The following is a 57,371-nucleotide window of genomic DNA, read 5'->3' as shown; positions in this document are numbered from 1 at the left end:
GACTTGGCGGTACAGACCTGCAGCGTGCAATAACGCAGAGCATCGGCCAACAACAGCGACTGGTACACCGCCTCCCGTGCCTGGGGGTTCGCAATCGCCTTATGATCCGCAGCAATGGCAGGGGATTTGCCGTATTCGTCGAAATCCGGCCAGTTCTCACCAAAGTAGAGCATTCCCGCACAAAACTCGGGGGCATTGGTGGGCAAAGTATTTTGCTGGGTCATAACGGGCTTCCTGTAGCTAAAAATATTGCGCCCACTGTAAGCAGGATCACAGGAATCCGCAATAGAGCGGGTTTTTGGTATTGAATTCAATCCTCTTCTTCGCCGTCTTCGCCAACTCTTCTTTCGCCCTTGAGGGCAATACTGAGATTTTTCAGCTTACGATACAGATGGGTCCGTTCAAGCCCGACGATTTCAGCGGTGCGGGCAATATTCCAGTCATTGCGCGCCAGATGATACTCAAGGAAAGCCCGTTCAAAGCGTTCGCGGGCGCGTTTGAGGGTACCGCCGAAGTCGTCCTCGTCGAAGTTGCTGTTGGCGAGAGCCATGCGGTTATCCAGACCCAGCGCTCCTTCGATTTCTGCCGCACTGATTTCCGGACCTTCGGCCAGAATCAGCAGGCGCTCCACCAGATTCTGCAGTTCCCGAACATTCCCCGGCCAGGGATAGTGGTTGAGAACATCCATGCTGTCCGGCGCAAAACGACGGCCGGGCAGGCCATCCCGGGCACCATAAAACCGCACAAACTCTTCAATGAGTACCGGGATATCCGCCGTCCGCGCTGACAAGGGCGGAACCCGCAAGGGCAAGGCACTCAGCCGATAGTACAGGTCACTGCGAAACTGGCCGTTTTGTACAGCCTGGGATAAATCATGGGCACTGCCGGCAATGACCCGCACATCGACCGGTACGGGGGTACTGCCCCCCACCCGAATGATGCGTTTTTCCTGCAAGGCTGAAAACAGACGGGCCTGGGTTTCCAGATCCATATCGGCTATTTCGTCGATGAACAGGGTCCCGCCATGGGCGACTTCCAGACGTCCACGAATGAGCTTGCCCTGGGTTTCATTACCAAAAAGTTCCGTAGCCACATTGGGCCGGGCAATGGCGGCAGCACGCAGGTCCACAAAAGGCCCCTGTGCCCGACGGCTCTGCCGGTGCAGATAACGGGCCGCAACTTCCTTGCCGCTTCCCGCTTCGCCGAGCAACAGGGCCCAGGAGTCAACCGCAGCGACTCGGGTGAGCTGTTCCCGAAACTGGCGGATAGCCGGACTATCCCCGCTGGGCCGTTCTACCCAGCCGGTTTGGGCACGCAGGTCGCGATTTTCGCGCTGCAGGCGGCTGGCCTCCAGAGCGTGGGCAACCGTCAGCAGGGTTTTGTCCAAAGACAGCGGCTTTTCGACAAAATCATAAGCACCCAGCTTGGTCGCCTGGACAGCGGTTTCAATGGTGGCGTGGCCGGACATCATCACCACGGGCTGCTCCAGACCCGCATCCGCCCAGCGCCGCAACAGGGTGATGCCATCTTCACCGGGCATCCAGATATCCAGCAGGACCAGATCCACCATCTGGTCGCGCAGAAATTCTTCTGCCGCCGCCGCACTCCCCGCCGTTTGTACCTGATACCCTTCATCTTCGAGAATATCCGCCAGGGTCTGGCAGATATCGGGTTCATCATCGACGATCAGAATCTTCAATCTTGCCGCTTCCATGCCACCTCCAGAAAATCCGGGTCAACCCAGGGGGAAATCCATTACAATCCGCGCGCCACCATTAAGGCCCTGATTATCGGCAACAATCACTCCGCCATGCTCTTCGACAATGCGGCGGACAATGGCAAGGCCCAAGCCCGAGCCTTTGACCTTGCTGGTCACATAGGGCTCAAATACCCGGGCCAGGAGTTCTGCCGGAAAACCAGGACCGTCATCCATTACGCTCAACTCTAGCATCTTTGCCGAGCCGCTGTCCGTCAAGCCGGTACGAATCAGAATATGTTTTCCGGCAGGGCCTTGTTCCGTACCTTGCAGCGCATCCATGGCGTTACGCAGCAAATTGTTGAGAATCTGGCGCAGGCGATGCACATCCGCGCGAATACTGGGCAAATCCGCAGCCAGCTCCGCACGGATTTCAATACCGTTTTCCTGCCCTCGATAGAGGTCCAGAACATCGAGAATCAAAGGATTGATCTCCAGCGGCCGAAGCTCGATTTGCGGTTGCCGGGCATATTCGGAGAAAGCATCTACCAGCACTTTCAGGGCATCCACCTGATGAATGATGGTTCGCGTCGCCCGATCCAGGGTTTCACCTTCATCACCCAGACGTTCCAGATATTTGCGGCGCAGCCGTTCGGCCGAAAGCTGGATGGGCGTCAGCGGATTTTTGATTTCATGGGCCAGGCGGCGGGCTACCTCGCTCCAGGCGGCGCTACGCTGGGCGGAAACCAGGGTGCTGATGTCATCAAACACCAGAACAAAGCCTTTACTGCCGGCTTCGTCGGCAAATTGCGCTCCATGCACAATCAGGGTTTGCGGCCCATCACTGCGTTCCAGCTGCAGCTCTTTTTGCATACCGGTGCGGGGATGCTCCACCCACTCGGTCACCAGCTTCCAGAGCGGTTCGAGAATGGCCCCATCCTGCAGTTCTTGCAAAGCCCGACCCTTGGGTAAATCTTCCTGCAGAATCTGGACAGCTGCCGCATTGATTTCTGCCAGACAATGCTCGCCATCAAAGGTGAGAATACCGCTGGATAACTGTCCCAACATGGTTTCCAGATAGAGCCGGCGCTGCTCTGCCTGCTCCTGAGCGGCGGCCGCCTGCTGTTTGGCACGGGCAAGCTGGCGCGTCATATTGTTGAAGGAGTGCAGCAAAACGCCTAACTCATCCTGACTGGCAATGGTTTGCAGGGGGATAAATTCGCCTCGGGCTACGGCCTGGGTGCCTGCAGCCAGCCGGGCAATTGGGGCCGTCAGACGACGGGCCAGGTGCAGCCCCATCCACACGGCAGATAAAACCGCCAGGAGCAGCGCTACGGCCAGACTGAGCTGAAAAGCCGTTTTCATGGGCTCACGCATCAGCATGAGCTGATGGTAGCGGGTATAAGCCACCTGTACGGCTTCTGCCGCCTTGGTGAGCTGTTCGGGAATGGGCTGCTCCACATAGAGCATGCGGTTACTTTCACCCAGATGTGGGCTCAGAACGGGAATCAGCGCCTTGACCAGCAGGCTGCCATCTGCTTCAGGCTCAATATTTGCGGTTGGATGCCCTTCATCAGACAGGATTTCCTGACGCGGCAGGCGCGGTGCCAGGGCCAGATTATTACTGCTGGTGGCAATAATCCGGTTATCACTAGAAAACAGGGTGACACTGCTCAAATGGTACTGATCACGCAAGGCAATGACGGTGAGGATGGCGTTACTATCTGATTCACCCACCAAAGCCTGGGCGATGCTCTCGGCAGCCAGCAGCGTCGAATTGCGATAACGGTCAATGCCGGCCTTGGCTACATTCAAAGCCTGGTCCAGAGCACTTTGCACGGCCGAACTAAACCAGGAATCGACCCCCCGATTCAGATACTGCCAGGAAAATCCGAAAACCACGGCCGCAGGCAGAAAACTCAACAGGGTGATGATGATCACCAAACGCGTGGCGAGCTGACTGCCTACTTCTCCCCGACGCAGCCGGACCAATAGCGCCACCACGGAAACCAGCACCAAAACCAGCAAAAAAAGGACGATGCCTGCTGAAATGACCAGCATAGGGACAAAATAGCGGCTCAGGGGCCCGCCCGCGCTGGTAAAAAAATTGATCGCCAGAAAGCCTAAAATGGCCAGAAGCAATAAAATGGCACCCCAGCGCGGGCCAACCTTCTGGCGTTCCGGCGCCGCGCCGGCACTGAGGGCGCGTAACCAGTTTCTCAGTTTGAAAGGAGCGCGCTGACGGTCCATGGGGACTCCAGTTTCCAGTGATCCAGCAATGCACGCAGGCGCAGAGGGACAGGCAGAGCCTGTATATCCACATAAACCCGCAGCGCTACCTGTCCCCGTGCCGCGCCCTGTTGCAAAGGCAACTCGAAATCATGAATCTGCTTCAGGACGCTGACAACATCCTGCCAATGATTGAATAAGCGCATGGTGCCTGATGCATTTTTCAGTGCGTATTGATTGGTCAGCGGATAATAGTGAATTTGCCAGCGGGCTTCTTTTTGCGCATGGGTGCCCAGACCGGTAATAAAGGAAAATGGTTCGGGTTCCCGCCATTCCGCTTTTACGACCCAGATCAGGGTCTGGCCCTGATCGAGAATTTCCTGCAGCAGGTCTTCTTTAGTGATTTGCACCTGAGCATTGATTTTCACCCGGTTCATTTCTGGCGCGACCTGTAACTGTTCCACGTGAAACGCGGTACCTGCCAAAGCCCAGCCAGAACCCACAAAACACCACAAGCCCAGGATCAGGCCCAGCAAAACCGCGCCGCGCTTGCGCATCATGCCACCCGCCCGCGCAGAAACCAGCACAGGGGTCATTCAGCTTTCACCAGGAGGGCATAGTAAAAACCATCCATGTCATTCTGACCCGGCAAATGTTGTCCGGTGAGGGGATGGGCCTGCTGGCGGGCATCCTCGTGGCGTGCCAGAAACGCCCGAATCTGCAACAGATTTTCTTCGGGCAGAATCGAACAGGTCGCATAAAGAAGCCGACCGCCGGGGCGCAAACAACCCCATAATGCCTCCAGAAGGCGTTGCTGTTGGGCCACGGCCTGCTGGACGTCCTCGGCCTGGCGGCGCAGGCGGATATCGGGATGCCGGCGAATGACGCCAACACCCGTACAGGGCGCATCCAGGAGAATGGCGTCATACGGTTCACCATTCCACCAGCTTTCCGGATCACCCGCATCGGCAGCCTGCAGATGGGCGATGGCCCCCTGCCGGAATAGCGCTTCCCGTAATTTCTGGAGGCGTTCTGCAGAGCGGTCCAAGGCATCCAGACGGCGTGCGCCCAATGCCCAAAGATGCGCGGTTTTTCCTCCCGGTGCAGCACAAGCATCCAGTATTCGTTCTTCGGATTGGGGAGCCAGAATGTGCGCGGCCATCTGGGCCGCCGCATCCTGCACGGCCACCCAGCCCGCGTCCCAACCCGGAAGCGTGGCGACCGGAATGCTTTCGGGAAGACAAAGGGCGGCGTCACTCCAGTCCACTCCATGACAGGACAAACCTTGTGCCAGCAGCAACTCGCGGTAGTTTCCCGGGCTGACCCGCTGCGTATTGACGCGCAGCCAGAGGGGTGCGGGACGATTGTTGGCGGCGGCTATGGCTGGCCATTGTTCGGGATAGGCTTCCCTGAGGCGCGCGGCCAGCCAGGCCGGATGACCCAGATCAGGATCCGCTAGTTGCGCTTCCAGGGCTTCACGTTCACGCAGAAAGCGGCGCAAAACCGCATTCATCAGACCCTTAGCCCAGGTTTTCTGGAGGGTTTCGACCATCTCCACCCAATCGTTCACCACCGCAAAAGCGGGACGCTGGCCATGCCGCAATTCAAAAAGTGCCAGATGCAGAAGAAAACCCAGATTCCGGTCTTCTTCCCGCCAGCTTTTGCGCAGCAGTAATCCGGATAATTTCTGCAGCAACAGATATTCCCGTAAGGTTCCCAGCACCAGCCATTGCAACGTGGCGCGCTCCGGGCCGCTGACTGTCGTAGCGGCCAGGGCCTGATCCACTTTTTCTCCTTCATCCACGGCTTGCAATACCTTGATGGCCGCTTGCCGCAGCAGGGTTCCGCCGGGCATGCCGGGGTCTCCATGGTGATTTGGTTTTTTACTCATCCCAACTTTTCTCCCTGTGCAGGATGATACCCACGGATGAAATCTCCCGCGCTGAGTTTTCCCTTGCCCGCCGGTTGCAAAAGCAACAATTCGAGTTGCCCGTCACCACAGGCTACCGTGAAACTCTCCTTGTGGATGGCGGTGATGCTTCCTGGCGCAATATCCACCGTTGTCGCTATCGGTCTGGATTGCCAGACGCGCAGTCCTTTCTCCCGAAACAGCGTATGCGCAATGGGGCTGGGATTAAAGGCACGCACCTGACGGTCCAGCGTTGCAGCGGGAAGCCGCCAGTCCAGCAAGGCTTCTTCTTTCTTCAGCTTACGCGCGTAGCTTACCCGGCTTTCATCCTGAACCAGGGCTGTTGCGGTCCCTGCCCACAGCGCGTCCAGGGCCTGCCGCAAGGCGGCTTTGCCGAGAAGTGCCAGACGATCATGGAGGCTGGCCGCCGTGTCTTCAGGATGTATGGGACAGGTAAGTACGTTCAGCACCGGTCCAGAATCCAGCCCGGCTTCCATTTGCATAATGGCCACCCCGCTTTCCGCGTCTCCGGCAGCAATGGCGCGGGCAATGGGGGCTGCCCCCCGCCAGGCGGGTAACAGACTCGCGTGTACATTAATGGCGCCAAGGCGGGGTATATCGAGAACTGCCTGCGGAAGTATCTGTCCATAGGCCACGACAATCAGGAGATCCGCTTGCAGACTGCGCAGCAAATCCAGAGCCTCGGGAGTTTTGCAGGACTCCGGCTGAAAAACCGGAATACCCGTCTCTCTGGCCAATTGCTTGACCGGGCTTTCCTGCAGATGGCGGCCGCGCCCGGCAGGCCGGTCGGGCTGCGTCAACACCCCTACCAGAACTTCCGGACCGGCCAGTAATTCTTCAAGAACAATGCGGGCGAATTCGGGAGTTCCCGCAAAAACAATGCGTTTACTCACCCTGACGCACCCGCTTTTCCGCCTTGCGACGGATCAGATTCTGTTTCAGGCGCGACAGATGATCCACAAACAAGGTGCCATTGAGATGATCAATTTCATGCTGTATGCACACCGCCAGCAGGCCATCAGCTTCGAGTTCGATGAGTTTCCCCTGCACCGTCGTTGCCCGCAGGGTAATTTTTTCGGCCCGCCGAACCGTTTCCAGAACACCGGGAACCGACAGACAACCTTCTTTCATTTCTTCCTCGCCACTATGGGCGATGATCTCGGGGTTCACCAGGACCATCAAATCATTGCGATTTTCAGAAACATCCACGACAATCAGGCGTTGTCCGGCGGCCACCTGAGGAGCCGCCAAACCGATCCCCGGAGCATCGTACATGGTTTCCGCCATGTCATCGGCAAGCTGCTGGACCTGCTTGTCCACCCGGACAATAGGCTGCGCCATATTCTTGAGGCGCTGATCGGGAAATTCGAGTATTTTCAGGAGCGACATTTTTACCACCAAATTAATGAAGGGCTATCCGGCAAAAAACGTATCTTGGACTAATACTATCCCCTGCGGAAGTCCAGCGGAGATCATTACATGCACAACCACATATGGCGCAACCTTGTTTTTACCCTCGGCCTGAGCGCCCTGGCTCCGGTAATGGCCCAGGCGGCGCCTGCCGGGATTCAACTGCGCACACAACAAGGTTATACCGTAAAACCTGGAGATACCCTCTGGGGCATTGCCGGCCATTTTCTGGTTCACCCCTGGCAGTGGCCACAGATATGGCACAAAAATCCCTACATTCAAAACCCCAACCTGATTTATCCCGGTGATCGCATTGTCATCCACTATGGGGCCAATGGTGAACCCGAACTGGGTCTCGCATCGTCTTTCAGTGAAAACGGAACCAATTTTGTGGAGCTGCGTCCGCAAATGTCGAAAGATGCCATACCCTCGGTTTCTACTGGTGAAGTGATGCCCTTTCTCGGTACTCCCGGAGTAATCGACAGTAAAAAAGTCTTCGCGCAACTGCCTTATCTGGCTGCAGCCGCCAAGCAAAGACCCACCTATGTAACCGGAAATACGCTCTACACGGTCGGCCTGGAAAAGGCCCCTGTTGGCAGCCGCTACCAAGTCGTCACTCTGGGGCCAGAGTTATTCCAGGCCAAAACCCATCGTTCTTTGGGCTATGCTCTGGAAGACCTGGGGCAAGTGACGGTAACGCAGAGTGGTCATCACGCTGCGGTGCAAATCACCAAACTCCGCAAAGAAATTGATCTTGGTGCACGCCTGGTACCCGTCGTCACAACGGCAATCCCTCATTATTTTCCCAGTGCACCCCTCCATACTGTCGCGGGTCATATCATTGGCCAACTGGATGGGAACCCGGCGCTGACCGTCGGCCAGGTAGTCATTATTGATCGGGGTGCCCGGGATGATCTCAAGCCCGGTAATATCCTGCAGATCCAGCACAGCGGGGTAACGACCAATGCGGTTACCGGCAAGGCCTTTGTACTGCCGGACCAAACTATCGGCAATATCATGGTGTTCCGGGTTTTCCCCTCGGTTTCCTATGCGGTCATCACCATGGCCAGTCGGAGCATTCGTGTGGGTGATGAAATCCACAGTCCTGCCTCAGCCGATGGCACAGTGCAAAAATAATGTCTGATGCCGCCTGGCTGGCACTTTGCCGAATTAACGGTTTGGGGCCACAGCGCCAACAGGCTTTACTGGCGCGATTTAGCCATGCTGCCGCCTGCTTTCAAACGGGTGCCGGCCTGTTGCAGGACCTCGGTTTGTCCGCAAAGCAGATTCAGGCCTTACAAAAAGACCCCGAAGACCTTATCCGTCCTGCTGACCGGCGCTGGCTGAATAGTCCCGATACGGATTTATGTCGCTGGACGGATCCCGATTATCCGCCTTTGCTGCGGCAAATTCCCGACCCACCGCCCCTGTTGTTTATTCGGGGACAGCGTTCCTGTCTGAGCCAGCCCATGCTGGCCATTGTCGGCAGCCGCTCGGCAACGGCTTTGGGGGCAGCTACTGCAGAAGCCTTCGCCCGCAGTCTTGGTGAAACCGGACTGATCATCACTAGCGGCCTGGCCTTGGGTATTGATGCTGCGGCCCATCGTGGTGCTCTGGTCAGTGGCACTGTTGCCGTACTGGGCACCGGCGCCGATCTGATTTATCCGCGCACGCATTTACAGTTGGCGCACCAGATTATCGAGCATGGCCTGCTCGTCAGTGAACAGGCCCCGGAAACCGGACCACATAATGGCCTGTTTCCGCGTCGCAACCGCATCATCAGCGGGCTCAGTCTGGGGGTACTGATTGTTGAGGCGGCGGAAAACAGTGGCTCCCTGATTACTGCCCGCCTGGCTATGGAACAGGGGCGAGAAGTATTTGCGGTACCCGGTTCAATCCACTCGCCGCTGTCCCGGGGTCCGCATCGTCTGATTCGTGACGGTGCCAAACTGGTGGAAAGTGCCGGGGATGTGTTGAGCGAGCTGGGGCCGCTATTTGGCGCATTATGCCAGGCCCGACCGGTAACAGCAGCGGATCATTGGCAACCTGACGATCCCCATCAGGCGAAAGTCTGGGCAGCCATGGACTTTGATCCTCTGACAACAGAAGAAATTGCTGCGCGTTGTGGATTGACGCTGGGCGAGCTTTCGGCCATCCTCTTGGAAATGGAAATATCAGGTTACCTCACGGCCAGCCCCGGCGGCCGGTTCTGTCGCCTCCCTCCTGCACCCTGAAGGCTCTGGCATGGAAGACGTCATAGACATAATTACATACCTACTGGATCACCTCGACGACGAAGACGACGCGGTCATCGAAGATCATCTTCGTGCCGTGGGTTTTCCCGACGCGGACATTCAGCGCGCCCTCGACTGGATGGAAGGTTTTGCCGTTGAAGAACAGGAAGATACCAGCCCCCGAGCGCTGCGCGCCTATCATCCCTATGAGCTGCAGAATCTTTCTGTGGCAGCACGCGGTCAACTGCATGACTGGGAGCGCCTGGGCGTCATTAACGGCGCCATGCGGGAGCGGATCATTGATCGTTTACTGGCCCTCGACCTTGAGGATATGGATATGGAAACCCTTGACTGGGTTGCCTTCATGGTAATGGCCAACGATCCCGGCCCGGAAGCACTCTGGGTAGATGCCTTACTGGACACAGACGGAACCCGGATACTGCACTGACCTATGGCCCATCAGCTCGTAATTGTCGAATCTCCTGCCAAAGCCAAAACCATCCAGAAATATCTCGGGGATGATTTTGAAGTTCTGGCCTCTTATGGTCACGTTCGTGATCTTCGCCCCAAAGAAGGGGCCGTTGATCCTGAGCAGGATTTTGCCATGCGCTATGAAGCCATCGAGCGCAATGAACGGCATGTAGAGGCCATTATCAAGGCATTGCGCAAGGCTGATAAACTCTGGCTCGCCACCGATCCGGACCGCGAAGGTGAGGCCATTTCCTGGCATTTGGTAGAACTGCTGCGCGAGCGCAAGCAGTTGGGAAACAAGCCCGCCCAGCGCGTGGTTTTTCACGAAATCACCAAAAAGGCCGTACAGGAAGCCATTGCCAATCCCCGCGAAATCGCCATGGATCTGGTCAATGCCCAACAGGCCCGGCGCGCCCTGGACTATCTGGTGGGCTTCAATTTGTCGCCGCTGCTGTGGCGCAAAGTGCGTCCCGGCCTTTCTGCCGGTCGGGTGCAAAGTGCCGCCCTGCGTCTGATCTGCGAGCGGGAAGATGAAATTGAAGCTTTTGTCAGCCAGGAATATTGGACGATTGCGGCACGCCTGCTGCACGCCGACAATGAGTTTTCCGGGCGTTTGACGCACTGGCAAAACAAAAAACTGGAACAATTTGATATCAACAATGAAACCCAGGCAGAATCCATACGCAGCGGTATGGAAGCGGATATGCAGCAGCAACCACTTCAGGTCCGCGAAGTGGAGCGTAAAAGCCGGCAACGTCAGCCTGCCGCTCCTTTTACAACGTCTACCCTGCAGCAGGAAGCCTCCCGTAAACTGGGGTTCAACGCCAGCCGCACCATGCGCGTCGCCCAGCAGCTTTATGAAGGCATAAACATTGGAAGTGAAACCGTCGGCCTGATCAGTTACATGCGTACGGATGCCGTCAATCTTTCCGAAGAAGCCATTGCCGATATTCGCGGTTTCATCGACGGGCATTATGGTCATGAATTTGTACCGGAAAGCCCGCGCCGTTACAAAACCAAAACCAAAAATGCCCAGGAAGCGCATGAAGCCGTCCGCCCGACGGACATCAGCCGGACTCCGGAAATGCTGCAGGGTATTCTCGAAAAGGATTTGTGGCGGCTCTATGATCTGATCTGGAAACGCAGCGTCGCCTGTCAGATGGCCCCGGCCCGCCTGGATATGGTCGCTGTGGACATGGATGCCGGGACCCACTGGACGCTGCGTGCCAACGGTTCGACCGTTACTTTTCCTGGCTTCATGGCGGTTTATCTGGAAGGGAAAGACGATGCGGACGAAGATGAAAACAACCGTATTCTCCCGCCTCTGGAACAAGGCGACCAGCCGCAAGTCCAGGCCGTAGATCCGGAACAGCATTTTACCGAACCGCCACCCCGCTACAGTGATGCGACGCTGGTAAAAACTCTGGAAGCCCACGGCATCGGGAGGCCCTCTACTTACGCCAGCATTATCCAGACCCTGCAAAATCGCGAATATGTAGAAACGGAACAACGTCGCTTTAGGCCCACTGATCTGGGCAGAGTCGTTGGACGCTTCCTGTCCAATCATTTTGAGCGTTATGTGGACTACAACTTTACCGCAGGTATGGAAGATGAGCTGGATGCCATCTCCCGAGGCGAAAAGCAATGGCGGCCGGTACTGAACGAATTTTGGGGACCATTTCGCTCCTTGCTGGATGAAAAAGCCAACGTCAGTCGCGCCGAAGCCACCAGCGAAGCCATGGACGAAAATTGTCCGGAATGTGGAAAGCCTCTATTTCTGCGCCTTGGACGGCATGGTCGTTTTGTCGCCTGTTCAGGATACCCCGATTGCAAGTACACCCGTCCTGTGGACGGGCCCCGGGAAGCCCCTGAACCAGTTGGACGCGACTGTCCCGACTGCGGAAAACCCCTGGTCTATAAAACCGGTCGCTACGGGCGCTTTATTTCCTGCAGTGGTTATCCGGAATGTAAGCACATTGAACCGTTGACCCAGCCCAAGTCTTCCGGCGTCACCTGTCCTCAATGTGGAGAAGGCGAACTGGTAGAAAAGCGCAGTCGTTATGGCAAAGTATTTTATTCCTGTAATACCTATCCGAAATGCACTTATGCTGTCTGGGGGCCTCCGGTGGCCAAAGCCTGTCCACGTTGTGCCTGGCCGATCATGATCGAAAAAAGTGGAAAACGACTGGGTGAGCAGCTCGCCTGTCCCCAGCCAGAATGCGGATTCCATTTTCAGGTGACTGCCAGCGAAGCGGAAATTGCAGCACTGCTGGTGGACTATACGCCGCCTCCTCCCCGGGAAAAACGCGCCGCACCCGCCAAAGCTCCAGCGCGCAAAGCCGCCAGCAAGGCAGCGAAAAGTCCCGCGAAAAAAACCACGGCCAAAAAAACCGCCAAGGTCTCGGCAACTTCCGTAGACAAACCCGCGCCCGCACCACGCAAGCGCGCCAGTAAAAAAGTAGACAACCCATGACTTACGTCGTTACCGAAAACTGTATCCAGTGCAAGTACACCGATTGCGCAGAAGTGTGTCCTGTAGAATGCTTTCATGAAGGCCCCAATTTTCTGGTTATTGATCCTGACGAATGTATTGACTGCGCCGCCTGTATTCCCGAATGCCCGGCAGATGCCATTTTTGCCGAAGATGAGGTGCCGGAAGACCAGCGCGACTTCACCGCCATCAATGCCGAACTCACCAAAAAATGGCCGGTGATTTTGCGCAAGAAAAGTGCCTTACCTGATGCAGAAACCTGGAACGGCAAAGCGGATAAGCGCCCACTCCTGAAAGAGGCATAAACGGAGATCATGAAATGTTTCACGTGAAACATGTCTGCTAAAAAAACAGAAGCGGGCTCTCCCGAATTTCCTCCTTTACGCTTGAGCGGGAGCGTCTTTACGCTTTCTGTTTTACAGCTGGAAAGTAATGACCCAGCCTTACTCAAGGCGTGCATTGACGAAGAACACCGCCGTCATCCTGCTGCTGCGGCATTCCATCAGGAATCACCGCTGGTCTTGGATCTGAGCGGTATTCCTGAAGAAGCCCCACTGGCACTCGAAAAAATCATCCAGGTATTAAGGACCGCAGGCTGGATGCCCGTAGGCATTCGCAATGCCGCAACAACCCATCAGTTGCTGGCCGCATCCTTTCACCTTCCGGTATTGCGTGGACAGGCCCAGCGCGCTCCGGTGAACCCCGAAGCAACCATAAGCCAGCCGTCTCCTGCTCCCAACCCAGCACCATCTGCCGGTCTGCTGGTTGAACACCCGGTGCGCAGTGGACAACGCAATTATGCGCGTAATGGCGATCTGGTCTGTATGGCAACCGTCAACGCCGGAGCCGAAATCATCGCTGACCGCAACATTCATGTTTACGGACCGCTGCGTGGTCGCGCTTTGGCCGGCGTCAACGGAGATGAAAATGCCCGTATATTTTGCATGGCGCTGGAGGCAGAACTCGTCTCCATCGCAGGGTTATATCGAACCCTCGAACCGGACCACCCTCTTTGGGGAAAACCTGCGCAGGTTTACAGCCGCGACGAGCAACTGCATATTACCCCCTTAAATTCATAATGATCCGGAGACAAGAAACGTGGCCAGAATAATCGTCATAACTTCAGGAAAAGGTGGCGTCGGTAAAACCACTACCAGCGCAGCTTTTTCCAGCGGTCTCGCGCTGCGCGGGTATAAAACGGTCGTCATAGATTTTGACGTGGGCTTACGCAATCTTGATCTCATCATGGGTTGCGAGCGTCGGGTGGTTTACGATCTCATCAATGTCATTCAGGGTGAGGCAAAGCTTAAACAGGCCCTGATCAAGGACAAACACTGCGAAAACCTGTATGTACTCCCCACATCACAAACCCGCGATAAGGATGCCCTGACCGTTGAAGGGGTTACCACGGTTATGGACGAACTGCGCAAAGACTTTGATTATATTGTCTGTGATTCGCCAGCTGGCATTGAATCAGGAGCGCTCATGGCCTTGTATCATGCCGATGAGGCGATTGTCGTCACCAACCCGGAAGTTTCGTCAGTGCGCGACTCCGATCGGATTCTGGGGATTCTTGCTGCACGCTCACGTCGCGCCGAACAGGGAGAAGAACCCGTCAAGGAACATTTGCTGCTGACCCGTTATTCCGCCAAGCGGGTGGAAGACGGTGAAATGCTTTCTCTGGAAGACGTCAAGGAATTATTAAGGACGCCACTGCTGGGTGTCATTCCCGAGTCAGAAGTGGTACTGCAGGCTTCCAACCAGGGTATTCCCGCAGTGCACATGGAAAACACCGATGTGGCTGAAGCCTATAAGGATGTAGTGGCCCGCTTCCTGGGCGAAGAAAAACCCCTCCGATTTATTCAGGCTCCGAAAGTGGGTTTTTTCAAAAAGCTTTTTGGAGGCTGACATGTCCATACTTGATTATATTCTAGGCTCCAGGAAGAAAACGGCCAATGTGGCCAAAGACCGTTTAAAACTTATTCTTGCCCATGAAAGGGAGGAAGGGGGACCTGATTTTTTGCCTGCCCTGCAAGAAGAATTACTGACAGTTATTGCCAAGTATATTCCCGTGGATAAAAACAACATCAAGGTCAGCATGGAACGTAAAGGCGACTTTGAGGTGCTGGAGCTGAACATCCTGTTTCCTGATCAGCATTAAGTTTTTATCAAAGGCTCAGGTCAAAGTCGCTGCAAAACACCCTCCAGGCCAACTGCCGCTTTTGGCTGTATTTAGCTTTAATCCTAAAAACGGCAGTTGCCGTTGGTGCTTTGCCGCGACTTTTGTTTCGAGCCGTTGTTGTTCTTGGTGAAATCCTGCGCCCGTCAGGAGAGCTGTTTGAGCCCGCAGGGCGAGTTCTCTCCTGACAGCAGGATGAGCCATAGAACAACAGGCGAGGAACAATGGAGCAAAAAGCACCCACGGCAACTGCCGTTTTTAGGCTAATTACTCTCAGCGCGCAAATGATCCAGCCACTGACTGGATATTCTTTCCAGCAAGCGATTCTGACTCTGGCGTGCCGTCAGATTATCCAGATCCACCCATGCCAGGGGCTGGTCCTGGCCGGCGCAGGAAAATACTGCTTTGGTCCGTTTACCGGTTTCCGGATCAATCTGCCACTGCAAACACTGGGCGCAGACACCTTTGAGCATACACTGCATCGGGCTTCCTACCGTGGCTACCGCTTCCAGATCACTGCGGAAATAAGCACTGAGAGATCCTTTCAGGGCCTGCTGAAAGCCTTTTAATAATCCGGTAGAGCCCATGACCATCAAGCGATCCACCTGATCCAAGGCTACCGCCCCCAGCACCGTACTCTGACCGGGAAGTTCAGCGACTCCGTAAGCACGTAACAACTCCACCATATCACTGGCTTCAACACTCAAGTCCTGAGGACGATGCGTTGTAATCAGGGGACCACTCCCCGTACACCAGATAATCTGATCCGCCGCTTCTTCCAGTTCCGCCTGATTATCCAGTTCACTGGCTTTACCCAAAGCGGCGACATACAGAACCCGATTACCCGCAGCACGCAGCGCGGGACCGATATCCAGCATGACCGCAGCACCCCAGCGTCCTGCCACCACCAGAATGGTTTTATTCTGGGGAATATCTGTCGGTGCTCCAGTGGGACCCATTAATATCAAGGGATCACCGGGTTCCAGGCTCCCTACCAGACGCGGTCCGGTTCCCCATTGCAGTACCATCAGACGCACCGCATCATCTTCGACGCCGGCACCACTGACGGTCAGAACCGGAATCTGCAGGCGGGTATTATTCACAACCGGACTATGGCTTTCAAAAGTCTGCAGCCGGAAAAACTGGCCAGGCCGGAAATTGCGGGCGGCCAGAGGGGCTTTAATCCACATTTCGGTTACCGCCGGATTACTGCGATCCACGCGCAGCACCCGCATGGTCAGCAAATCCCGCAAGTTTTCCTGAAAGTCCAGCAGCCTATGTTGGGTTAGCGGAGCGAGGGCATTAAGACTGTGCATGACCTGCGGATAACTGGCTTTTGCCGAGGCAATGGCTTTGACCACGCTACCATGAAACACCGGATGGGTATCACCAATGAAACTGACGCGATGCGCCTGCCCATCTGTGTAGGAAGTAAACGGGCCGGCTTCGGGTGCCTTGCAGTGTTCAGCCACCTGCACTGCCTGGAGAGCGCTCTTGCCGTGGGCGACGTGGGTCTGAAAATGATCCCCATCCAGCAGCAGGGTACCGGGATACTCCCTTTCATAAATGATATTCGGTACGGTTCCCGCCGCAATAAATACCGCACGAGCAGGTAAACGCAACTCCTGATCACTGGTCAGCCAACGGCCTTCGGCTTCGCGCATCTGCCGGAAAACCATGTGGGCAATGTGTCCATAGGTGTCCAGTTCGGCACGCAGGGGGTCCAGACCCTCTGCGTAATACAGGCCCTCTTCCATGGCCTTGATCAATTCTTCATGGTTGCGTGTATACGCCGGGGATTGCCGCATACCCTTGCGATAGGCCAGCGTGACCCCGCCCCAGGATTGAATCAGGGGGACAAAATTCGGGGATTCGCCGGTTTCCTCTGCGCGTTCCCGCTCCTGGCGGACAGCGCGCCCGTGGGCAAGAAATTCTTCGAGAATTTCTGTGTCTTCGGCAGAAAGTCCGGCACGCATTTTTTCTTCACCGACACGCTGGGACATCTGCTCATAACGCGCAAGGACTTTTTCAACCTGACGAATATAATAGGCCTGTACTTCGGTGGCAGTATCCACCGCTGTGAGACCACCACCAATGACCACGGCGGGCAAACGGACCTGCAAATTGGCGAGACTGCTCTTTTTCCCGGCACCGGTCAGCTGCAGGGCCATGAGGAAATCACTGGCCTGACGCATGCCCCGGGCCAGACTTTCGCCCATGGGAACCACCCTGGGCAAACCCGCGCCCGTGGCAATACAGACATGATCAAACCCCAGAGACCAGGCATTTTCCAGGGTGATGGTGCCACCCAGACGCACGCCCCCAAAAATCTGGAAGCCGGGACGCCGGGCTAAAGTCAGATAAATGAGTTTGAGAAAGTTCTTGTCCCAACGCACGGTGATACCATATTCCGCCACCCCGCCAAAACCCAGCAGAATCCGCTCGTCCAGGTCTTCCTGCAAGGTGCTCCAGTCACGAATCGGCGCGGTCAGCCAGGCTTCCGGCAGCGGTTCGATTTTCAGACCATCAATACCCACTACCGCACAGCCTTCCTGCAGCAGGTGTTGAGCCATGGTGAACCCCGCCGGCCCCATGCCGGCCACCAGCACCTTGCGCCCATTATACGGTTGTGCCGCAAATTGAACGGCGCGCAAGGGATTCCAGCGGGTCAGCAAATCATAAAGCTCAATCCCCCAGGGGAGGTTGAGGACATCCGTCAAAATGCGGGTTTCAACCTGGGGAATGTTGACCGGGTCCTGCTTCTGGTACACACAGGCTTTCATGCAGTCATTGCAGATGCGATGGCCGGTAGCGGGAACCATGGGATTATCGACCATGGCCATGGCCAATGCGGCCAGATTCAGTCCGTCCCGTTTGAGAATCTGCATTTCCGAAATTTTTTCTTCCAGAGGACAGCCCGTCAGGGTCACGCCCAGAGGATCAACCTTCAGGCCCAGTTCCGGCACGCCTTTTTTCTCGGGGAATCCTCTGGAGCAAAAATCGCCATCATGATCATGACAATAGAGACAATAATGGACTTCGCTCTGCACACTGCGCGGGTCCATGCGCAAATCCGTCAGATGAAAACTGTCGCGGCGACGCAGGGTGCCGTCGGGCGCCACAAATGGTGTACCGGGGACCTGATCGAGCTTTTTGAGTGGTACGAGGGCCTCATGATCTACGCGCTGGGGCAAACGGAAGCTCGACCAACCTGTAACCGCCAGAGCAGCCTGGGGATCCTGAAGGATCAGGGCACACCATTGGGTCAGGCGCTGAATCTCCTCAGCATGGGTATTTTCATCCTTAAGCCAATCTTCACCGAGCCGGGAAATCGCCCACTCACGATCCGTATCCGGCCAGGCGCGTTGGCGTATCTGGCTATCCAGCCATTGATCCAAATCCGCAAAAGTCTCCGGAAATTCTCCGCGATAACGCCGGGCGCGACGCAGCACAAAATGCTTTTTGAAATCCATGACCACATCATGGCTGCGGGTTTGTGCCTGTAATTCGGATACTTCTTTTTCCAGGGCGAATAAGCGGGTAATAAACTGTTCCACATGGGGCGCCAGGCGCAGCAGAAATTCGCTTTGTTCCTTGCTCGCCGGAAGCAAACCCTGAGCCCGGTAATCATGCAGGGCTTCGGCGAGTGAACTATCCGCTTTGTTCAGACTGTCGAGAAATTCCTGATCCAGGCGCGCAATGCCCGCATCTGTAAAAAGTTCTTTATATTCAAAACCAACTAAATTCAGCACCCGCATCTCCCCATTCGCGCAGAGGCATACACGCCATCCACTTTCATCAAACTGTCACATTTTGCTGGCATTATAGACACATGTCACGTTTTCAGGACGAAACCATGTCTCATTACCGCAGTATTTTCCTGTCCGATATCCACCTCGGAACTCGGGGCTGTCAGGCAGAAAGTCTGCTCGACTTCCTGCGCCACAATTCCTGCCAGCAATTATATCTGGTCGGCGACATCATTGATTTATGGCGACTCAAGATACGCTGGTATTGGCCGCGCAGCCACAATACTGTCGTCCAGAAAATCCTGCGTCTGGCGCGCTCGGGTGTTAAGGTCCGCTATATTCGCGGAAATCATGATCCCGTCTATGAGCTGCTCTCTGATTATGTTCAGGGTCAGGATGATGAGAGCATTTCCCTGGGCGATATTGCCATTCTCAGTGAGACGGTTCATGAAACCGCCGATGGAAAAAAACTCTGGGTGATTCATGGGGATCAATTTGATGCGGCCATGCGCTATGCTACCTGGCTGATTCATCTGGGTGATCATGGTTATACCCTGTTACTCTGGCTCAATCGCCTGCTGCAATCCGCCTTCCGTCGTCTGGGTCTGCGCCGGCACTGGTCCCTGAGTGCCTACATCAAGTACCGGGTCAAAAAGGCCGTGCAATTTATCAACGACTACGAACATCTGCTTGCCGAAGAAACCGCCCGCCGGGGTTATGCTGGGGTTATTTGTGGCCATATTCATCATGCTGAACAAAAAAGCATTGACGGAATACTTTACTACAATGATGGCGATTGGGTAGAAAGCTGTACGGCGCTGGTCGAACACATGGATGGCCGGATGGAAATTATCCACTGGCCCATCACGTTGCGTTTTGATCAGGATGTCGCCGCCTGAAGCCGGTTTACCGGCTAAATATCCAGTCGCGATACAAAGCGGGCGTTTTCTTCGATGAAACGCCGACGCGGTTCTACCGCATCACCCATCAACATGGAAAACACCTCATCAGCCGCGATGGCATCTTCCACATCAACCCGAACCAGTCTGCGGTTTTCCGCATTCATGGTGGTTTCCCAGAGCTGCTCCGGATTCATCTCACCGAGACCTTTATAACGCTGAATTTCCACGCCCTTCCGGGCATCTGCCAAAAGCCAGTCCATCGCCTCCCGGAAACGCTGAACCACGCGATTTTTCTCGCCCCTTTTGATCACGGCGCCAGGATGCATGTTGCCTTCAATATTTTTCGCATATTCAGCCAGATGCCGGTATTCACCGCCCGCGAAAAAATCCTGGTCAAAAAAGCGGACTTCCTGACTGCCATGATGTTCACGCCGGACCACCAGGCGTAATCCGTCCGCTTCGCCGATTTTCTCGACCTGATAGTGTTCTGCGGGTAAAGCTGTTGCGCTCAGGGCAGTTCGTAGCCCTTCCGCAAACTGGTCCCAGTCATCATTACGGGCGGTTTCTGCAGCAATGGGCGGCAGGGTTGCCAGCGCCCAGAGCAGGGTGGCGGGATAACGCCTTTCCAGACGCTGCACCAGGGCTTCAATATTCTGGTATTGCCGCATCATGCCTGCAAGCTGATCCACACTGATGGCTTCACTATTTGCGGAAAGGTGAAATTCAGCACCATGCATGGCGATTTCACGCAAATAAGCTGCCAGTTCCGTATCATCCTTGATATAGCGTTCGTCTTTGCCTTTTTTAACCTTGTATAAAGGGGGCTGGGCAATATATACATGACCACGATCCACCAGATCCGGCATCTGCCGGTAAAAAAAAGTCAGCAGCAGGGTACGAATATGACTGCCATCCACATCTGCATCCGTCATGATGATGACGCGGTGGTAACGTAACTTGGCCAGATTAAAATCTTCCTTGCCGATACCCGTGCCCAGAGCGGTAATGAGGGTGCCGATTTCATCCGAAGACAGCATTTTATCGAAACGTGCCCGTTCGACATTCAGAATTTTTCCTTTGAGGGGCAAAATGGCCTGATGACGACGATCCCGGCCCTGTTTTGCAGAACCCCCTGCCGAATCTCCTTCCACCAGATAAATTTCGCAAAGACTGGGGTCTTTTTCCTGACAATCGGCCAGTTTACCCGGAAGGTTGGCAATATCCAGAGCCCCTTTGCGGCGCGTCAATTCACGCGCCTTGCGGGCGGCTTCCCGGGCCCGGGCGGCGTCGACGATTTTCGCGGCAATAGCCTGGGCTTCCTTGGGATGTTCATCCAGAAAAATGGTGAGGGCCTCGGCCATGGAAGATTCGACCACCGGTTTCACCTCACTGGAAACCAGTTTGTCCTTGGTTTGTGAAGAGAACTTGGGATCTGGCACTTTTACGGAAAGTACCGCCGTCAATCCTTCCCGGGCATCGTCACCAGTGACGGAAACCTTGGCTTTGGCCAGGGTTCCTTCTCTTTCCATATACTGGTTGAGGGTACGGGTCAGGGCGGCGCGAAATCCGGCCAGATGGGTTCCACCGTCATTCTGGGGAATATTGTTGGTGTAGCACAGCACCGTTTCGTTATAGCCTTCATTCCACTGTAGCGCTGCTTCTACAACAATCCCGTCACGTTCGCCAGCAAGGTTGATCACATGCGGATGAATGGCGGTTTTACTGCGGTTGAGATGTTCCACAAAGGCGCGGATGCCGCCGTGGTAATGGAAAATTTCTTCCCGGTTCACACGTTCATCCAGGAGCGTGATGTGTACTCCGGAATTCAGAAAAGCCAGTTCGCGCAGGCGTTTGGCGAGAATTTCAAAGTGGAACTGGGTATCGGCAAAAACCTCCGGAGAAGGTTTGAAACGGATGATGGTACCATGCCGGGTGGATGCTTCGCCCCGGGCAATAGGCGCCAGAGGGGCGCCATCCGCATAGGACTGGGTCCAGACAAATCCATCCCGGTAAATGCGCAGCTGCAGGGAAATGGACAGGGCATTCACTACAGAAACGCCGACACCATGCAATCCACCCGAGACTTTGTAGGAGTTATCGTCAAACTTGCCACCGGCATGCAGGATGGTCATGATGACTTCAGCGGCGGAGCGACCTTCTTCGGCATGAACATCTACCGGAATACCCCGTCCGTTATCACTGACGCTGACCGAACCATCATCATGAATAATGACCACAATGGTATCGCAATGCCCACCCAGCGCTTCATCAATGGCATTATCTACCACCTCAAAAACCATATGATGTAAGCCACTGCCATCATCAGTGTCGCCAATGTACATGCCCGGGCGTTTTCGTACTGCTTCCAGCCCTTTCAACACCTGGATACTGGAAGAATCGTACTTTTGCGTCATATTACTATTTCCTTTTCAAGCTGGCCCTGGGCCAGATAAAAATGACTGCCCTGAACACCTGCCGGTATTTGTCCGGCTGCAGTCACCGCAGCAAAAACCTGTATATTCAGCACATTCAGTTGTTCAACCCACCAGTTTCTGGCGGATTCATCCAGTTCGGCCGCAAAATCATCAATCAATAGGGTCGGCAAAGCAAAACCGGCTTCCCTGAGCAGAAGCAGCTGCGCAATGCGATAGGCAAGGCCCAATACGCGCAACTGCCCACGGGAAAGAATATCCAGGGCCATTTTCTGGCGAACCCGAAAAACCAGATTGGCCCGGTGTGGTCCACTGTGGGTATATCCCATTTCCCGATCCTGTCCCAGATCGCGCTGCAGACTTTCCTGCAAGGCCAATCCTTCTTTCCAGCCACTCTGCAGATGCAGACCCAATATCTCTGCAGCGCCAGACCAACTGGTCCAGAGTTTCTGCAGAAAAGGCTCTATGCGTGTCAGATAATCCTGACGGCGTTGCTGAATACCTTCTCCGGCCAGAGCCAATGCCGAATCCCAGGGACTTTTGCCTTGGGGTTTTTTCAGCCAGGCATTACGCTGTGCCAGGGCGCGACGATATTCCCGAAAAACAGTGCCGTAGTATGGATCCACATAATAAATTCCCCAATCCATGATCCGTCGCCGATCATCTGCCGTGCCGGCAACAAAATGACTGTTATCATCATGTAGACTTTGCAGAGGCAGGATATCCAGCAATTCCCAGGCTGAATGGACAGACTCCCCATCATAACGTATTTCCCGCTCTTCGCCACGTCTGCGCATTGCCAGGAAATGATCAGACATCCGTGCACTGAGCAGGTATTCCGCATCGCCTTCGCGCAAAACGTGGCGCGGTCCATGCCGCCAGGTTTGGCCGGTACCCAGAATGTGAAGGGCTTCGAGGACCGTACTTTTTCCTGCACCATTGGCACCTATCAACCAGTTCCACCGGGCATGGGTGGAGAGTTGTAAATTCTGAATACAACGCAACGACTGAATTTGCAGAGTCTCCAGGGTCATCAGGCAGGTTTTTTCAGGACTGGATCAGAGCCGCACCGGCATCAAAATATAAACCGGGTTATCTGAGTCCAGCGGTGTGAAAACGGCTGCACTGTTGCCGTCCTTGATGCGCATGCGAATATTTTCCTGAGAAAAAATCTGGATACTATCGGTGAGATAGCGGCTGTTGAAGGCAATGTTCATTTCATCATTTTGATATTCTACAGAAAGTTCGATTTCTCCTTCTTCCTGTTCTTCGTTACGACTGCTCAAGGTCATCAGATTTTTGCCCAGATGGACCTGGGTGGTGGGATTACGGTCGCTGACCAGTACTTCACTTTGTTGCAGGGCGCTTTTGAAGCTTTGGCGATCAAGTATTGCGAAAAAAGGATGTCCTTGCGGAATAACCCGCCGATAATCAGGGTACTTGGCATCGATCAGTTTACAGGCAAATTGCTGATAACCATCATCCAGTACAAAACTGGTATCAGAAAGAGAGAGATGAATATTACCACCGTTGACAATACGCAGTAATTCCATGACGGCTTTGCGGGGAAGAATGCACTGGAAACTTTCTTCTTCCAGACTATTGGCAAATGGCAGGGTCATCATGGAAAGGCGATGACCATCGGTGGCTACCAGGCGCATTTCCTGACCTTGTACTTCGAGAAGTACCCCATTCAGAAAGATGCGGGCGTCATTTTGCGCCATGGTGTTGGCGGTTACGGCCAGGGCTTCCCGCAATAAAGCGGCTTCGCAATCACCCTGGCAGCGACTGCTGTGAATATTGAGATAGGGAAATTGTTCAGCGGGCAGTACATGCAGGGTAAAGCGACTTTTAGCGGCTTTCAGTAACAGTTTTTCGCCATCCTTGTGAAACTCCAGAGGGGTGTGTTCGGGTAATGCCCGGCAAATATCATAAAGTTTACGGGCAGGAACCGCGCAAGTTCCGGGAGTATCTACGGGATGATCCTTGTCTACACTGAGCTGCACTTCCTGATCCGTGGCGATGAAGCGGCAATGTTGTCCGGCAGCTTCGATCAGCACATGGGCAAGAATGGGTTGAATGGGTCTGCGATCGGCAATATTCGCCATATTCGCCAAAATGGGCAGTATGTCTTCACGATCCATGGTGAGTTTCATCAGGAAATGCTCCTTATGGTATTAATTAAATAAATTATATTCTTCTTTTTAACTATTATTATTATTAAGGCCCTGAAGGCCTGTGGGAAACCGATATAAGCCCTTGTTAGTAATATTTTTATTGCACTAGACATCGCGCCGGCAAGCTGTGGATAAGCAGGTATGATCGGGGATAAAAATGAGCGGTAGTTTTCATACATGCTCAGCACCGTACTTTTCCATGGGCTTTTCCACAGCTTGTTCCCTAATCCGGTCATGCGCCCAGTATCCGTAGCAAATTGTTATAATCTTCATTGATTTGAGAGTCTTCCTGACGAAGCTTTTCAATTTGTCGGCAGGCATGCAGTACGGTGGTGTGATCGCGACCACCAAAGGCCTCACCAATTTCCGGCAGGCTGTGATTGGTGAGTTCCTTGGTGAGCGACATGGCGACTTGGCGGGGGCGGGCAATATTACGACTCCGCCGCTTGGACTGCATGTCAGAGCCACGTATATGAAAATATTCGGCAACGACTTTCTGGATGTTTTCCAGGCTGACCATGCGTTTCTGGACGTCAATGAGATCCCGCAAGGCTTCCCTGGCAGTATCCAGATTGTACGGCTTATGGGTAAAGTTGACGTGGGCGACGACCCGCCTTAACGCGCCTTCCAGTTCACGAACATGGGAGCGGATTTTTTCGGCAATGAAAAAAGCTACTTCTTCGGGCAGTTCTATGCCAATTTCTTCAGCCTTGCATAGAACAATCGCCATACGGGTTTCCAGATCATGCGGCTGAATGGCGACGGTGAGACCCCAACCGAAACGCGACTGGAGTCTTTCTTCCAGATGTTCGACTTCCTTGGGGTAACGATCACAGGTAATGATGATTTGTCGGCCACCGTCAAACAGCGCGTTGAAAGTATGGAAAAACTCTTCCTGGGTGCGATCCTTGCCAGCAAAAAACTGAATATCATCAATAAGTAGGGCATCGAGCTTGCGATAACGCTGCTTGAAATCGTTGATGGTGTTATGTTGCAGAGAACGCACCATGTCCATGATGAAACCCTCGGCGCTGACATAAAGCACTTTGGCGTCTGCGTTACGCTGGAGGATGGCATTGCCAACGGCTTGCATGAGATGGGTTTTACCCAGGCCGACTCCCCCATATATGTACAGGGGATTGTAGGATTTACCCGGATGCTCGGAAACCTGTCGCGCTGCTGCTACGGCGAGCTGGTTGGACTTGCCCTCAACGTAGGATTGAAAGGAAAAGCCGGGATTGAGGCGATTGCCGTTACGCGGGTCTGTACTGACCGGGCTGGGCGCAGCGCTGCTTTGGGGCTCCGGTGCAGGAGCCGCCGCTGTCGTATCCAGATTGAAGCGGAGCAGCATCCCCGGAGCCAGCTCGGCGAGAACGGCCTCCAGCAAATCCATCAGCCGTTCCCTGACCCACTGCATGACAAAAGGGTTGGGGGCAAACAGATGAAATTCGTTACCATGCAGCTCGCCACGCAAAGGGCGAAGCCAGGTATTGAACTGCTGAGGTGTTGTCTGTTCCTGCAGCTGTATGCAGAGCGCTTCCCAGAGGGCATCTCCGTTGTGCAGCGCGGATAAGTTTGAATCACGGCTCATACGTAACCTGGTCGAGTGCTGGGCGGTAAAATCGTGATGTTTGGACACGACAATCAGTTGCTGCAGTATAGCCAAGTGACACGATCTGCGCCAGTATATAATCTGGCCAGCCGGGATTTGTTAACTGAACGTTGCTAAATTTTTTTATTTATCCCTGTAAAGCTCAATATTAATAGTTTACCATCATGTTTTTAAATATTTTATTTATTTATTTTATTTTATAAATTTTACAAAAAAATAATTAATTAACAGTAATAAAAATAATTTTTTATGATATTTTATATAATAATTTATGACCTGTTTTGGAAGTGGAACAGGTCAATTCATTAACTGTGGTATCTTGCTGATCTTACAAAGGAAGAAATTTTATGGCGAAGGGATCTGTCGTAATTACCGGAGCGGGCAGTGGGATCGGACAGGCCTTGGCGCTGGCTTATGCGGAACCGGACCGGCCGTTGTTACTCCTGGGGCGCAGTCTGCAGAGCCTTGAAGCTACGGCGACTCTGGCGCGGTCGCGAGGGGCTGTTGTGCGGGTGCTGAAAGTTGATGTGGGTGATGTGACAACGCTGGATCTGGCCGCGCTAAATTTTTCGGATGAATTTGGTGAAATCAACGTGTTGATTGCCAATGCAGGAATCAGTCATGGGACTCTGGCCAGGGAGCGGGATGATCGTCCGGTTTTTGCCGAAATCATCACCACCAATTTGCTCGGGATGGATAACACCTGTACGGCCTTCCTGCCCTATATGGCGCAGGGTGGGCGCATTGCCGGAATTGCCAGTGTCGCCGGGTTTCGCGGCCTGCCTGGAGCGGCTGCCTATTGTGCATCCAAGGCGGGGGTGATTGCCTATCTGGAAAGTCTGCGACTGGAATTGAGGGTTCAGGGTATCCGCGTCTGTTGTATCGCTCCAGGTTACATTGCCACCCCGATGACGGCCGCTAATCACTATCCCATGCCCTGGCTGATGGCTCCGGAGAAGGCGGCGCAGAGAATGCGCAGGGCCATCGACCGTGGTCAGGCCTGGCTGGTTGTGCCCTGGCAGATGGGGATAGTGGGAATGATTTTGCGGCATTTACCCATTGCTCTTTATGATCGGCTGTTTGCCCGGGTTGCAGGGAAGGCTCGGAAAACCGGCTCTGCGCAAGGCGTTTGAGTTCTGTTCAGGCACCCTGAAACCGCAGTGGAATGAATAAGTTTTCCACAAAGTGTTTATAAGGAGGTTATGGCACTTTGTTCTTAACATGCTTTCGGTATGTTTTTTAATTTATTGGTTTTTAAAGAGAAATAAAGTTACAAAATAGGCAAAACCTGTTTCAGTAATGGAACAAAGCTTAAAATTCTGGGTTCTGCGGTATATATCCACAAAGTTATCCACAGAAAATACAGCACAGCCTGTCAGCCCCCATGCGGGGGCTGACATTTCTGGGGGGAGGCAATTTGATCAGGCAGCTTGAAGTCGCGGTTTCACAAACCACATCTGGATCAGGCTCAGGAGCATTTCCAGCAAGGCAACTGGACAGGACAGTGCTCCACCAATCAGAACCAGCCAGACGAAAGCCGGATTCTGATGGGTCAGGAACCAGCCACTGAAATCCACAAGCATGGCAATAAAAGGCAGGATGATCAGAGGGTATTTGATGCTGTTGGGGAAGCGCGATTTGCTGAATATCCAGCCAGCCACCCAAAAAATGACGCCGAGCATGGTCAGGTGAATCATACCGTTCAGCAGCATGGTACTGAGGCTCATCCCCGTATCGACCCTGGCCACGGTTTTGACATCACCGTAAGTAACCAAAGGCGGGTTATGGAGGACCTTGGTCATGGCAACACTGTGACACTTCAAACAGTTTCCGGCGATCAAGGGTTTGATGGCCGAATTGTAATCTGCCTCGGTTTCGCCCGAAGCAATCCAGTGATTGACGGCGGCAACCATTTTCGGTTTATCGGCTGCCGACATCCCTGCGTAACCCATCATGCGCGGCAGGACAGTTTGCAGCGTGCTGGAACTGCGATTGCCATAATAATGTTCGGCAACAGCATGTACGGTAAAGCCATTATTACCACCTACTGTAACATATACATAGGCTTCTGCGACCAAAAGGCCCAACCCCACCAGGAAAATAAATCCCGTATGGACCAGTTTTTCTGCTAGACTCAACTCCGGCAATTGCCGCATGTGGTTTTCCTCCATGAATGATGTCGTTAGGATAGGATTTGCGTGGCAAGTGAAAGCAATTTTCCTGCCGGATTTGAGGTTTGTCCATGCACAATATATTAATGCCCGAACGCGCTGAAATACCTCCCGTTGTGCTCAGTATTGCCGGTTCCGACCCCAGTGCTGGCGCAGGCATACAGGCTGATCTGTTAACTTGTGCCCGTCTTGGTGTCCACGCCTGTACCGCCATTACCGCACTGACCATTCAGGACTCAGTCAATGTTGAGCGCTTTAGTCTGGTGGACCCGGCGGAATGCCTGCAGCAGGCTCAGGTCATACTGGATGATATTCCGGTTCGGGTGATCAAGATCGGGATGTTGGGCTCCGCTGAGATGGTCAGAGCCTTGGCTGAACTCCTGGATGCTTACCCGCAGATTCCTGTGGTGCTGGACCCGGTCATGACGGCTGGTGGGGGTACTTCTTTGGCGGGCATGGGATTGCGGGAGGCCATATGCACCGAACTTTTACCCAGGGTGACCATTATCACGCCCAACGGTCCTGAGGCGCTGGCTTTGACGGGTGCAGCAGACTTGCGGGCCGCCGCAGTCCTGCTCAATGCGCAGGGTGCCCAATGGGTTTTATTGTCCGGGGGGCATGGCGAAGGTCCGAAGCTGGAAAACCTGGTTTTTCGGGGGGGCATTCTGCAGCAGACTTTTATTCAGGAACGCCTCCCGCATCAATATCACGGTTCAGGCTGCACCCTGGCTTCAGCGGTTGCTGCGGGTCTGGCCAAGGGCCTGGACATGCTGCAGGCCATAGAAGCCGCTCTTGATTTCACCCATGCAGCGCTGCGTACGGCCTATCCTTTGGGACGGGGCCAGTTTTTCCCTAACCGATTTGGTCATCCTCAAGGCAGCCATGGGCGGGAATGAGTTGCAGCCGGCCATTGCCGGTTTATACGTCATTACCGATCCGCACTGGATGCCGGAAGCGGTTTTTCTGGACAAGGCCGAAGCCGCTTTACGGGGTGGGGCAAGGATCCTGCAGTATCGCGATAAGGGCGACGTCCGGCAGGACCATGCGCGGCGACGGCGGCAGGCGGGTGCCTTGCGTGAACTTTGCACACAGTATGGTGCCCTGTTTGTGGTGAATGATGACCCCGATCTGGTGAGAGCGGTTCAGGCTCCGGCTCTGCATGTCGGCGCAGAAGATGCGCCTGTGGCCGAATTGCGCCAGGCCTTTGGTCGTGATCTGTGCATTGGCGTATCCTGCTATGCTTCGCTGGATAAAGCCCGGGAAGCTGTCAGTGCCGGGGCGGATTATGTGGCTTTTGGTGCTTTTTTTGTCTCGCCGAGCAAGCCGCAGGCCCCTCGCGTAGATCTGCAGGTTTTGCGAAAGGCCCGAGCGGAACTGAATATTCCACTGGTCGCCATTGGCGGAATTACCGAGGATAATGGCGGAGCGCTGATTGCTGCAGGTGCGGATGCCCTGGCAGTGATTTCCGGGGTGTTTGCCTCGGAACAGGTAGAAGCGGCCGCCCGGCGCTTTGCGGTATTATTTGATCATCCCGGAAATATTCCCAAGGAGTAATAATGACCCAGACTTCTCACGATTTATTCAAGGCAGCCCGGCAGTGTATTCCCGGCGGCGTGAATTCTCCGGTACGGGCTTTTCGTGGTGTGGGCGGAGATCCCATCTTTATGGACCATTCCGAAGGCGCGTATTTTTGGGATGTGGAAGGCAAACGCTATTTGGATTATGTAGGCTCGTGGGGGCCGATGATTCTCGGTCATAATCATCCTGAGGTCCGGGCCGCCGTTCATGCTCAGGTGGATAAGGGTTTGGGCTTTGGTGCCCCCACGGCCATTGAAGTAGACATGGCCGAGATGGTTTGCCGGCTGGTCCCGGGTATTGAGTTGCTGCGTATGACCTCCAGTGGCACCGAAGCGGTGATGTCGGCTATTCGCCTCGCCCGGGGTTATACCGGCCGGGATAAAATCATCAAGTTTGAGGGGAATTACCACGGCCATAGTGACAGTTTGTTGGTTAAGGCAGGTTCCGGCGCCCTGACCCTGGGGCAGCCCTCCAGTGCCGGGATTCCCCGGGAAGTCAGTCAGGATACCCTGGTTCTGCCTTACAACGATTTGTCTGCTGTAGAACAAATGATGCAGCAATATGGTTTTGATGTGGCCACCATCATCGTCGAGCCGGTAGCGGGCAACATGGGTTGTGTTCCTCCCGAACCGGGTTTTCTGGAAGGGCTGCGGACCCTTTGTGACCAGTATGAAACGATCCTGATATTTGATGAAGTCATGACCGGTTTCCGGGTGGCGTTGGGAGGTGCCCAGAGCCTTTATGGGGTGCGTCCGGATTTGACGACTTTCGGGAAAATCATCGGCGGCGGATTGCCGGTGGGGGCACTGGGCGGTCCCAGGGAAATCATGGAATATCTGGCCCCTAACGGCCCGGTTTATCAGGCGGGGACCCTGTCGGGGAATCCGGTGGCGATGGCGGCGGGCCTAAAGACTTTGCAATTGCTGAGCGAGCCGGGATTTCATGACAAACTGGCCGTGCAAACCCGAAAATTGTGCGACGGACTGGCGGAGCGCGCCAAGGCTGCCTCTGTCCCGTTACAGATTAATCAGGTTCCGGCCATGTTTGGCTGGTTTTTCAGCGACGAACCTGTACGCGGATTTGATGCGGTCATGCGTGCCGACAGCCAGCGCTATGCGCGTTTTTTTCATGGGCTGTTGGCGCAAGGCGTCTATCTGGCACCCAGTGCCTACGAAGCCGGGTTTGTTTCTGCGGCGCATGGTGATGCTGAAATCAAGGCCACCCTGGATGCTGCAGAATTGGTTTTGGCACAATTGAAGGAGGAAGCATGACCACTTTATTTACCCGTATTATCGCCGGCGAAATCCCTGCCCAGAAGCTGCTGGAAGACGAACATTATCTGGCTTTTCTGGATATCCGCCCAGTCCGTCCCGGACATACCCTGGTTATTCCCAAAAAGGAGCATGATTATATTTTCACCCTGGATGATCAGACCCTCGCCGGACTATTACCCTTTGCCAAACGCGTGGTTCCGGCGCTGGAAAAAGTCACCGGATGCAAGCGGGTCGGGATGATGGTTGCCGGACTGGAAGTTCCCCATACCCATGTCCATCTGATTCCCATGAACGCTATTCCGGACCTGAATTTTGCCCATGCTACGGATACTCCGGCAGCGGAGCTGGCTGCCATGGGAGATCAGATTCGGGCGGCCTTAGAGGGCTGAGGCTAGCATGCCGTCGTTGTGGCGCTATGTTTTGGTGCTGTTTCTGACAACCTTGCTGGGTGTCAACATGGCCTGGGGTAAAGGTAAAAACTGTCCACCCCAAGTGAATATCAACCAGGCCGGTATCGAACAGTTGCGTTGTTTGAAAGGTGTGGGAGTAAAGCGTGCTGCGGCCATTATCGCTTTTCGCGAAGCACATGGTCCCTTTCCGGGGCCGGCCGCCCTGGGTGCCATATTAAGCCCGAAAATTATATGCCCGCCTGCGGCCACAGATTATCACGCAAGGTCCAATATTCACATCAAAATGATGTCGTACTGCTCCTGGGTATAGGTGGCTTCCGCCTGGACCTTGATGGGGCGGCCGATGAATTCCTCAAGTGCCGCAAGGCTGGTGCTTTCTTCGTCGAGCAGTTTTTCCATAACCATGGGTGAAGCCAATACGACGAAACGCTCGGCAGGATAAGCCCGGCTTTCCCGGACAATTTCCCGCAGGATTTCGTAGCAGATGGTTTCTGCCGTTTTCAGAAAACCCCGACCATGACAATAAGAGCAGGGTTCGCACAGGGTCTGGCGGAGGCTTTCGCGGGTGCGCTTGCGGGTCATTTCCACCAGGCCCAAGGCTGAAATCTGGGTGATATTGCAGCGGGTGCGGTCATTCTGAATGGCTTTTTCCAGAGCGCGCTGCACCCGTCTTTTGTGTTCTTCATCATTCATGTCGATAAAATCAATGATGATCATGCCGCCAATATTGCGCAGGCGCATTTGTCGGGCAATGGCAGCGGCAGCTTCCAGATTGGTTTTGAAAATGGTGTCTTCCTGATTGCGACGCCCGACAAATCCCCCGGTATTTACATCCACCGTTGTGAGGGCCTCGGTCTGGTCAATGATCAGGTAAGCGCCGGATTTGAGGGTGACCCGGCTTTGCAAGGCCCTTTCAATTTCGTCTTCCACATTGTAGAGATCAAAGAGGGGGCGTTCGCCGCTATAGTGCTCCATGCGGTCGGCGACTTCCGGAATGACGCGCTGGCAAAAACCCACTGCCGCCTCATAAGTCTCGCGGGAATCAATGCGCACCCGTTCGATGTTGTCCGACATGACATCGCGCATCATGCGCATGGCGAGATTCAAATCACTGTGAATCTGGCAGGGCGCACTGCTGTTTTCCAACTGGCGGCGGATCGAACTCCACAGGCGGCGCAGAAAATCAATGTCCCCGACAAAGTCCTGATGTTCAACCCCTTCTGCCAGGGTACGGATGATATAGCCACCGGCTTCATCAGCAGGAATGGCGGCTTTGAGTTCGTCCTTGAGCCGGGATCGTTCTTCCGGCGACTCAATGCGGGTGGAAACCCCGATACGGGGCACAAAGGGCATGTAAACAAGGTATCTTCCCGGCAAGGTAATCCGCGTTGTCAGCCGCGCGCCCTTACTGCCGACCGGATCCTTGATGACCTGTACCAGAACTTCCTGACCTTCGTGCAACAGGGTACAGACATTGCGGACTTCATGATGACCGGGGCGTGTTTCAATGTCGGTTTCGCCATTCAGTTCCTCGCTGTCATCCTGAATGTCGGCAGCATGCAAAAAGGCGGTGCGATCCAGTCCGACATCGACGAAGGCGGCCTGCATGCCGGGTAATACCCGGCGCACGACGCCTTTGTATATATTCCCGACCAGTCCGCGATGGCCGCTGCGTTCTACCTGCAGTTCCTGGAGTACGCCGTTATCTACCAGGGCGACGCGGATTTCCTGGGGAGTGACATTGATGAGAAGTTCTTCGCTCATGTGGATCCTGAAAATGCGGGTGGCGGAAAGCCGCACTGCGTTAAAAGCCGGGCCGTTTCAAAAAGGGGCAAGCCCATGACGCCACTGAACGAGCCCTGAAGATGTTCGACAAAAACCGCACCCAGGCCCTGTATGGCATAGGCCCCCGCCTTGTCTGCAGGTTCCCCGCTGGCCCAGTAATCCGCCATTTCCTGGGGGCTCATGTTGCGCAGGCGCACGGTGCTGCTGTGCAGGATTGCATCGACCTGTCCATCATGCAGCAGGGCAACTGCCGTATGTACCTGATGGTCTTTCCCGCCGAGTTTCGCGTACATGGCATAGGCGTCGGCAGCGTCGCGGGCCTTGCCAAATGCTTGTCCGGCCAGGGCAACCACCGTATCGGCGGCAAGGATCAGATTTTCTGGATGACTTCCGGCCAGGGCCGTGGCTTTGCTGCGCGCCAGGCGCTGCGCCAGATTTTCCGGGCGTTCACCGGCCTGTGCGGTTTCATCGACATCCGCAACCTGCACCTGCGGGTCATAGCCCAGTTGCCGGAGCAGGGCCAGTCGCCGGGGAGAAGCCGATGCCAGAATCAGCTTGCTCACGAAGTGGGGCTGGCATTCACCAGAAGCAGCTCGGCGGTTCCCGCTGCCAGGCCGGAACCCGTTGCCAGGGCCAGAGACTGGTCGGGGACGCCATTACGCCGCAGGTTGCGCAAAATGGCTTCGGCGCGCTGGGTGGCCGCATTGGCTCCCAGCGGCTGGGGCGCTACCCGCACCAGAATTTCATGGGCATTACTTTGCTTGAGAATACGGGAAATAGCCTGCAAACGTTGTTCACCATCACTACTGAGGCGGTTATCGCTGCCAAAAAGGCTATCGGCGGGCATGGAGACGTGCACGCCATCGCTGGCGGCCTGCACCCGGGCATATACGGTCAAAGCCTTGCCATAAGCTGGCAGGCTCGTGGTGCTGGTAATGGCGGTACTGCTGGATAAGCCGTTTAGCGAACCTGGTGGTTGTTTGGCAAGGCTGGCGAGATGTTTTTCTTCGGCCTGTAGCATCTGTTTTTGTTGTTGAATTTCTGCCTGCAAATGTTGGGTTTGCGCGCCGGTCATGGTTTTGCTGGCCAGTTGCTGGCGCAGTCGCGCATATTCGTTCTGCAGGGCCTGATGCTGGCTGGTCAGCGATTGAACCTGCTGTTGTAGCTTACTCAGGCTGGTCTGCTGATGGATAGATTGGCGTTGTTCCTGCAGGCCGGCCATCCGGGCGTCAAAAATGGCTTTGTCGACCTGAAAGATGGCCGGGTTGACCTGATCACGGGTCATCATTTGCAGGGATTCCTGCAAGCCCGACAAGGTAGTGGGTGAAATGGCGGGTCCGCTGCGCTGGGCATTCTGCAGGCGTTGCAGGGATTGTTGTAATACCCGGGTGGTTGCGACATCGGCACTGGCCAGCGCGGGAAATGACAACAACAGGGCGGCAGCAAGCAGGGCGTGGGCGCGCATTATTGAGACTCCTTGGCGATTTGTGCCTTGGTGGCATCTATTTGCTGGTGGGTTGCGGCGATCTGGCTTTGCAGATTGGCGATCTGGCTCTGCAGGGCCTGGCGCTGACTGCTGCCGGGAGAGCTCTTGAGACGAACCTGAATATTATCCAGTAATACTTTTGCCAGCAGGGTCTCGCGCTCTGCCAGGAGATAATCGCCCCGGGACTGCGCGGATTGAGCCGCTGTCAATGCGCTTTTAACCGGTGCAAGCTGGGCATCATTGACGGCAGGTGAAAGGGCCAGAATGTGCTCCCGCCCTGCCTGCACGGCAATGGCATCCGAACTGCTCTGCTGGGGGCTGACTTCGACCATTTGCGCACAGGCGCTCAGCCCGAGACTCAGGGTCAGGGCCATACTTATCCGGATGACTCCCGGTTTTATCCACATTTGCTTCACGTCAGCGTCACTCCTCTGCGCCACGATGATAAGGTAATCCGGCCTGAATGCTCCAGGCCCGATATAATTGTTCCGCTAAAACTACCCGCACAACAGGATGTGCCATAGTTAATGCCGACAGTGACCATTGCCAGTCAGCCTGTAGTTCGGGGTCCAGTCCATCCGGCCCGCCGATCCAGAAGGTGACGTCGCGGCCACCCAGAAACCAGGCATCCATCCGCTGCGCCAAGGCCTCACTGCTCAGTACTTTGCCACCCACTTCCAGAGCGACTTTCTCGGACCCTGCAGGCGTGGCACTCCGTATTCGCTCGCCTTCTTCACGCCGCCACCGGATCGGGTCGCCACTGCGCCCCCTTTTGGCCATTGGCAGGGCGCGCCATTCCACCCGACACTGTGGCGGCATTCTGGCTGCATATTCAGCGACACCGTTTTCCACCCAGACTGGCATTTTGTTGCCGATGGCAAGAATCCGGAGCCGCATCGATAATCAGCGGCGTTCGTTTTGCCCACGCATCTGGGGAAGTTCTCCCCAGAGCCGTTCGAGCTGATAAAAATCGCGCACCTCAGGGCGCATGACGTGAACCACCACATCGCCGAGATCTACCAGTGCCCAATCACCCACGCTGAGCCCTTCTTTTCCCAGTGGCCGAACGCCCTCTTCGCGCATGCGGGCCATGACATGATCAGCCAGGGCCTTGAGATGACGGTCGGAGGTGCCAGAGGCAATAATCAGATAATCCGTAATGTCGGTCTGTTTACGGACGTCGATGGCTTTGATATCGAGGGCTTTGTGTTCATCAAGAACAGTCACAATAATGTCGCGGAGATTTTCTGCTGTCGCCAAGTGCAATAATCCTTTGAGTCGATTTACGGGCTTTGGTAGAGCCCCTTGCTCTCAATATAATCCAATACTTCGTCGGGTAACAGGAAGCGCGGACTTTGGCCGTTGGCCAACAGGCTGCGAATACTGGTCGCGGAGATTTCCAGTGCGGTGATGGTCTGAAAAAAAATGAAGCCGGCGGGTTGTTGGTGGAGCTGGCGGATATCGTCGCAACGCCGTTGATAGAGGGTTTGCCGCAAGGCTTCGGGAAGTTCGGCAGCCGGCCAGCCCGGTCGTCCGGTGACGATAAGATGGGTTAATTCCAGAATCTGTTGCCAGTCGCGCCAGGTATCAAAACGCAAAAAGGCATCCATGCCAATGACCATGGCCAGTAAGGCATCCGGGCGTTCCAGACGCAGGGCGCGGAGGGTGTCCACGGTATAGGACGGCCCCTCACGTCCCACCTCCCGATCACTGACGGCAAAACGGGGGTGGTGGGCGACGGCAATGCGGGCCATGGCCAGACGATGTCGGGCGGCAGCCCAGGGACTTTGACGATGCGGCGGATGACCTGCAGGAATCAGCATCACCTCGGCAGTCTTGAGGGCCTGACGGACTTCCTCTACGGCGCGCAGATGCCCGTAGTGGATGGGATCGAAAGTCCCCCCCAGAATAACCAGATCATTATCGGTAACATTATCCATTACCGGAATATAACCAAGGCTGGGAACGGGGGGAAGGCAGCGACAAAAGGCCGGTCCCGCGTTTATGATGTGCGCTTTGCGGAACAGATCAGGAATCAGGTGGCTAAATCATCGGTCGAATCCTCCAGGGCAAGCCCCGGACAGCAGTCGCAGGTGTGGTTGATTGTCGCCCTGCTGCGTGGTGCAGCCGTTTTGCCGGGTTCATGGCGGGCGGCGTTGGGTTCCGCGCTCGGCGATGTCGCCCGGCGGATTATGCGGCGACCCCGCCAGGTGGTGGACGCAAATCTGGCCATTGCTTTTCCCGATCTTTCTTTGGTGCAGCGCCACGATTTGCAACGCCGGCATTTTCGCGCCCTGGGTCAGGCCGCCCTGGAACTGGGACCCCTGTGGTTCTGGCCTTTGCCCCGGGCTTTGGGGCTGATTCGTGAGGTGCGCGGTGTGGAACAGGTGGATGCTGCGCTGGCAGAAGGACGCGGTGTCATTTTGTTTACCGCCCACCTGGGGGCCTGGGAAGCGGCCGTGCAATATATTGGTCATCGCTGGCCAGTGACGGTGCTGTATATGGACACCCGCAATCCGGCTCTGAATGCATTGATGGCGGCAGGTCGGGGACGCAGTGGCGCACGGTTGACGTCCAAGGAAGAGGGCATTCGTCCTCTTTTGCATACTTTGCAGCAGCACCAGGTGGTGGGTATTTTGCCGGATCAGAATGTGGATCCCCGGGAAGGAGACTATGCCCCTTTTTTTGGGCGACCCGCCTGTACCACTCCTTTGCTGGGGCGGCTGGCCCTGCGTCGGCAGAGCCCGGTGTTCGGTCTGTTTGCCTACCGTCTGCCCCGTGGTCAGGGATTTCGACTGGAGTTTGTGCCCATGCCCGAAAATTTTCCTGCGGGTGCAGCGGTGGCAGACGCCACGGCCATGAATACCGTGCTGGAAACCGCTATTCGCAAGGCCCCGGAACAATACTGGTGGGTGCATCGTCGTTTCAAGGATCAGCCGGAAGGCTGGGATTATCCATACTGAAGTATTTCTTCAACAATATTTCTCTCAGGGCTTGAAAATGGTTTTTCGCAGCCCCATTAACTGGAGCATGGTGATTAGGTCACCGGGATGAATTAAGGAGATTATTCCATGGTTGATGAAAAGAATTCTTCAGTACAGTCGGTGCGTTCTGTGGATCCGGTAGAGCAGTTTTTTGATTCCCTTTTGCCCGGCGTTTTTCGTCCGGTAAATAACGGTAATCAGAATGGTTCAGTGCGCGCACATATTGCTCATATTGATGTTCTGGACCGCGATAACGAAATAGTCATTCGCGCCGAAGTACCCGGTATGGATAAGGAAAAGCTGGATGTCCAGGTTCATGGTAACCAGGTATATATCAGCGGCAGCAAGGAAGAAAACAAGACGGAAGAAGAAGGCAAGTATATTTATCGTGAACGCCGTTATGGTGATTTTTCACGGACGGTACAGTTGCCTGTTGATGTGGATGCCAGCCAGAGTAAGGCAGCCTATAAAGATGGCGTTCTGGAGCTGGTCTTACCCAAGGCGGAATCTGCCAAAAGACGGAAAATCAGCGTCGAATGAGGTTTAGCAATAGTTGAAAAAATAAAAGGGCTGGAGGGTTATCCAGCCCTTTTTATATTATGAAGATCTGCGTTTATTTACCGATACAGAAGCGCGAAAAAATCTCTCCGAGAATATCTTCCACATCAATTTTTCCGGTAATTTGCGCCAGGGCATTGGCGGCTTCCCGCAAGGTTTGCGCCAGGATCTCCGGGGGGGCGGCGGTTATTTGCAGGTGTAGCGCATCCGTCACTTTTTCTGTCGTGTCGGCCAGTGCCTCCACGTGGCGCTGCCGGGCACTGAAGGCACAGGCGCTGTTTTCCATGCCCATCTGCAGCATGATTTCTGCTTTCAGGGCATCCAAACCATCTCCCGCCAGCGCAGAAATGGCCAGGCAGGCTTCGTGGGCCGGTGCGTTGGGGAGGCGGGTTACCAGATCCTGCTTGTTCCAGATAATCAGTCTGGGTATGGACGGCAGGGATTCGAGAATAGTCTGGTCTTCGGCTTGCCAGCCGGCGTGGGCGTCCGCAACCAGCAATATCAGCTGGGCACTTTGCAAAATCTGCCGCGCCCGGGAAATGCCTTCCGCCTCTACCACATCTTGTGACTCCCGGAGCCCGGCCGTATCAATGAGTTCTACGGGCAGGCCGTCGAGCAGGATTTCCTCGCGCAGCAAGTCACGGGTAGTTCCGGGAACCGGGGTAACAATGGCCGCATCCCGTTGAGCCAGCGCATTCATCAGGCTGGATTTGCCAACATTGGGGCGACCGGCAAGAATGACGCGGCCACCCCTGGCGAGACGTGCACCTTGCCGGGCTTGCTGTTGCAAGTGAAGCAGCTGCTTCTGCAAGGTTTCGAGACCATGATGAACCGCGCTGTCGTGCGCAGTGCCGAGGTCTTCCTCGCTGAAATCCAGCCCGGCCTCCACCAGGGCAAGAAGTTGCAATAATTGCCAATAGATGGCGTCGACAGCCTTGGAAAAAGCGCCTTCGAGACTTGCCGAAGCGGCACGTACCTGTGCTTCGCTGCGCGCATGAATGAGGTCTGCCACGGCTTCCGCCTGGGCCAGATCCAGACGGCCATGGAGAAAAGCGCGTTCGGTAAACTCACCTGCCCGCGCTGCACGGGCGCCATGAGCGACCGATTCCTGCATCAAGGTGGCCAGTGCCAGAGGACTCCCATGTCCCTGTAATTCGACCACGTCTTCACCGGTATAGCTGTGCGGTGCAGGGAAATAAAGGGTAATACCGTGATCTATGCCCTGGCCATCGCGGCCGTAAAAATGCCGGAAACGGGCATGTCGGGCGGACCAGTTCGGGCTTTCCGGGGCCAGTCCGCAGAGGGCCTTGGCAATGCGCAGGGCGGCTGGACCAGAGAGGCGCAAAATGCCGACGCCCCCCTCTCCGGGCGGCGTCGCAATGGCGACGATGGTATCTCCCTGCTGATAGCGCATCTATAAGATCCTCGCCACGATTCAGGAACCGATGAGACAACCCAGCTGCGAAAAGCCTTGCCGCCCTAGTCTTTGGCGGCCATGATGTGTCGGGTGATCAGGTATTGCTGACCAATGGAAACGACGTTGTTGGTCAACCAGTAGAGTACCAGACCTGCCGGGAAAAAAGAGAAAAACACCGCAAAAATGACCGGCAGAGCCGACATGATTTTTTTCTGCATTGGATCGACGGGCGCAGGGTTGAGGCGCTGCTGGAAAAACATGGAAATGCCCATGAGCAGCGGCAGGATGTAATAAGGATCGGGCACCGCCAGATCATGAATCCAGAGGATGAAGGGTGCCTGGCGGAGTGATACGCTTTCTACCAGAACCCAGTAAAGGGCAATGAAAAAAGGCATTTGCAGAAGAATGGGCAAACAGCCCGCCATCGGATTGACCTTTTCCGTACGGTAAAGCTCCATCATGGCCGCGCCCAGTTTCTGCTTATCATCACCACATTCTTTTTTCAGTTTTTCCAGTTTGGGCTGGAGCTTGCGCATGTTGGCCATGGACCGGTAACTGATGGCCGAGGGATAGAAGAAGATCGCCTTGATGACGATGACCAGGAGAATAATGGCCAGACCCCAGTTGCCGACCAGACCATGAAACCATTTGAGTACCAGATGCATGGGTTCGGCAATAATGGCAAACCAGCCATAATCAACCGTCTGCTCCAGACCCCGACCCAGTGCCGCCAGGCGACTTTGCTGTTTGGGACCCAGAAAAATCTGCTGGGTAATGGTGGTACTCTGCCCCGGAGCCAGGGTGGGTAGAGGCGTATTTACCCCCGCCACATAATTACTGCCGGAGGGTCGGGCATAAACCTGCACATGCTGCGCCTGTTCGGCGGGCAGAACGGCTGCCAGAAAATAATGGTCCATCATTCCGGCCCAGCCAGGCCCTGCTTCCGTGTGGGGGTGGTCACGCATGTCGCCAAAACTGACTTCACTGAAGTTTCCGCCATGCATCAGTACGGCGCCCGTAAAAATGGACATGAACATGTGACTTTCGGCGCGATCATTGCGCAGAATCTGATCAAAGTAGCTGCCGTTCCAGGGCTGGGTTCCGCTGTTGGTTACCTGGATGTGCTCTTCAGCAAGATAGCTATCGGGCTGGAAAACCCAGGTTTTGGTGATCGTCAAAGGTCCGGCCTTGCCCTTCAGGACGATCGGGCTGTCCGTATCCGAAGAGGGCTTTTCTTCCGCAAACTGGGGAATGAGTAATTGTCCGTCTCTTCCCAAAAATCCACTTTGTTGGGTCGTCAGTTTGGCGGAGCTTGTGTCCAGAATAGGGTAAGGAGCAGGATTATCGGTGGCTACAGGGTAGGCACGCAGGCCAAGATTCTGGATGTCTCCACCATGCAGGCCGATATGACCGGTAAACACCCTGGTGCTGAAAGGCACGGAGGGGCCGCGCGCCGGAGCCATGGCCTGACTGACGGCTGCAGGTACCGTCGTGGTAATGGGTGAAACCGTCGGGGCGGTGACGGGAGCGACTGCCTTGCTGGCGGTGCTGGTTGCGGGCGTCACGGTTTTCGGCGCATTTTGCTCCTGCCAGGCCTGAAACAGCAGAAAAAAGACCACGGCCAGTGCAATGACAAGAAAAGTTTTCTGATTTTCCATGGAGCCCCAGAGTATTAAGGAACGGGATCAACACCGCCCGCGTGCCAGGGATGGCAGCGGCCGATGCGTTTGATACCCAGCCACGAACCCTTGGCGATGCCATAGCGTTCAATGGCCTGACAGGTATATTCGGAGCAGGTCGGATAAAAGCGGCAATGATGGCCCAGCAAGGGACTGATGGCATATTGATAGGTACGAACCGCCAGCACGGCTGCGCGGCGCGCGCTCATGCTTTCCCCAGCAGTTGCCGGAAATAACCACCCATAACGCGCATACTGAGTTGTCTGGCCCCATTCCGGGCAACCACCATGACATCCTGTCCTGCCGAGCGCGTTTGCTGCAGGCGAAAGGCCTCGCGCAGACGACGTTTGACCCGGTTACGAATGACGGCGTTACCTACCTTGCGGCTCACGGCCAAACCCAGCCGGGGATGAGAAACAGTATTGGGGAGGGTATACATGACCAACTCGGGAAAAACTTTTTTGCGCCCTTGTTTAATGGTGCGCTGAATCAACGCTTTCTGACGGAGGCGATCCTCGCGGGTAAAGCGATGAGGATGCGCCTGCGCCGGATGCATAAACTTACGGACAGAGACGCTGACGGCCCTTGGCGCGCCGACGTTTCAGAACAAGACGCCCGGACTTGGTCGCCATGCGGGCACGAAAGCCGTGAGTCCGCTTGCGGTGGGTAATGCTGGGTTGAAAAGTACGCTTCATTGGAACACTTCCTGCGGGTAAATCCTAAGGGCTGAGAAGATAAGGAGATGCTGTCCGAAAGTCAAGGTGTCTGCAAGCCCTTTATTGGTATGACCAGCGCTTGGTCTGCGTGAAGAAGCAGGTTGAGTCTCGCGAAGAATGATCTATTATTGCAACAAAGTTGCATATAAAGGGAGCGATAGGATGGTCATTCGTTGGGCTGATTTTCATTTTTTATGGTTACTGGGTGGAGTTTTTCCTTTATCTATTGGGTTTTTTAGCGAAACGGCAGAAGCAGAAGATCTGGGTACGGTCCGTCGCGAAGAGGCGGCGGTCCTGCCCGTCCAGATCGGGCAATCGTCGACAAGAAGTGCTACGGTTTTTCGCCTGGATCAAAAACAGGTCGCGGCGCTGGCGGGTCCGGGAGGCGCCAACAGCGAAGCAGCACTGGGTTTTTTGCCGGGAGTTAGCTATAACGCCGCAGACGCCCTTAATCTTGCCAATGTGCAAAGTGCCAGTAAGGGCTTGCGGGTACGCGGTGAGACTGCCCAGCATGGTGCCGGTGATCTGCTGGACGGGTTACCACTGGTGGCTGGATTTTCCGGGCCGGGTCAGTGGTTGGTGGACCAGGAGGACATACAGTCCCTGCAGTTATTTATGGGTGCGGTGCCGCCCTCCCTGCCGAGCCCTGGTAGTCTGGCCGGGGTGGTAGATAGTCGTATTTTATGGCCACAAGCACAGACTGCGTGGTTGTTCAGTCAGAGTGTTGGTAGTAAAGGCTTTTCCCGGAGTTTCCTGCGTTGGGATAGTGGCGCCCTGCCTGGCGGGTCGACGCTCTTTCTTTCAGGATCGTTCACCCGGGCAGGCCAATGGCGGGGCTGGGGTGCGGCTCCCGAAGGAAGAAGCAACGCCGCTATCGGATGGCAACAGCCATACGCCTCGGGTCTTCTGCGCCTGTTTTATGTACATGCCGATTATCGCAGCAGCAATTACCGACCACTGAATTACCGTGAAACGCTTGATTTAAAGCGCTACGGGCGGCTCGCCTATGCCCGCAATCCCGCCAGTAATCCATTTTCTCCGGAGGCTTCCCTATACCAGGGCTATAATCATCAGCGCTTCACTGACAATGCGTTATTGCTGGAGTGGCGTCAGCATTTGGGGATTTACGGAAGTTTGCATTTATCTCCTTACGCGATGCAGGAAAGCGGAGCATATTGGCGTGGCATCGTACAAAATGGTCAGGGGCTGGTACAGCGGGCGGATCTCAATGCCTGGCGCTGGGGCTTGCGTCTTGATTGGGAAAAGCATTCCGGAGTCTGGGACTGGCGGGCCGGGTATTGGCATGACGAAAAAATCCCGCCCCATCCGCTCACCAACAGTGCCTTATATCAGCCCACTGCAAATGGAGGGCTGCAGTTTCTGCGCTGGTCCTTGCTGAGTGCACCGGGCAGTCCGGAACGTTACGATAGTTTTTATCTGCAACAAAGCTGGCACTGGGGCCGGCTGACCATGGATTGGGGTGGCAGATATGTCTGGGATACCCTTCCGGGATTGCAGGCCTTTGATCCCAGTAAACTGACGACGGATGTACTGGATGAGGCGCTGGCTCAGTCTGCGCTGATCGCTCGTCAGTCAGTGAGAGGCCGGACATTGACAGCCTTTCTGCCTTACCTGGGATTGCGTTTTTTACTGCGCGAGCACTGGCTGTTGCGTGCCAGTGCAGGGAGTAACGTAGCCTCCCCGGGATTTGATTTGTGGCCGGCTTATCAGCAGAACGCCGCAGCCTTTAATCGTGCAGGTCTGCAAATCCAGAATCTTTGGAATGCCCAGCGCCTGATTCGCAGCAATCAGGGAGATATGGCCTTGCGTTGGGCTTCCGATGCGGGATATATGGAAGCTTTGGGGTATTACGGTACTTTTCAGAACAAATCCATCTCGGTATATGATGCGCTCTCCGGTCTTACCTATCCGCAAAATGTCGGAAATGGGCGCAGCTATGGGGCGAGTCTCAGTAGTCAATGGCGATTTGCCAGAAACTGGTCACTCACCGGCAACGGAAGTTATACACGCAGCGTTTTTTCGCAAAATGTGCAGGGGGTCGGCGGTACATTACTTCCAGTAGCCGGTTTGCAGACGCCAGATACGCCCAGGTGGTCCGCAAATGCCTTTTTGCAGTACGACAGCCCACAATGGCGCGTCTCCATGCAGGAAAGGTATCTTGGTCCACGTTGGGCAGACAGTTTGCACAGGGAACCTGTTCCTGGCTATTTCCTGACGGATCTCAACCTGGGTCACACCTGGAATGGTCCACACCAGTCACTGGATGTCGACTTGTGGGTCTATAACCTTTTGCAAAATCAGGGAATTGGTTTGATCAATACCGGTGGCATTACCGTGGACAGCGGCGCCAATTTCTACCCTCTACCAGCGCGAACCATTGGGTTGACTTTACGTTGGCATTACCGCTGAACCTGCTTGCAGATTCGTCGCCTCAGCGAACAATCGGCTTGAAGCGCAAGCGATGGGGCCTGGCTCCCTCTTCGCCGAGTCGACGTTTTTTGTCGGCTTCGTATTCATGGTAGTTGCCGGCAAAAAATTCGACATGACCATCGCCTTCAAAGGCGATGATATGGGTGGCGATGCGATCCAGAAACCAGCGATCGTGGGAAATGACCAGGATGCTACCGGCAAATTCCAGCAGGGCATCTTCCAGGGCCCGCAAGGTTTCCACATCCAGATCATTAGACGGTTCGTCCAGCAGCAGCACGTTACCACCGGCAATCAGCGTTTTCGCAAGATGCAGGCGACCGCGCTCCCCACCCGACAACTGGCCCACCAGTTTCTGCTGGTCGTTCCCCTTGAAATTGAAGCGACCACAATAGGCGCGGGACTGGATCTCGAATTTACCAACGGTGAGAATATCCAGGCCTCCCGAAATTTCTTCCCAGACATTGTTTTTGGCCGCCAGGGCATCGCGGGACTGATCCACGTAAGCCAGTTTGACGGTAGCGCCGATACTTACTTCGCCGCTGTCGGCCTGTTCCTGTCCAATGATCATCCGGAAAAAAGTGGACTTACCGGCGCCATTGGGACCAATCACGCCGACGATGGCACCCGGAGGAATCTTGAAGCTGAGATTCTCAAACAGAAGCTTGTCGCCGAAGCCTTTGCTGACATCCTTGAATTCAATGACTTCATTACCCAGTCGTTCGGCAACGGGAATGAAAATTTCCGAAGTTTCATTGCGCGTCTGGTACTCGTAGGAGCTGAGTTCTTCAAAGCGGGCCAGGCGCGCCTTGCTTTTGCTTTGCCGGCCCTTGGCATTCTGACGCACCCATTCCAGTTCCTGTTGCATGGCTTTGAGGCGCGAAGCTTCACTGCGTGCTTCCTGTTCCAGACGTTTTTCTTTCTGCTCCAGCCATGCCGAGTAATTGCCTTTATAGGGAAAGCCACGACCGCGATCCAGCTCCAGAATCCATTCGGCAGCGTTGTCCAGGAAATAGCGGTCATGGGTGACCGCCACCACGGTCCCGCTGAAGCGCTGCAGATACTGTTCCAGCCAATCTACCGACTCGGCATCCAGATGGTTGGTGGGCTCGTCGAGAAGCAGCATGTCGGGACGACTGATCAGCAGGCGGCAGAGGGCAATACGACGCTTTTCGCCACCGGAAAGAGGGCCCACCAGCGCATCCCAGGGAGCCAGGCGCAAAGCATCAGCGGCCACTTCCATCTGCAGTTCTGCCTGATGCCCGTCACTGGCGGCGACAATGGCTTCCAGTCGTCCCTGCTCGGTGGCCAGGGCATCAAAATCAGCGTCCGGTTCGGCATAAGCGGCATAAACGGCTTCCAGTTGTTGTTGCGCGTCGATGATTTCGCCGAGTCCTTCCTCCACCACCTGACGCACGGTCTTGTTGGGATCGACATCGGGCTCCTGAGGCAGATAACCAATTTTCAGGTCCGGCATGGGCAGGGCTTCGCCCTCAAACTCCCGATCCACACCGGCCATGATTTTCATCAAGGTGGATTTCCCCGAGCCATTCAGCCCCAAGACCCCGATTTTCGCGCCAGGGAAAAAAGACAGAGAGATGTCTTTGAGCAGCGCACGCTTGGGCGGTACGGTTTTACTCAGGTGATTCATGGTAAATACATATTGGGCCATGGCGGGTTCCATCCGGGAGCGTGGTGGGTTGATTGCGGGGCAGTGTAGCGCAGACCGGAGGACTTGTGGACACCCTCCCGACAGGTTGCGTTAGCCAGCGGTGTTTGTTCCTTTGTGACATTAGGTGTAACATTTTTGGTAATAAAGTTTCTAAAATATTCACGTGTAAGTTTTCATTGAATTTTTCTGGATTACTCCTTTGTCTGCTCGCCCGGATTATGGGGCCTATCCACTTGTTTTTGGAGGGTATATGGGACTGACTTCTGACGATACAGAGTTGGGTATGATGCTACCGTTGAGAAGCGGGCTCAGTATTGCAGAATATCAGCAAATTCTGGTTGAGGAGTTTGGTGAAGCTGTCTTTGAAAATATCCCGGCGATGCTATGTTCAGAGAGGTCTGCGGAGGGGCTGGGAGATGCCGTAATTTTTTCGGCAGACAGCAATGATTCTGGCGCACACTTTTATTTTGATGGCTGTGAATCGGAGAATCTGCTTTTCCGCTTGAAGGGTGTTCTTGCGCAGGAAGACTATAAGAAAGCCCTGATTTTTCTTGAATTGGGTGACTTTATTTATATGTTTTTTTCGGATCTGAAATACATGTTTGAAGGGCGTTATTATTTTGATGTGCCGCGTATGATCTACCGCAGAGCCTCGCGTAGAGCCAAACGTGTCAAGTTGGATGGTGCTATTACCATACGCAAGGCGGGTGGTGCTGAACTGGTAGGGCGGCTACACGATTTCAGTCCCAGCGGTGCCAGCTTTTTTGCGCCCAAAGGATTGTTTCGGCCTGGTGAAAATGTGCTTGCTGAATTTACCATTGCTGACTGTGGAACCTGTGAAACGGTGGTTACTGTTGTTCGTATTCAAGAAGAAGGGGCTCCAGCGGGTCAGTGCCTGGTCGGAATCCGGATGTCTCTCACCCGCGATCAAAAAAAACGTGCCGAACACTTATATTTATGTAAAAAAGCCGAGGAAATTCAGAAGCGCCCGGAATACTCGAGAAATACGCGCATTTTTTAATAAAAAATTTTGATTGCTTAATTTTTCATGAAATTCGTTGAATAACAGATTAAGAAAATAATGATATTATTATAATGTGCTGTTACTTTGCGTTACATTTATGATATATAAGAAAAACCTTCGTTTCTCTGTTTGCTCTTCCCTCCCAGAACTTGTATCATTTTCATTACAAGTCCAGGCTGGTTGTCTGGAAAAAATATAATGGCTATCAGAATAAACGTAGTGAGGTTGGAGTAAAAGTTATGTCTACTACAAAACCTGATAATGATCAGGTAGGGCAAAAAGCGGCGCTTATAAAGCAAGTGGCACTCTCAGAGTGGGCATGGGTAATGCTCAAGGAGCTGAGTGTTTTCTATGGGGTAAGCCCGACGGAAACGCTGGAAAGCCTGGTGCTGGATGCGGTTCTGTCCAAACAGGGAGGTTGTACGGCTTTTTGCAGCGATGAATAGCTCCTTTAAAAGTTCAGATAATCTGGTCAGTTTTTTGGGATTGGATCGTGAAGATTTCATTTTATTAGACCAGTATTGGGGTTTATTTGCCCAAAGTGCAGAACAGCTGGCCCGGGATTTTTATAACTATCTGTTTTCACATCCGGCTACCGCCGCAGCTTTCAGAAACTTTTCAGAAGCACAGATTGAAGCCCTGGTTCAGCGTCAGGCGGAGCATGGATATGATCTTCTGAACAACCAACTGAACCCTTCCTGGCAGACTGCCATGCAGCAACTGGGTGCCAAGCATCACCATTTAGGCATTGATCCTGCCTGGCTGGCCGGTGGCTACACCATCTACTGGCGGCATTGGCAGCCGATTTTGGAAAAGCATGTCCCAACCGAACACCATTCGCGTCTGGGACAAATCCTCATCAGCCTGCTGATGGGTGACTTGATGAGTCAGTTAAGCGGCTACGCCCAGGCAGCGCGGGAAACGGATGGTGAGCGAAGCGCCGTTTTTGATGTGTTGCTGGATACCCTGGCAAGCACCCGTATTGAAAAAGATACCGATAACACCAGTCTTTTACAGGTGTTATGTGAGCGCTTGCCGCGTAAAAGTCGTTATATCACCCTGGCTGGCTATTTTCTGTGCTCCAGTAGAGTCAATGATCTATTAACTCTGGAAGCTTCGGCCGGTTTGCGCTTGTCCATGCCCTATCTACCTTATTCTGCAGAAGATCCCTGTTGGCAGGCCTTACAACAAAACCAGGTCCTGGTTTACTCAAGTGATGATCCTGCAGCACCGGAATGGATCCGGAAATTGCGACCCCGCGTTCAGGAAATGGTGTTTCTGCCTTTTTCGTCGGGTGACTTGCAAGGTTTAGGTTTTATTGGCGCTCGGGCAAAAGGATATTTTAAAAGAATCGGGTCAGATTATTTTGAGGCGTTTGCCCATCTCGGCGAGATCGTTTTGCAATTACGTAATCGCATGCTCCGGGATCCCTTGACTCAGGTTCCCAACCGTCTTTTATTTATGGATCGCCTGGAAATCGCCCGCCGGCAGGCCAGTCGAGACGAGACTTTACTCGGGGTAGTGCTGCTGGATCTGGATGCTTTCAAGCCGGTCAATGACCGTTTTGGACATGGCGCCGGTGATCGTTTGCTGCTTTCTGTCACCCAGCGGATTCGTCAATGCTTGCGTTCTGGCGACACCTTGGGAAGATTGGGAGGGGACGAATTCGGTCTGCTTTTTCCGTCGCTGGGTTCCATAGACGACCTGGACTTCATTTGTGGACGGATTTTGGAAGCCGTGCGTACGCCTGTGGAAATCGATGGTGAGTGGATTCATGTGAGTGCCAGTCTGGGCGTGACGTTATATCCTCTGGATGAAGTATCCGTAGAAACCCTTCTGGCGCATGCGGATATGGCATTATATGCGGCAAAAAAACAGGGAGGGGATCAGCTCAGTCTGTACAGTCTGACTCTGGATGAGGCCGCACAAAATGCGGCCAATATGCGACTGCTGCTCGAAAGGGGACTTAAAAATCATCAGTTGGTGTTGCATTACCAGCCAATCGTCAACAGTTTTGGTGGCGTATCGGGGGTTGAGTCTTTGCTTCGGATTCTTGATCCTGAACGGGGTTTGCTGGGTCCCGCAGCTTTCTGGGCCGGTCTGGATCATCATCGTTATGCCCGGGACGTGGGTATTTTTGTGATGGATGCCGCTTTTCGGCAAGGTCAAATCTGGCAGCAACAAGGACTTGCCTTGCGTGTTTCCGTTAATATCAGTGCCCATCATTTACTGGATGCACGTTTCCTGGACGATCTGGAAAAAGCTCTACGAAAATATCCCGGTTTACCTGCTGAGCAGATCGAAATCGAAATTACCGAATCAGCACCACTTAAGGATCTCATTCATGCCCAGGAGCGACTGGCGGCCTGCAATGATTTGGGTGTGCGCGTGGCGCTGGATGACTTTGGAACGGGGAACGCTTCTTTGACCTATCTTCAGCAGCTCCCCGCCCAGTCCGTCAAGCTGGATCAAAGCTTTGTCCGCGACATGATCAACGACCCCAAGGATCTGGCTATTGTGGCAGCTGTGATTACTGCCAGTCGTATGTTGGGTCTGGATGTGATTGCGGAAGGGGTGGAAACAGAAGCCCATGCCAAATTACTGGCGAAAATGGGTTGTGGTCACTTGCAGGGATATCTGTTTGCCAAGCCCATGCCCGGAGAAGATATTCCCCTTTGGCTGCGGCAGTTCAAAAGTCTGAATTTGAGTATGCTCAGCCATTCTTCCATTGATATTTTGCCGACTTTGCTGGAAGGTCATGGACAACGGACCGAGAATTTTCTGCTGGCCATGCGCGAACAAAAATCCATTCCGCAACATGTATTGGAACAGGATGCCGAAGAAAAATGCCATCTTGGACGCTGGCTGAAGGGGGACGGATCCTTGCGTTTTGGCGATCAGTCCGAGTTTTTACAGATTTTGCAGCGCCATGAAAAAATACATCATCTGGCACGCCAGTCAAAACTGGCGCTGGATAACGGAGATATGGTCAATGCTCTCTATCTGGGCTCAGTTCTTGAGTGTGAAAACAATAAGATGATTAAGGAGCTGCGTAGTTTGGTCTATGTCGAAGAGAGGGAGATGAAGGGTGGCCATTGTACCCAGCATTAAGCGCCAGAAACGCGCGATTCAGGAAGTATTGGGGGTAGCATGCTGCAGCCCGAACGGTCAGTAAAACATCGGGATTGGCGATTTGTGCTGATTGCTGTGATAGCTGGTCTGGGTGGCCTCCTGTTTGGTTATGGAACCGGGGTGGTTGCGGGGGTTTTGCTCTTTCTGGCGCATGACTTCCAGCTCAATGGCAGCATGCAGGGATTGTTCGTGGCGGTGGCCTTGGCTGGTGCCGCGTTGGGCGCCGCTATTTCCGGGTTGCTGGCAGACCGATGGGGACGGCGCCGGATTTTGCTGGCAACTGCCGCACTGTTTGTTTTCGGAAGTCTTTTGGCAGCGTCTGCCAACAGTGTGGCACTCCTTTTTCTGGGGCGCGCCTTTCTGGGACTGGCTATTGGGGTGGCTTCAACGGTGACCCCGCTTTACCTGGCTGAAATTACCACGCCAGAGCGGCGCGGGGCCATTGTCACCATTAATCAGCTTTACATCAGCATCGGGATTTTCATTTCCTATGGGGTAGATCTCCTGTTTAGCGACCTTGGCAGTGGCTGGCGCTGGATGCTGGGGTTGGGAGCCTTGCCCGCGCTTATTCTTTTTGTGGGAATGTGGATGTTGCCGGAGAGTCCGCGCTGGCTCATCAGGCAAGGGCTCATCGATCGGGCCAAATCCGCTTTGCAGTATTTGCGCAGTACGGCGCTGGTGGCAGAAGAGCTGGAATCCTTACAGCTGGGCAATGCGAACACCGAGCCTATGGCGTTGCGTAGCCTGTTCAATAACCGGAAACTGCGTCGCCTGATGGTCATCGCTGTGGGCCTGGCCGTTTTTCAGCAGATCACCGGCATCAATATCGTTTTGTACTATGCGCCGAAGATTTTGCAGGAGACTGGATTGTCTTCTCCTTTCATGGCCATTCTGGCGACGGGCGGCATTGGCTTGGTGAATGTCCTGGCGACCATCATTTCCATGCGCTTTTTGGATAGTCTGGGACGTCGCAAATTGTTGTTATGGGGATTGTGGGGCATGCTGTTCAGCTTGCTGGGCCTCTCGCTGGAGTTTTTAACGAATTTGCAGGGAGCGTTGGGGGCTGCGCTCATCGTTGTGACCTCGGCGGTATTTGTCGCTTTTTTCGCGATGAGTTTAGGGCCGATATTCTGGTTGTTGATTTCTGAAATTTTCCCGCTGGCTATTCGTGGTCGCGCCATGAGTCTGGCCACGGTGATCAACTGGCTGGCTAACATGCTGGTGGCTGGAGTTTTTCTGGATCTCGTTGGCGCCATTGGCCGTGGTGCAACTTTTCTGATTTACGCCCTCATGACTTTTTTGGCCATACTGTTCACCCTGAAGCTGGTGCCAGAAACCAAAGGCCTGAGTCTCGAAGAAATAGAGCGACAATTTATTAGTATTCCTTAATAGAGGAATATGGATTATTTGTTGTGTTCTTTTAAGCACAAGTCCTTGTGCTATTTTGTCCGCATTGGCGAATCCTCTTCCACAATAAGCATGGGTTTCATTGTGGCACGAACATTGCTAACCTTTTTGTCCGTAAGGCGAAGGTCAACGGCATTCCCACGTTGTTGGTCGTCGTTTATTTCAAAATATAAATATTCAGCCAAAACATCGCGAGGTGATAAACATGTATCACGGCCATAAAATTTCCAGAAATACACTTATTGTCGCAGCAGCCATGCTTGGGTTATCCCCGCTAGCCCATGCCGCCAACTGGTTCGAGTTGCAGGGAACTTCTCCTGCCAAAGCCCCGTTATTTGGTGTTTCGGGATTTATTGAGCCGAGTTTATATGCACAATCCGGCCAGGAAGACAGCCTTGAAAAAAATCAGATTCCGCATATTGATCTCATAGCTCCAGGATTTTCCCAAAGCACTACCGCTAATATTCTGCGGGCGCGAATCATGTTTCGCGGAAACCTGAACAAGCATATTTCCTATTTTTTTGGTGGGGAGTTTGGTGATAATGGTTTCACGCGTGTGCGTGGCGGTTATCAACCTGGCCTCATTGATGGGCATTTTACCTTCAGTTATATTCCAGGGGCCAGAATTGAAGCAGGTCTTATTCGTGCACCAAGCGCCGAAGGAGCCATGCAAGGATTTATGAGTTATAACTTTGTGTTGTCATCGACAATGATTGGGCAATTGATGCAGCAACCAATGTATAACTCCAGCAATCCTTACAAAATCAATCCTGACCTGAACGCCTATTTGATTAATGGTCAACAGACTCTGGGTGTTAATGCCTTCCGCTATCCAGGCATCATGGCTTTTGACTGGTTCCGTAACGGTCATTGGGAATTTACCTATGGCGCCATGATCGGAATGTTTGGAACCGTGGCTGCCGGTAACCAATCGAGCAGTCCCCTTTATGCTGCGCGTCTGCAGGAAGCTTATATATTCGGGGGGAAAGGACCCTTCCGTAGCGATGTGCAGGCGGGTATCTGGTATCAGCATGCCAGTCCTGAATTGAATGACGCCAGTTACAGTATGAATCGCTACGGCGTGGATGTGCAGTATTTGCAAGGCTATATGCACCAATGGGGCCGGCAATTCCGCTTCCAGTATATGCGTGGTACCGGCTGGATATCGGCAGCTTCGGCATTCAGCAGCGCCCCTGGTCTGGCTGCGCCACTGACCAACACCCAACTTTATCCCGGCAGCCAGAACACGGCCAATGGTTACATGCTGGAAGGCGGCTTGTTTTTGACCAGGCATATTGAAGCGAATTTACGTTATGACTATTACGACCGCTTGCCGAATGATCCGGCACAGCAACGCATATTCAAAACCTGGGCCATTGGTCTGCAGTATCACTTCACGCCACTGACCAAAATCATGGCCGGTTACTACTTCCGGACGCTGGGTGTACCGCATCAGCCTAATCCTGTTGCGAATAGTATTTCCGATGCCGTGGATAATGAATTTGCCATGCAGGCGATGATTGCCTTTTGATGAAGATAACGAGGAGATGGTGATGTTATTGAAGAGCTTTTTGAAGGTGGCCGTATTGGCCAGCGTTTTGCCGGTGATGGGCATGTTGGGCATGGCCACTGCTTCGGCCAATGTCGATTCAGCCAATGTTTCGATGCTCCATGATTTTCATTTTAATCACCCTGCTTTTATACATGACTTGCCTTTTGCCGAGCATCATGTGGTGATCCAGGTCAGTCAGGATAATCCGGCCCGCTGGAATCTTACTTTGAATAATGCGCAAAACCTGCTCAATTATTTTGGTCAGGAAAAGGTTCAGATTGTTGTCGTGGCATTTGGGCCGGGCATCAAAATGTATCTTCCCAACAGCCCGGTGGCGAGTCGCATTGCCGCGATTAATGCTGAGGGGGTGGAGTTCGATGTGTGCCATAACAGCATGGAAGAGTTCAAGAAGAAAACTGGCCATCTTCCCAAGCTGGATCACTCTGTGGTTATTGTGCCGGCAGGAATCGTCCGCATCATGCAGCTGGAGCATGCCGGCTTCAGCTATATCAAGCCCTGATAACATTCTGCGATCGTTCTTCCGTCCTTAGGGTGCATAAGACAGCTTGCTGTCCATGCATCCTTTTTTAATGGATCAATTCATAATCTATCTATCCAGAAATTTTATTGCCCGCGACTACGGCTGGTCACTGCTGCCGCGATTTGTTTATAATAGGCGGTTTGCATCTGCATATCTGCGCAGGAATGTGTCTGCGCAGTGCAGTGAGCACTGAGCTGCTGATGGTTGTTCATTTGGGGTATTACGATAGACGCATTGCCTAAAGAGAAACTGATTGATGACTTGAAGGACCGCTATGGTTGTCCTGTAGCCGAATACGACGAGGGGCTGGTTGCATCGCAGGCAATTCTCCGCCGACTCGACGTGGACACGCTCAGAAACGAGTTATGGTTGCCTGTGGCCTGGACGGCGGAAAGCGCCGAAGTCATAGCCTGTACGCCGGATGATCCCGCTTTGCTGGCGCATATCCGGCAAACCCTTGGTGTCGAAAACCTTACTCTCAGGGTGGCTACGCGCCCCGACCTCATTCGTCTGATTGAAAACAGCGCCGATCTGAATGACGATTTTCCCGTTTATGGCGGGCGTACACCCCTGGCTAAAGTCCGTACCTATCTGGCCGGAGAACGCACCCGCTACTCCGCGCAACGGACCCGTTTTGCGCGCAGCCGCACCGGGCTTGCCCTGGCACGTACGGGAGTCGCGTTGACCAGTATTGGTGTCGCTTTTTTGCGCTTATTTGGTGGTGGGGCCTGGTTGTTTTTTGAAATCCCACTCCTGGTTTTCGGGATTCTGGCCATGATTGACGGCCTGCTCTGGTATCTGCCGGCGCGTCGGGAATCGCGCGCCATCAAAACCTATCTCCCCTACGCGGTTCCCGAAAACTATTCAGCCCTGAATGTGATCGATCCGGGCGGGCAGATGGCATTTCGACGCAGTCCGGTGGTTGCAGGTGCTGCCGGGTTGCGCGCGGCCTGGGATGCGCTTTCTCCAGTCGAAAGGCGGCGTTTCCTGGCGAATGACCGGACGAATCTCGCTGAGGAACGCACCATTCTGGCTTATCTGCGGACGATGATGGCCAAGGCGCGGACGGGACTCGCCTTTGCCCGGACGGGTGTGGCTTTTGCAGCCATCGGCATTGGCTTCATCCGCAAATTCCCTGCCGGTCCCTGGTCGATTTTTGACTGGAGTCTGATTGCGATTGGTCTTTTCATGCTGGTGGAGGGTTTTCTCTGGTACCATCCCGGGCGGAATGCCGCCAATCGTGCGCTGGAAGCGGTAAGTAATGCCCACGGTAAACGCGGGCCTTGGGACCGCATTTTTCCCTCCTTATGCCTTTATACCCACAAAATGGATCCGGTAGTGGAGGCCAATGCCGGGCAGTCGCGCCCAGGAGTATTTGCAACTACCGGCCTGGCTCTGGAGCGCACCACCCTTGCGGACAAACGCAACGTCATGTCGCGGCTGCGGACGGTCATGGCCCGGGCGCGCACCGGCATGGCTTTCATCCGCACCGGCTTCAGCATCATGACGGTGGGCGCCGGGCTCTACATTTATTTCGAATTTACGGGCCATGTAGACATCCTCTGGACAGTTTTTGATGCCGTGTTGGTGATCATTGGTCTGTACCTCATTGTCGATGGCCTGCGCTGGTATCTGCCGGCAGAACGGGTCAAGCGCAGTTCACCACTTATCGACGGTAGTTTTGAAATCGCCGATGCCGATTACAGTCAACCGAAAAGCGCCTGGAAGCGCAGCCATTATCCACATGAACACTGAAATATCGCCCTATTATCCCCTGGTTGAGCAGGGCATTCTGAGTGAAACCCTGCTCCAGTCAGCACTACGTAGTGCCGCCAAGCGTGGTATCGACGCCGAACGCATCTTATTGAAGGAATTGGCAATGACGCGCTGCGCCTTGCTGGACGCGCTAGCCCGGCATTATGACTGCGCTTTCACGCAATATGATGAACGCCTGCCCGTACCACAGCTGTTTTCCGGCCTGGATGCCAAGGTTTTGCGCGCCGGAGAGTGGTTTCCGATCCGGCAGATGGGGGACACGGTCATTATCGCTGCGGCTGACCCGAACAACCCGAGTATGCGTGCCCGGGTTCAGGACCTGGTCCCGGCCCATCATTACGAATTTCGTGTCGCGCTCAAAGAAGACATACGCTGGTACATACAGGACTACAAGCATGCTGAGGCGCCCTTGCTCATTGGCATTGAGCGCACGGGCCTGGCCTATTGGCGCAACACCATGGCGCACTGGCGCACCAAGCTGGCTGCGCATCGCACGGCCCATGCCCGCGCTCGGACGGCCATGAAGTTGCTGCGCTGGGGGCTTGCCATGGTGGCGCTCGCCAACGTGCTGACCAAAGTCACCCACAACGACCTCTCATCCTATCATCTGTTGATTTTGTTGGTCGGGATTGTCCTGGCACTGATTGGCTTGTTTGATTACCTGAAAGTGCGTGGCAGCCGCATGGATTTACCCTGCCAAAGTGCTTTGATTGATATCACCACCGAGAACGTGCGCTTTACCGATCGCTATCACCTGCCCGAAGCGCCGGTTGAGGCAGAAGATGCCAGTGCCCTGGCCAGACTGGCTGCAGCCATTCCCCGTTACTGTTCGATTTTGCGCCCGGTACCGGCCAGCAAGGAGCGCACCCATCTGGCCCGCGAGCGTAATATGCTCGCGGCTCAGCGCACCATTGCCGCCAGTCACCGTGCCTCCTACGCGCGTGCCCGAACCGGGTTATCGCTGATCCGCACCGGTGTGGCATTTATCGGTCTGGGCCTGGCCCTGCACAAAATACTGGGTGCAACACCCTACAGCTTTACCGATTATATTCTGATTGCTGCAGGCTGCCTGATGCTGCTGGATGGTTTGTTCTGGTATCTGCCTGCGCGCCGCCTCAAATATGGCTTGGGGCGCGACATCAAGCCCTAAGGGGAAGAATGATCCCAGCGCTACCCGCTATTTCTGGCCATCTTGCGGCGATGACACAGAAGCTTCCAAGTCTTATGATGGGGGCTGTTGATACGCTGAGGCAGGAGGAAAGGTTATGCAGATAGCCATGTTACGGCCGGTGTCTGGCAAAGAGTATCTGGAAGGTGAGGAGCGCGCCGATATACGCCACGAGTATGTGGCCGGGCAGGTTTATGCCATGGCCGGGGCCAAGCTGCGGCATAACCAGATTGTCGGCAATCTGTATGGACTGCTCTGGCAAAAAGCCCGTGGTAGTCACTGCCAGGTTCTGAACAGCGATATGAAAGTGCGGGTGGAAGCTGTAGATGCCTTTTATTACCCCGATGTGGTGTTGCGCTGTGGCGAGCGTTTGTCCGGAGATACCCTCTATCTGGAAGATCCTTGCCTTATCGTCGAAGTATTGTCGGCGAGCACGGCGAATGTGGACCGTCGTGAAAAGCTACAAGCTTATCAGACGCTTCCTAGCCTGCAGGAATATGTTTTGGTGGATAGCGAAAAAATCGTTGTCGAGGCATTCCGCCGGCATCCTGAAGGTTGGTGGTACGAGTTGTTGAATGACCCGGAAAGCGATCGTTTGCGCTGCCAATGTGTCGACCTGGCACTTTCAGTAGAGGACATCTATGCGGGCGTCGATCTGCCTTCAGCCCCGCCCACGGATTGAATGCCGCCCTGATGCTACAATGGGCCGTGTGCTTGACTAGCAGCTTGTCGGACTTTCCCTTTGCGTCGAATTATCATATAATTACTTATAATTCAATGTGATGAGTGATTTCATGGCCCACTTCCTCGATACTAACCGCAAGACCGATTATCTTCTGCCCCCCTCCATGGACGACTGGCTCCCGGAAGGGCACCTGGCGCGATTTATTGTAGAAGTCATTGATCAGCTCGATCTCTCGCTACTGGTCCAACAATATGCAGGTCGTGGCCATAAGGCCTATCACCCGGCCACCCTCCTGGCGATTCTGGTCTACGGCTATGCCAACGGGGTCTTTTCCAGCCGTAAACTGGAACAAGCCACCTATGATTCCTGTCTCTTATACACATCTCCGAGCCCACC

General features: G+C 54.4%; 55 protein-coding genes (1 of these 55 running past the window's edge). 28 read left to right on the top strand and 27 right to left on the bottom strand.

From position 1 onward, the window contains the following. From H7F11_RS06955 to def, 7 genes are all read right to left on the bottom strand, one after another. Positions 1 to 224: the beginning of a phosphoketolase gene (locus H7F11_RS06955; protein WP_193650273.1), read on the bottom strand. It extends 1,996 nt beyond the left edge of the window; 224 of the gene's 2,220 nt are visible here — the first part of the coding sequence; the start codon lies at positions 222 to 224; its stop codon lies off the left edge, out of view. Positions 225 to 310: 86 nt separating this feature from the next. Beyond that, positions 311 to 1,714, bottom strand: coding sequence for a sigma-54-dependent transcriptional regulator (locus H7F11_RS06950; RefSeq protein WP_193650272.1), 1,404 nt, complete (start codon positions 1,712 to 1,714; stop codon positions 311 to 313). 21 nt (positions 1,715 to 1,735) lie between these two features. After that, complete coding sequence (locus H7F11_RS06945; RefSeq protein ID WP_193650271.1) at positions 1,736 to 3,946, bottom strand: sensor histidine kinase; 2,211 nt, start codon at positions 3,944 to 3,946, stop codon at positions 1,736 to 1,738. After that, positions 3,916 to 4,521, bottom strand: a complete 606-nt coding sequence (locus H7F11_RS06940; protein ID WP_193650270.1) for a DUF4390 domain-containing protein — start codon at positions 4,519 to 4,521, stop codon at positions 3,916 to 3,918. The genes H7F11_RS06945 and H7F11_RS06940 overlap by 31 nt, the downstream gene beginning before the upstream one ends. Continuing rightward, on the bottom strand, positions 4,518 to 5,816 hold the full coding sequence (gene rsmB, locus H7F11_RS06935) for a 16S rRNA (cytosine(967)-C(5))-methyltransferase RsmB (RefSeq protein ID WP_193650269.1): 1,299 nt from the start codon (positions 5,814 to 5,816) through the stop codon (positions 4,518 to 4,520). Before rsmB ends, H7F11_RS06940 begins: the two co-directional genes overlap by 4 nt. Then, entirely contained in the window at positions 5,813 to 6,748 is a 936-nt protein-coding gene (gene fmt / locus H7F11_RS06930; protein ID WP_193650268.1) for a methionyl-tRNA formyltransferase, read from the bottom strand. Before fmt ends, rsmB begins: the two co-directional genes overlap by 4 nt. Continuing rightward, on the bottom strand, positions 6,741 to 7,244 hold the full coding sequence (gene def, locus H7F11_RS06925; RefSeq protein ID WP_010640902.1) for a peptide deformylase: 504 nt from the start codon (positions 7,242 to 7,244) through the stop codon (positions 6,741 to 6,743). Before def ends, fmt begins: the two co-directional genes overlap by 8 nt. A gap of 90 nt (positions 7,245 to 7,334) precedes the next feature. Here def and H7F11_RS06920 point away from each other — a divergent pair, with 90 nt between their 5' ends. Genes H7F11_RS06920 through minE form a run of 8 tightly spaced genes read left to right on the top strand, consistent with a single transcriptional unit; the run spans position 7,335 to position 14,622 of the window. Further along, positions 7,335 to 8,402 (top strand): LysM peptidoglycan-binding domain-containing protein, encoded by a 1,068-nt coding sequence (locus tag H7F11_RS06920; protein ID WP_193650267.1) that lies wholly within the window; start codon positions 7,335 to 7,337, stop codon positions 8,400 to 8,402. Beyond that, entirely contained in the window at positions 8,402 to 9,499 is a 1,098-nt protein-coding gene (gene dprA, locus H7F11_RS06915; RefSeq protein ID WP_193650266.1) for a DNA-processing protein DprA, read from the top strand. The genes H7F11_RS06920 and dprA overlap by 1 nt, the downstream gene beginning before the upstream one ends. A 10-nt stretch (positions 9,500 to 9,509) precedes the next feature. Beyond that, positions 9,510 to 9,947: a DUF494 domain-containing protein gene (locus tag H7F11_RS06910; RefSeq protein WP_024894351.1), complete on the top strand. Its 438-nt coding sequence runs from the start codon at positions 9,510 to 9,512 to the stop codon at positions 9,945 to 9,947. A gap of 3 nt (positions 9,948 to 9,950) precedes the next feature. Continuing rightward, the gene (topA, locus tag H7F11_RS06905) at positions 9,951 to 12,443 is read left to right on the top strand and encodes a type I DNA topoisomerase (protein ID WP_193650265.1); all 2,493 of its coding nucleotides are present in this window, start codon (positions 9,951 to 9,953) and stop codon (positions 12,441 to 12,443) included. Next, positions 12,440 to 12,766 (top strand): ferredoxin FdxA, encoded by a 327-nt coding sequence (gene fdxA / locus H7F11_RS06900; RefSeq protein WP_193650264.1) that lies wholly within the window; start codon positions 12,440 to 12,442, stop codon positions 12,764 to 12,766. The genes topA and fdxA overlap by 4 nt, the downstream gene beginning before the upstream one ends. Before the next feature lie 30 nt (positions 12,767 to 12,796). Continuing rightward, on the top strand, positions 12,797 to 13,540 hold the full coding sequence (minC, locus tag H7F11_RS06895; protein ID WP_193650263.1) for a septum site-determining protein MinC: 744 nt from the start codon (positions 12,797 to 12,799) through the stop codon (positions 13,538 to 13,540). 19 nt (positions 13,541 to 13,559) lie between these two features. Further along, complete coding sequence (minD, locus tag H7F11_RS06890) at positions 13,560 to 14,369, top strand: septum site-determining protein MinD (RefSeq protein WP_193650262.1); 810 nt, start codon at positions 13,560 to 13,562, stop codon at positions 14,367 to 14,369. A 1-nt stretch (position 14,370) separates the two neighbouring features. Further along, positions 14,371 to 14,622, top strand: a complete 252-nt coding sequence (gene minE, locus H7F11_RS06885) for a cell division topological specificity factor MinE (protein WP_010640915.1) — start codon at positions 14,371 to 14,373, stop codon at positions 14,620 to 14,622. Positions 14,623 to 14,903: 281 nt separating this feature from the next. Here the strand turns inward: minE and H7F11_RS06880 are convergent, their stop codons facing one another. After that, positions 14,904 to 18,398, bottom strand: coding sequence for an FAD-dependent oxidoreductase (locus H7F11_RS06880; RefSeq protein ID WP_193650261.1), 3,495 nt, complete (start codon positions 18,396 to 18,398; stop codon positions 14,904 to 14,906). A 74-nt stretch (positions 18,399 to 18,472) separates the two neighbouring features. Between H7F11_RS06880 and H7F11_RS06875 the strand changes: the two genes are divergently transcribed. Continuing rightward, positions 18,473 to 19,288, top strand: coding sequence for a UDP-2,3-diacylglucosamine diphosphatase (locus tag H7F11_RS06875; protein WP_193650260.1), 816 nt, complete (start codon positions 18,473 to 18,475; stop codon positions 19,286 to 19,288). 14 nt (positions 19,289 to 19,302) lie between these two features. Here the strand turns inward: H7F11_RS06875 and gyrB are convergent, their stop codons facing one another. Genes gyrB through dnaA form a run of 5 tightly spaced genes read right to left on the bottom strand, consistent with a single transcriptional unit; the run spans position 19,303 to position 25,566 of the window. Further along, the gene (gene gyrB, locus H7F11_RS06870; RefSeq protein ID WP_193650259.1) at positions 19,303 to 21,705 is read right to left on the bottom strand and encodes a DNA topoisomerase (ATP-hydrolyzing) subunit B; all 2,403 of its coding nucleotides are present in this window, start codon (positions 21,703 to 21,705) and stop codon (positions 19,303 to 19,305) included. Next, on the bottom strand, positions 21,702 to 22,757 hold the full coding sequence (recF, locus tag H7F11_RS06865) for a DNA replication/repair protein RecF (RefSeq protein WP_193650258.1): 1,056 nt from the start codon (positions 22,755 to 22,757) through the stop codon (positions 21,702 to 21,704). The genes gyrB and recF overlap by 4 nt, the downstream gene beginning before the upstream one ends. A 24-nt stretch (positions 22,758 to 22,781) precedes the next feature. After that, positions 22,782 to 23,879 (bottom strand): DNA polymerase III subunit beta, encoded by a 1,098-nt coding sequence (gene dnaN / locus H7F11_RS06860; RefSeq protein WP_193650257.1) that lies wholly within the window; start codon positions 23,877 to 23,879, stop codon positions 22,782 to 22,784. After that, positions 23,879 to 24,136 carry a hypothetical protein gene (locus H7F11_RS06855; RefSeq protein ID WP_193650256.1) on the bottom strand — a complete coding sequence of 86 codons (258 nt, stop codon included), beginning with the start codon at positions 24,134 to 24,136 and terminating at the stop codon, positions 23,879 to 23,881. Before H7F11_RS06855 ends, dnaN begins: the two co-directional genes overlap by 1 nt. After that, positions 24,133 to 25,566, bottom strand: a complete 1,434-nt coding sequence (gene dnaA / locus H7F11_RS06850; protein WP_227485329.1) for a chromosomal replication initiator protein DnaA — start codon at positions 25,564 to 25,566, stop codon at positions 24,133 to 24,135. The genes H7F11_RS06855 and dnaA overlap by 4 nt, the downstream gene beginning before the upstream one ends. A 293-nt stretch (positions 25,567 to 25,859) precedes the next feature. Between dnaA and H7F11_RS06845 the strand changes: the two genes are divergently transcribed. Beyond that, on the top strand, positions 25,860 to 26,645 hold the full coding sequence (locus H7F11_RS06845; RefSeq protein WP_193650255.1) for an SDR family oxidoreductase: 786 nt from the start codon (positions 25,860 to 25,862) through the stop codon (positions 26,643 to 26,645). A 288-nt stretch (positions 26,646 to 26,933) separates the two neighbouring features. Here the strand turns inward: H7F11_RS06845 and H7F11_RS06840 are convergent, their stop codons facing one another. Next, a complete protein-coding gene (locus H7F11_RS06840) occupies positions 26,934 to 27,668 on the bottom strand; it encodes a hypothetical protein (RefSeq protein ID WP_193650254.1) in 735 nt (244 codons plus the stop codon). A gap of 86 nt (positions 27,669 to 27,754) precedes the next feature. Here H7F11_RS06840 and thiD point away from each other — a divergent pair, with 86 nt between their 5' ends. From thiD to H7F11_RS06815, 5 genes are read left to right on the top strand one after another with little or no spacing between them, the layout of a single operon-like run. Next, a complete protein-coding gene (gene thiD / locus H7F11_RS06835; protein WP_193650253.1) occupies positions 27,755 to 28,579 on the top strand; it encodes a bifunctional hydroxymethylpyrimidine kinase/phosphomethylpyrimidine kinase in 825 nt (274 codons plus the stop codon). Continuing rightward, on the top strand, positions 28,566 to 29,237 hold the full coding sequence (gene thiE, locus H7F11_RS06830) for a thiamine phosphate synthase (RefSeq protein WP_193650252.1): 672 nt from the start codon (positions 28,566 to 28,568) through the stop codon (positions 29,235 to 29,237). The genes thiD and thiE overlap by 14 nt, the downstream gene beginning before the upstream one ends. Positions 29,238 to 29,239: 2 nt before the next feature. Continuing rightward, positions 29,240 to 30,532 (top strand): glutamate-1-semialdehyde 2,1-aminomutase, encoded by a 1,293-nt coding sequence (hemL, locus tag H7F11_RS06825; RefSeq protein WP_193650251.1) that lies wholly within the window; start codon positions 29,240 to 29,242, stop codon positions 30,530 to 30,532. Continuing rightward, positions 30,529 to 30,924 (top strand): HIT family protein, encoded by a 396-nt coding sequence (locus H7F11_RS06820; RefSeq protein ID WP_193650250.1) that lies wholly within the window; start codon positions 30,529 to 30,531, stop codon positions 30,922 to 30,924. Before hemL ends, H7F11_RS06820 begins: the two co-directional genes overlap by 4 nt. Before the next feature lie 7 nt (positions 30,925 to 30,931). Next, positions 30,932 to 31,255, top strand: a complete 324-nt coding sequence (locus H7F11_RS06815) for a ComEA family DNA-binding protein (protein WP_193650249.1) — start codon at positions 30,932 to 30,934, stop codon at positions 31,253 to 31,255. On the opposite strand, the gene rng is transcribed toward H7F11_RS06815, so the two are convergent. The 7 genes from rng to nadD are packed head-to-tail and all read right to left on the bottom strand — an operon-like array spanning position 31,219 to position 36,156. Then, entirely contained in the window at positions 31,219 to 32,709 is a 1,491-nt protein-coding gene (gene rng, locus H7F11_RS06810; protein WP_193650248.1) for a ribonuclease G, read from the bottom strand. The two genes, H7F11_RS06815 and rng, sit on opposite strands and share 37 nt — an antisense overlap. Further along, a complete protein-coding gene (locus tag H7F11_RS06805) occupies positions 32,706 to 33,293 on the bottom strand; it encodes a Maf family protein (RefSeq protein WP_031572663.1) in 588 nt (195 codons plus the stop codon). Before H7F11_RS06805 ends, rng begins: the two co-directional genes overlap by 4 nt. After that, a complete protein-coding gene (locus H7F11_RS06800) occupies positions 33,290 to 34,195 on the bottom strand; it encodes a hypothetical protein (protein WP_193650247.1) in 906 nt (301 codons plus the stop codon). Before H7F11_RS06800 ends, H7F11_RS06805 begins: the two co-directional genes overlap by 4 nt. Next, positions 34,195 to 34,623, bottom strand: coding sequence for a hypothetical protein (locus H7F11_RS06795; RefSeq protein WP_193650321.1), 429 nt, complete (start codon positions 34,621 to 34,623; stop codon positions 34,195 to 34,197). Before H7F11_RS06795 ends, H7F11_RS06800 begins: the two co-directional genes overlap by 1 nt. A gap of 16 nt (positions 34,624 to 34,639) precedes the next feature. Further along, positions 34,640 to 35,113: a 23S rRNA (pseudouridine(1915)-N(3))-methyltransferase RlmH gene (gene rlmH / locus H7F11_RS06790; protein WP_193650246.1), complete on the bottom strand. Its 474-nt coding sequence runs from the start codon at positions 35,111 to 35,113 to the stop codon at positions 34,640 to 34,642. A 6-nt stretch (positions 35,114 to 35,119) separates the two neighbouring features. Then, positions 35,120 to 35,476, bottom strand: coding sequence for a ribosome silencing factor (rsfS, locus tag H7F11_RS06785; RefSeq protein WP_010640473.1), 357 nt, complete (start codon positions 35,474 to 35,476; stop codon positions 35,120 to 35,122). 23 nt (positions 35,477 to 35,499) lie between these two features. Further along, positions 35,500 to 36,156, bottom strand: coding sequence for a nicotinate-nucleotide adenylyltransferase (nadD, locus tag H7F11_RS06780; protein ID WP_193650245.1), 657 nt, complete (start codon positions 36,154 to 36,156; stop codon positions 35,500 to 35,502). Positions 36,157 to 36,255: 99 nt separating this feature from the next. Here nadD and H7F11_RS06775 point away from each other — a divergent pair, with 99 nt between their 5' ends. Further along, complete coding sequence (locus H7F11_RS06775; protein ID WP_319803346.1) at positions 36,256 to 37,179, top strand: lysophospholipid acyltransferase family protein; 924 nt, start codon at positions 36,256 to 36,258, stop codon at positions 37,177 to 37,179. Between the two features lie 108 nt (positions 37,180 to 37,287). Further along, a complete protein-coding gene (locus H7F11_RS06770; protein ID WP_024894331.1) occupies positions 37,288 to 37,740 on the top strand; it encodes an Hsp20/alpha crystallin family protein in 453 nt (150 codons plus the stop codon). Between the two features lie 73 nt (positions 37,741 to 37,813). Here the strand turns inward: H7F11_RS06770 and mnmE are convergent, their stop codons facing one another. The 5 genes from mnmE to rpmH form a co-directional block, all read right to left on the bottom strand. After that, the gene (gene mnmE / locus H7F11_RS06765; protein WP_193650244.1) at positions 37,814 to 39,172 is read right to left on the bottom strand and encodes a tRNA uridine-5-carboxymethylaminomethyl(34) synthesis GTPase MnmE; all 1,359 of its coding nucleotides are present in this window, start codon (positions 39,170 to 39,172) and stop codon (positions 37,814 to 37,816) included. Between the two features lie 65 nt (positions 39,173 to 39,237). Continuing rightward, positions 39,238 to 40,833, bottom strand: coding sequence for a membrane protein insertase YidC (gene yidC, locus H7F11_RS06760; RefSeq protein WP_193650243.1), 1,596 nt, complete (start codon positions 40,831 to 40,833; stop codon positions 39,238 to 39,240). A gap of 14 nt (positions 40,834 to 40,847) precedes the next feature. Further along, the gene (gene yidD, locus H7F11_RS06755; protein ID WP_010640496.1) at positions 40,848 to 41,063 is read right to left on the bottom strand and encodes a membrane protein insertion efficiency factor YidD; all 216 of its coding nucleotides are present in this window, start codon (positions 41,061 to 41,063) and stop codon (positions 40,848 to 40,850) included. Beyond that, positions 41,060 to 41,410, bottom strand: a complete 351-nt coding sequence (gene rnpA, locus H7F11_RS06750; RefSeq protein ID WP_024894328.1) for a ribonuclease P protein component — start codon at positions 41,408 to 41,410, stop codon at positions 41,060 to 41,062. The genes yidD and rnpA overlap by 4 nt, the downstream gene beginning before the upstream one ends. Before the next feature lie 4 nt (positions 41,411 to 41,414). Next, on the bottom strand, positions 41,415 to 41,549 hold the full coding sequence (rpmH, locus tag H7F11_RS06745) for a 50S ribosomal protein L34 (RefSeq protein ID WP_024894327.1): 135 nt from the start codon (positions 41,547 to 41,549) through the stop codon (positions 41,415 to 41,417). Positions 41,550 to 41,732: 183 nt separating this feature from the next. Here rpmH and H7F11_RS06740 point away from each other — a divergent pair, with 183 nt between their 5' ends. Continuing rightward, entirely contained in the window at positions 41,733 to 44,000 is a 2,268-nt protein-coding gene (locus tag H7F11_RS06740) for a TonB-dependent receptor (RefSeq protein WP_193650242.1), read from the top strand. A 22-nt stretch (positions 44,001 to 44,022) separates the two neighbouring features. Here H7F11_RS06740 and ettA read toward each other — a convergent pair whose 3' ends face one another. After that, complete coding sequence (gene ettA / locus H7F11_RS06735) at positions 44,023 to 45,690, bottom strand: energy-dependent translational throttle protein EttA (protein WP_193650241.1); 1,668 nt, start codon at positions 45,688 to 45,690, stop codon at positions 44,023 to 44,025. Between the two features lie 250 nt (positions 45,691 to 45,940). On the opposite strand from ettA, the gene H7F11_RS06730 reads away from it, so the two are divergent. The 10 genes from H7F11_RS06730 to H7F11_RS06685 all read left to right on the top strand — a co-directional run. Further along, complete coding sequence (locus H7F11_RS06730; RefSeq protein ID WP_193650240.1) at positions 45,941 to 46,711, top strand: PilZ domain-containing protein; 771 nt, start codon at positions 45,941 to 45,943, stop codon at positions 46,709 to 46,711. Positions 46,712 to 46,953: 242 nt separating this feature from the next. Continuing rightward, positions 46,954 to 47,160 (top strand): hypothetical protein, encoded by a 207-nt coding sequence (locus tag H7F11_RS06725; protein WP_193650239.1) that lies wholly within the window; start codon positions 46,954 to 46,956, stop codon positions 47,158 to 47,160. Next, positions 47,153 to 49,825 carry an EAL domain-containing protein gene (locus H7F11_RS06720; RefSeq protein ID WP_193650238.1) on the top strand — a complete coding sequence of 891 codons (2,673 nt, stop codon included), beginning with the start codon at positions 47,153 to 47,155 and terminating at the stop codon, positions 49,823 to 49,825. The genes H7F11_RS06725 and H7F11_RS06720 overlap by 8 nt, the downstream gene beginning before the upstream one ends. Before the next feature lie 39 nt (positions 49,826 to 49,864). Beyond that, positions 49,865 to 51,235 carry a sugar porter family MFS transporter gene (locus tag H7F11_RS06715; protein ID WP_193650237.1) on the top strand — a complete coding sequence of 457 codons (1,371 nt, stop codon included), beginning with the start codon at positions 49,865 to 49,867 and terminating at the stop codon, positions 51,233 to 51,235. Positions 51,236 to 51,458: 223 nt separating this feature from the next. Next, positions 51,459 to 52,784, top strand: coding sequence for a porin (locus H7F11_RS06710; RefSeq protein ID WP_193650236.1), 1,326 nt, complete (start codon positions 51,459 to 51,461; stop codon positions 52,782 to 52,784). A 22-nt stretch (positions 52,785 to 52,806) separates the two neighbouring features. Next, complete coding sequence (locus H7F11_RS06705) at positions 52,807 to 53,325, top strand: DsrE family protein (protein ID WP_193650235.1); 519 nt, start codon at positions 52,807 to 52,809, stop codon at positions 53,323 to 53,325. A 255-nt stretch (positions 53,326 to 53,580) separates the two neighbouring features. Next, positions 53,581 to 55,101 carry a hypothetical protein gene (locus tag H7F11_RS06700; RefSeq protein ID WP_227485328.1) on the top strand — a complete coding sequence of 507 codons (1,521 nt, stop codon included), beginning with the start codon at positions 53,581 to 53,583 and terminating at the stop codon, positions 55,099 to 55,101. Further along, complete coding sequence (locus H7F11_RS06695) at positions 55,091 to 56,272, top strand: type II secretion protein (RefSeq protein ID WP_193650234.1); 1,182 nt, start codon at positions 55,091 to 55,093, stop codon at positions 56,270 to 56,272. Before H7F11_RS06700 ends, H7F11_RS06695 begins: the two co-directional genes overlap by 11 nt. Before the next feature lie 115 nt (positions 56,273 to 56,387). Continuing rightward, positions 56,388 to 56,972: a Uma2 family endonuclease gene (locus tag H7F11_RS06690; RefSeq protein WP_193650233.1), complete on the top strand. Its 585-nt coding sequence runs from the start codon at positions 56,388 to 56,390 to the stop codon at positions 56,970 to 56,972. Positions 56,973 to 57,084: 112 nt separating this feature from the next. Then, a partial coding sequence (locus H7F11_RS06685) for a transposase (RefSeq protein WP_193658088.1) occupies positions 57,085 to 57,371 on the top strand: 287 nt, incomplete at its 3' end.

The organism is Acidithiobacillus sp. HP-2, assembly GCF_015100155.1.
Taxonomy (GTDB): domain Bacteria; phylum Pseudomonadota; class Gammaproteobacteria; order Acidithiobacillales; family Acidithiobacillaceae; genus Acidithiobacillus.
The sequence above is the reverse complement of the archived record's forward strand: the minus strand, read 5'-3'. Positions and strand labels throughout refer to the sequence as shown.

What these genes read in the sequence shown, in the direction of transcription:
- H7F11_RS06910 (WP_024894351.1), top strand. Translation starts at nt 9,510, where the DNA reads ATGGAAGACGTCATAGACATAATTACATACCTACTGGATCACCTCGAC.
- minC (WP_193650263.1), top strand. Translation starts at nt 12,797, where the DNA reads ATGTCTGCTAAAAAAACAGAAGCGGGCTCTCCCGAATTTCCTCCTTTA.
- rnpA (WP_024894328.1), bottom strand. Translation starts at nt 41,410, where the DNA reads ATGCATCCGGCGCAGGCGCATCCTCATCGCTTTACCCGCGAGGATCGC.
- nadD (WP_193650245.1), bottom strand. Translation starts at nt 36,156, where the DNA reads ATGGATAATGTTACCGATAATGATCTGGTTATTCTGGGGGGGACTTTC.
- H7F11_RS06720 (WP_193650238.1), top strand. Translation starts at nt 47,153, where the DNA reads ATGAATAGCTCCTTTAAAAGTTCAGATAATCTGGTCAGTTTTTTGGGA.
- hemL (WP_193650251.1), top strand. Translation starts at nt 29,240, where the DNA reads ATGACCCAGACTTCTCACGATTTATTCAAGGCAGCCCGGCAGTGTATT.
- H7F11_RS06920 (WP_193650267.1), top strand. Translation starts at nt 7,335, where the DNA reads ATGCACAACCACATATGGCGCAACCTTGTTTTTACCCTCGGCCTGAGC.
- H7F11_RS06705 (WP_193650235.1), top strand. Translation starts at nt 52,807, where the DNA reads ATGTTATTGAAGAGCTTTTTGAAGGTGGCCGTATTGGCCAGCGTTTTG.
- H7F11_RS06695 (WP_193650234.1), top strand. Translation starts at nt 55,091, where the DNA reads ATGAACACTGAAATATCGCCCTATTATCCCCTGGTTGAGCAGGGCATT.
- H7F11_RS06845 (WP_193650255.1), top strand. Translation starts at nt 25,860, where the DNA reads ATGGCGAAGGGATCTGTCGTAATTACCGGAGCGGGCAGTGGGATCGGA.
- H7F11_RS06815 (WP_193650249.1), top strand. Translation starts at nt 30,932, where the DNA reads ATGCCGTCGTTGTGGCGCTATGTTTTGGTGCTGTTTCTGACAACCTTG.
- H7F11_RS06730 (WP_193650240.1), top strand. Translation starts at nt 45,941, where the DNA reads ATGGGACTGACTTCTGACGATACAGAGTTGGGTATGATGCTACCGTTG.
- rlmH (WP_193650246.1), bottom strand. Translation starts at nt 35,113, where the DNA reads ATGCGGCTCCGGATTCTTGCCATCGGCAACAAAATGCCAGTCTGGGTG.
- mnmE (WP_193650244.1), bottom strand. Translation starts at nt 39,172, where the DNA reads ATGCGCTATCAGCAGGGAGATACCATCGTCGCCATTGCGACGCCGCCC.
- topA (WP_193650265.1), top strand. Translation starts at nt 9,951, where the DNA reads ATGGCCCATCAGCTCGTAATTGTCGAATCTCCTGCCAAAGCCAAAACC.
- rpmH (WP_024894327.1), bottom strand. Translation starts at nt 41,549, where the DNA reads ATGAAGCGTACTTTTCAACCCAGCATTACCCACCGCAAGCGGACTCAC.
- ettA (WP_193650241.1), bottom strand. Translation starts at nt 45,690, where the DNA reads ATGGCCCAATATGTATTTACCATGAATCACCTGAGTAAAACCGTACCG.
- H7F11_RS06770 (WP_024894331.1), top strand. Translation starts at nt 37,288, where the DNA reads ATGGTTGATGAAAAGAATTCTTCAGTACAGTCGGTGCGTTCTGTGGAT.
- H7F11_RS06795 (WP_193650321.1), bottom strand. Translation starts at nt 34,623, where the DNA reads ATGTGGATAAAACCGGGAGTCATCCGGATAAGTATGGCCCTGACCCTG.
- H7F11_RS06710 (WP_193650236.1), top strand. Translation starts at nt 51,459, where the DNA reads ATGTATCACGGCCATAAAATTTCCAGAAATACACTTATTGTCGCAGCA.
- thiE (WP_193650252.1), top strand. Translation starts at nt 28,566, where the DNA reads ATGGGCGGGAATGAGTTGCAGCCGGCCATTGCCGGTTTATACGTCATT.
- H7F11_RS06945 (WP_193650271.1), bottom strand. Translation starts at nt 3,946, where the DNA reads ATGGACCGTCAGCGCGCTCCTTTCAAACTGAGAAACTGGTTACGCGCC.
- recF (WP_193650258.1), bottom strand. Translation starts at nt 22,757, where the DNA reads ATGACCCTGGAGACTCTGCAAATTCAGTCGTTGCGTTGTATTCAGAAT.
- H7F11_RS06820 (WP_193650250.1), top strand. Translation starts at nt 30,529, where the DNA reads ATGACCACTTTATTTACCCGTATTATCGCCGGCGAAATCCCTGCCCAG.
- yidC (WP_193650243.1), bottom strand. Translation starts at nt 40,833, where the DNA reads ATGGAAAATCAGAAAACTTTTCTTGTCATTGCACTGGCCGTGGTCTTT.
- yidD (WP_010640496.1), bottom strand. Translation starts at nt 41,063, where the DNA reads ATGAGCGCGCGCCGCGCAGCCGTGCTGGCGGTTCGTACCTATCAATAT.
- H7F11_RS06950 (WP_193650272.1), bottom strand. Translation starts at nt 1,714, where the DNA reads ATGGAAGCGGCAAGATTGAAGATTCTGATCGTCGATGATGAACCCGAT.
- dnaN (WP_193650257.1), bottom strand. Translation starts at nt 23,879, where the DNA reads ATGAAACTCACCATGGATCGTGAAGACATACTGCCCATTTTGGCGAAT.
- thiD (WP_193650253.1), top strand. Translation starts at nt 27,755, where the DNA reads ATGCACAATATATTAATGCCCGAACGCGCTGAAATACCTCCCGTTGTG.
- H7F11_RS06940 (WP_193650270.1), bottom strand. Translation starts at nt 4,521, where the DNA reads ATGACCCCTGTGCTGGTTTCTGCGCGGGCGGGTGGCATGATGCGCAAG.
- H7F11_RS06880 (WP_193650261.1), bottom strand. Translation starts at nt 18,398, where the DNA reads ATGCGGGTGCTGAATTTAGTTGGTTTTGAATATAAAGAACTTTTTACA.
- H7F11_RS06855 (WP_193650256.1), bottom strand. Translation starts at nt 24,136, where the DNA reads ATGACCGGATTAGGGAACAAGCTGTGGAAAAGCCCATGGAAAAGTACG.
- H7F11_RS06840 (WP_193650254.1), bottom strand. Translation starts at nt 27,668, where the DNA reads ATGCGGCAATTGCCGGAGTTGAGTCTAGCAGAAAAACTGGTCCATACG.
- H7F11_RS06875 (WP_193650260.1), top strand. Translation starts at nt 18,473, where the DNA reads ATGTCACGTTTTCAGGACGAAACCATGTCTCATTACCGCAGTATTTTC.
- H7F11_RS06725 (WP_193650239.1), top strand. Translation starts at nt 46,954, where the DNA reads ATGTCTACTACAAAACCTGATAATGATCAGGTAGGGCAAAAAGCGGCG.
- minE (WP_010640915.1), top strand. Translation starts at nt 14,371, where the DNA reads ATGTCCATACTTGATTATATTCTAGGCTCCAGGAAGAAAACGGCCAAT.
- fdxA (WP_193650264.1), top strand. Translation starts at nt 12,440, where the DNA reads ATGACTTACGTCGTTACCGAAAACTGTATCCAGTGCAAGTACACCGAT.
- gyrB (WP_193650259.1), bottom strand. Translation starts at nt 21,705, where the DNA reads ATGACGCAAAAGTACGATTCTTCCAGTATCCAGGTGTTGAAAGGGCTG.
- def (WP_010640902.1), bottom strand. Translation starts at nt 7,244, where the DNA reads ATGTCGCTCCTGAAAATACTCGAATTTCCCGATCAGCGCCTCAAGAAT.
- rsmB (WP_193650269.1), bottom strand. Translation starts at nt 5,816, where the DNA reads ATGAGTAAAAAACCAAATCACCATGGAGACCCCGGCATGCCCGGCGGA.
- H7F11_RS06715 (WP_193650237.1), top strand. Translation starts at nt 49,865, where the DNA reads ATGCTGCAGCCCGAACGGTCAGTAAAACATCGGGATTGGCGATTTGTG.
- H7F11_RS06800 (WP_193650247.1), bottom strand. Translation starts at nt 34,195, where the DNA reads ATGCGCGCCCACGCCCTGCTTGCTGCCGCCCTGTTGTTGTCATTTCCC.
- rng (WP_193650248.1), bottom strand. Translation starts at nt 32,709, where the DNA reads ATGAGCGAAGAACTTCTCATCAATGTCACTCCCCAGGAAATCCGCGTC.
- H7F11_RS06740 (WP_193650242.1), top strand. Translation starts at nt 41,733, where the DNA reads ATGGTCATTCGTTGGGCTGATTTTCATTTTTTATGGTTACTGGGTGGA.
- H7F11_RS06690 (WP_193650233.1), top strand. Translation starts at nt 56,388, where the DNA reads ATGCAGATAGCCATGTTACGGCCGGTGTCTGGCAAAGAGTATCTGGAA.
- dprA (WP_193650266.1), top strand. Translation starts at nt 8,402, where the DNA reads ATGTCTGATGCCGCCTGGCTGGCACTTTGCCGAATTAACGGTTTGGGG.